The organism is Streptomyces sp. NPDC047108, assembly GCF_040643575.1.
Lineage (GTDB): Bacteria > Actinomycetota > Actinomycetes > Streptomycetales > Streptomycetaceae > Streptomyces.
In genome coordinates, this window is the sequence record NZ_JBEYUP010000018.1 from 1 (window position 1) to 57,671 (window position 57,671).

42 protein-coding genes and 3 pseudogenes (1 of these 45 running past the window's edge) are annotated in these 57,671 nt (G+C 69.0%); 28 read left to right on the plus strand and 17 right to left on the minus strand.

The window, feature by feature from the left end; translation table 11 throughout:
- Window positions 1-938: 938 nt before the first annotated feature.
- Window positions 939-1,325 (minus strand): BphX family protein, encoded by a 387-nt coding sequence (locus ABZ822_RS26230; RefSeq protein ID WP_360859427.1) that lies wholly within the window; start codon window positions 1,323-1,325, stop codon window positions 939-941.
- 723 nt (window positions 1,326-2,048) lie between these two features.
- On the opposite strand from ABZ822_RS26230, the gene ABZ822_RS26235 reads away from it, so the two are divergent.
- Window positions 2,049-2,444: an aminotransferase class IV gene (locus ABZ822_RS26235; protein ID WP_360859126.1), complete on the plus strand. Its 396-nt coding sequence runs from the start codon at window positions 2,049-2,051 to the stop codon at window positions 2,442-2,444.
- Window positions 2,445-2,888: 444 nt separating this feature from the next.
- Here the strand turns inward: ABZ822_RS26235 and ABZ822_RS26240 are convergent, their stop codons facing one another.
- Both ABZ822_RS26240 and ABZ822_RS26245 read right to left on the minus strand, forming a co-directional pair.
- On the minus strand, window positions 2,889-5,204 hold the full coding sequence (locus ABZ822_RS26240) for a LuxR C-terminal-related transcriptional regulator (protein WP_360859129.1): 2,316 nt from the start codon (window positions 5,202-5,204) through the stop codon (window positions 2,889-2,891).
- Between the two features lie 416 nt (window positions 5,205-5,620).
- The gene (locus ABZ822_RS26245) at window positions 5,621-8,455 is read right to left on the minus strand and encodes a SpoIIE family protein phosphatase (protein WP_360859131.1); all 2,835 of its coding nucleotides are present in this window, start codon (window positions 8,453-8,455) and stop codon (window positions 5,621-5,623) included.
- 906 nt (window positions 8,456-9,361) lie between these two features.
- Between ABZ822_RS26245 and ABZ822_RS26250 the strand changes: the two genes are divergently transcribed.
- Together ABZ822_RS26250 and ABZ822_RS26255 are read left to right on the plus strand one after the other, a co-directional pair.
- Window positions 9,362-9,844, plus strand: a complete 483-nt coding sequence (locus ABZ822_RS26250; protein ID WP_360859134.1) for a GNAT family N-acetyltransferase — start codon at window positions 9,362-9,364, stop codon at window positions 9,842-9,844.
- A gap of 410 nt (window positions 9,845-10,254) precedes the next feature.
- A pseudogene (locus tag ABZ822_RS26255) lies at window positions 10,255-10,476 on the plus strand (DUF2267 domain-containing protein); the annotation flags it as partial.
- 46 nt (window positions 10,477-10,522) lie between these two features.
- Here the strand turns inward: ABZ822_RS26255 and ABZ822_RS26260 are convergent.
- Together ABZ822_RS26260 and ABZ822_RS26265 are read right to left on the minus strand one after the other, a co-directional pair.
- Window positions 10,523-10,733, minus strand: a pseudogene (locus ABZ822_RS26260) (DUF664 domain-containing protein); the annotation flags it as partial.
- 70 nt (window positions 10,734-10,803) lie between these two features.
- Complete coding sequence (locus ABZ822_RS26265) at window positions 10,804-12,126, minus strand: PP2C family protein-serine/threonine phosphatase (RefSeq protein WP_360859137.1); 1,323 nt, start codon at window positions 12,124-12,126, stop codon at window positions 10,804-10,806.
- Between the two features lie 763 nt (window positions 12,127-12,889).
- Here ABZ822_RS26265 and ABZ822_RS26270 point away from each other — a divergent pair.
- Genes ABZ822_RS26270 through ABZ822_RS26280 form a run of 3 tightly spaced genes read left to right on the plus strand, consistent with a single transcriptional unit; the run spans window position 12,890 to window position 16,499 of the window.
- Entirely contained in the window at window positions 12,890-13,405 is a 516-nt protein-coding gene (locus tag ABZ822_RS26270) for a 2Fe-2S iron-sulfur cluster-binding protein (RefSeq protein WP_360859140.1), read from the plus strand.
- Complete coding sequence (locus tag ABZ822_RS26275; RefSeq protein WP_360859143.1) at window positions 13,402-14,394, plus strand: xanthine dehydrogenase family protein subunit M; 993 nt, start codon at window positions 13,402-13,404, stop codon at window positions 14,392-14,394. The genes ABZ822_RS26270 and ABZ822_RS26275 overlap by 4 nt, the downstream gene beginning before the upstream one ends.
- Window positions 14,391-16,499: a xanthine dehydrogenase family protein molybdopterin-binding subunit gene (locus ABZ822_RS26280; RefSeq protein ID WP_360859146.1), complete on the plus strand. Its 2,109-nt coding sequence runs from the start codon at window positions 14,391-14,393 to the stop codon at window positions 16,497-16,499. The genes ABZ822_RS26275 and ABZ822_RS26280 overlap by 4 nt, the downstream gene beginning before the upstream one ends.
- Before the next feature lie 107 nt (window positions 16,500-16,606).
- On the opposite strand, the gene ABZ822_RS26285 is transcribed toward ABZ822_RS26280, so the two are convergent.
- Together ABZ822_RS26285 and ABZ822_RS26290 are read right to left on the minus strand one after the other, a co-directional pair.
- On the minus strand, window positions 16,607-18,019 hold the full coding sequence (locus ABZ822_RS26285; protein ID WP_360859149.1) for an MFS transporter: 1,413 nt from the start codon (window positions 18,017-18,019) through the stop codon (window positions 16,607-16,609).
- A gap of 183 nt (window positions 18,020-18,202) precedes the next feature.
- A complete protein-coding gene (locus ABZ822_RS26290; RefSeq protein ID WP_360859152.1) occupies window positions 18,203-19,165 on the minus strand; it encodes a cupin-like domain-containing protein in 963 nt (320 codons plus the stop codon).
- A gap of 106 nt (window positions 19,166-19,271) precedes the next feature.
- On the opposite strand from ABZ822_RS26290, the gene ABZ822_RS26295 reads away from it, so the two are divergent.
- Both ABZ822_RS26295 and ABZ822_RS26300 read left to right on the plus strand, forming a co-directional pair.
- Window positions 19,272-19,673 carry a GAF domain-containing protein gene (locus ABZ822_RS26295; RefSeq protein WP_360859155.1) on the plus strand — a complete coding sequence of 134 codons (402 nt, stop codon included), beginning with the start codon at window positions 19,272-19,274 and terminating at the stop codon, window positions 19,671-19,673.
- A gap of 172 nt (window positions 19,674-19,845) precedes the next feature.
- On the plus strand, window positions 19,846-20,322 hold the full coding sequence (locus ABZ822_RS26300; RefSeq protein ID WP_360859158.1) for a hypothetical protein: 477 nt from the start codon (window positions 19,846-19,848) through the stop codon (window positions 20,320-20,322).
- 32 nt (window positions 20,323-20,354) lie between these two features.
- Here the strand turns inward: ABZ822_RS26300 and ABZ822_RS26305 are convergent, their stop codons facing one another.
- Window positions 20,355-21,317, minus strand: a complete 963-nt coding sequence (locus ABZ822_RS26305) for a hypothetical protein (RefSeq protein WP_360859161.1) — start codon at window positions 21,315-21,317, stop codon at window positions 20,355-20,357.
- A 530-nt stretch (window positions 21,318-21,847) separates the two neighbouring features.
- Between ABZ822_RS26305 and ABZ822_RS26310 the strand changes: the two genes are divergently transcribed.
- The 7 genes from ABZ822_RS26310 to ABZ822_RS26340 all read left to right on the plus strand — a co-directional run bounded on the left by ABZ822_RS26310 (window position 21,848) and on the right by ABZ822_RS26340 (window position 31,789).
- Entirely contained in the window at window positions 21,848-23,401 is a 1,554-nt protein-coding gene (locus ABZ822_RS26310) for an MFS transporter (RefSeq protein WP_360859164.1), read from the plus strand.
- Between the two features lie 249 nt (window positions 23,402-23,650).
- Entirely contained in the window at window positions 23,651-25,030 is a 1,380-nt protein-coding gene (locus ABZ822_RS26315) for an MFS transporter (RefSeq protein ID WP_360859167.1), read from the plus strand.
- Between the two features lie 211 nt (window positions 25,031-25,241).
- Window positions 25,242-26,084, plus strand: a complete 843-nt coding sequence (larE, locus tag ABZ822_RS26320; protein ID WP_360859170.1) for an ATP-dependent sacrificial sulfur transferase LarE — start codon at window positions 25,242-25,244, stop codon at window positions 26,082-26,084.
- 61 nt (window positions 26,085-26,145) lie between these two features.
- Complete coding sequence (gene larB, locus ABZ822_RS26325; protein WP_360859173.1) at window positions 26,146-26,886, plus strand: nickel pincer cofactor biosynthesis protein LarB; 741 nt, start codon at window positions 26,146-26,148, stop codon at window positions 26,884-26,886.
- Window positions 26,883-28,019, plus strand: a complete 1,137-nt coding sequence (locus ABZ822_RS26330; RefSeq protein ID WP_360859175.1) for a LarC family nickel insertion protein — start codon at window positions 26,883-26,885, stop codon at window positions 28,017-28,019. Before larB ends, ABZ822_RS26330 begins: the two co-directional genes overlap by 4 nt.
- Before the next feature lie 285 nt (window positions 28,020-28,304).
- Window positions 28,305-30,248, plus strand: coding sequence for an MDR family MFS transporter (locus ABZ822_RS26335; protein ID WP_360859178.1), 1,944 nt, complete (start codon window positions 28,305-28,307; stop codon window positions 30,246-30,248).
- 491 nt (window positions 30,249-30,739) lie between these two features.
- The gene (locus ABZ822_RS26340; protein ID WP_360859181.1) at window positions 30,740-31,789 is read left to right on the plus strand and encodes a hypothetical protein; all 1,050 of its coding nucleotides are present in this window, start codon (window positions 30,740-30,742) and stop codon (window positions 31,787-31,789) included.
- A gap of 97 nt (window positions 31,790-31,886) precedes the next feature.
- Here ABZ822_RS26340 and ABZ822_RS26345 read toward each other — a convergent pair whose 3' ends face one another.
- Window positions 31,887-32,852 (minus strand): hypothetical protein, encoded by a 966-nt coding sequence (locus tag ABZ822_RS26345; RefSeq protein WP_360859184.1) that lies wholly within the window; start codon window positions 32,850-32,852, stop codon window positions 31,887-31,889.
- Between the two features lie 549 nt (window positions 32,853-33,401).
- Between ABZ822_RS26345 and ABZ822_RS26350 the strand changes: the two genes are divergently transcribed.
- From ABZ822_RS26350 to ABZ822_RS26380, 7 genes are all read left to right on the plus strand, one after another.
- On the plus strand, window positions 33,402-34,535 hold the full coding sequence (locus ABZ822_RS26350; protein ID WP_360859187.1) for an inositol-3-phosphate synthase: 1,134 nt from the start codon (window positions 33,402-33,404) through the stop codon (window positions 34,533-34,535).
- Window positions 34,536-34,828: 293 nt separating this feature from the next.
- Complete coding sequence (locus ABZ822_RS26355; RefSeq protein WP_360859190.1) at window positions 34,829-35,821, plus strand: SCO3242 family prenyltransferase; 993 nt, start codon at window positions 34,829-34,831, stop codon at window positions 35,819-35,821.
- On the plus strand, window positions 35,818-36,702 hold the full coding sequence (locus ABZ822_RS26360; RefSeq protein ID WP_360859193.1) for a sugar phosphate isomerase/epimerase family protein: 885 nt from the start codon (window positions 35,818-35,820) through the stop codon (window positions 36,700-36,702). The genes ABZ822_RS26355 and ABZ822_RS26360 overlap by 4 nt, the downstream gene beginning before the upstream one ends.
- Before the next feature lie 178 nt (window positions 36,703-36,880).
- On the plus strand, window positions 36,881-37,600 hold the full coding sequence (locus ABZ822_RS26365; protein ID WP_360859196.1) for an EboA domain-containing protein: 720 nt from the start codon (window positions 36,881-36,883) through the stop codon (window positions 37,598-37,600).
- On the plus strand, window positions 37,600-38,448 hold the full coding sequence (locus ABZ822_RS26370) for a TatD family hydrolase (RefSeq protein WP_360859199.1): 849 nt from the start codon (window positions 37,600-37,602) through the stop codon (window positions 38,446-38,448). Before ABZ822_RS26365 ends, ABZ822_RS26370 begins: the two co-directional genes overlap by 1 nt.
- A gap of 2 nt (window positions 38,449-38,450) precedes the next feature.
- Entirely contained in the window at window positions 38,451-39,635 is a 1,185-nt protein-coding gene (eboE, locus tag ABZ822_RS26375; protein ID WP_360859201.1) for a metabolite traffic protein EboE, read from the plus strand.
- On the plus strand, window positions 39,632-41,104 hold the full coding sequence (locus ABZ822_RS26380) for a nucleotide pyrophosphatase/phosphodiesterase family protein (RefSeq protein ID WP_360859204.1): 1,473 nt from the start codon (window positions 39,632-39,634) through the stop codon (window positions 41,102-41,104). Before eboE ends, ABZ822_RS26380 begins: the two co-directional genes overlap by 4 nt.
- 236 nt (window positions 41,105-41,340) lie before the next feature.
- Here the strand turns inward: ABZ822_RS26380 and ABZ822_RS26385 are convergent, their stop codons facing one another.
- Complete coding sequence (locus tag ABZ822_RS26385; RefSeq protein ID WP_360859207.1) at window positions 41,341-41,898, minus strand: XRE family transcriptional regulator; 558 nt, start codon at window positions 41,896-41,898, stop codon at window positions 41,341-41,343.
- Between the two features lie 76 nt (window positions 41,899-41,974).
- Here ABZ822_RS26385 and ABZ822_RS26390 point away from each other — a divergent pair, with 76 nt between their 5' ends.
- The gene (locus ABZ822_RS26390; protein WP_360859210.1) at window positions 41,975-43,624 is read left to right on the plus strand and encodes a bifunctional NAD(P)/FAD-dependent oxidoreductase/class I SAM-dependent methyltransferase; all 1,650 of its coding nucleotides are present in this window, start codon (window positions 41,975-41,977) and stop codon (window positions 43,622-43,624) included.
- 259 nt (window positions 43,625-43,883) lie between these two features.
- On the plus strand, window positions 43,884-45,419 hold the full coding sequence (locus ABZ822_RS26395) for an MFS transporter (protein ID WP_360859213.1): 1,536 nt from the start codon (window positions 43,884-43,886) through the stop codon (window positions 45,417-45,419).
- A 349-nt stretch (window positions 45,420-45,768) separates the two neighbouring features.
- On the opposite strand, the gene ABZ822_RS26400 is transcribed toward ABZ822_RS26395, so the two are convergent.
- Window positions 45,769-46,227, minus strand: a complete 459-nt coding sequence (locus tag ABZ822_RS26400; RefSeq protein WP_360859217.1) for a GNAT family N-acetyltransferase — start codon at window positions 46,225-46,227, stop codon at window positions 45,769-45,771.
- Window positions 46,224-46,571 carry a hypothetical protein gene (locus ABZ822_RS26405; protein WP_360859433.1) on the minus strand — a complete coding sequence of 116 codons (348 nt, stop codon included), beginning with the start codon at window positions 46,569-46,571 and terminating at the stop codon, window positions 46,224-46,226. The genes ABZ822_RS26400 and ABZ822_RS26405 overlap by 4 nt, the downstream gene beginning before the upstream one ends.
- Window positions 46,572-46,648: 77 nt before the next feature.
- On the opposite strand from ABZ822_RS26405, the pseudogene ABZ822_RS26410 reads away from it, so the two are divergent.
- Window positions 46,649-46,815: pseudogene (locus ABZ822_RS26410) on the plus strand (transposase); the annotation flags it as partial.
- Window positions 46,816-46,977: 162 nt separating this feature from the next.
- On the plus strand, window positions 46,978-47,778 hold the full coding sequence (locus ABZ822_RS26415) for an FkbM family methyltransferase (RefSeq protein ID WP_360859219.1): 801 nt from the start codon (window positions 46,978-46,980) through the stop codon (window positions 47,776-47,778).
- Between the two features lie 228 nt (window positions 47,779-48,006).
- On the opposite strand, the gene ABZ822_RS26420 is transcribed toward ABZ822_RS26415, so the two are convergent.
- From ABZ822_RS26420 to ABZ822_RS26440, 5 genes are all read right to left on the minus strand, one after another.
- Window positions 48,007-49,209, minus strand: coding sequence for an acyltransferase (locus ABZ822_RS26420; protein WP_360859222.1), 1,203 nt, complete (start codon window positions 49,207-49,209; stop codon window positions 48,007-48,009).
- A complete protein-coding gene (locus ABZ822_RS26425; protein WP_360859225.1) occupies window positions 49,206-50,201 on the minus strand; it encodes an alpha/beta hydrolase in 996 nt (331 codons plus the stop codon). Before ABZ822_RS26425 ends, ABZ822_RS26420 begins: the two co-directional genes overlap by 4 nt.
- A 104-nt stretch (window positions 50,202-50,305) precedes the next feature.
- The gene (locus ABZ822_RS26430) at window positions 50,306-50,986 is read right to left on the minus strand and encodes a response regulator transcription factor (protein WP_360859228.1); all 681 of its coding nucleotides are present in this window, start codon (window positions 50,984-50,986) and stop codon (window positions 50,306-50,308) included.
- Window positions 50,983-52,266 carry a sensor histidine kinase gene (locus ABZ822_RS26435; protein WP_360859231.1) on the minus strand — a complete coding sequence of 428 codons (1,284 nt, stop codon included), beginning with the start codon at window positions 52,264-52,266 and terminating at the stop codon, window positions 50,983-50,985. The genes ABZ822_RS26430 and ABZ822_RS26435 overlap by 4 nt, the downstream gene beginning before the upstream one ends.
- 377 nt (window positions 52,267-52,643) lie before the next feature.
- The gene (locus tag ABZ822_RS26440) at window positions 52,644-54,200 is read right to left on the minus strand and encodes an alpha/beta hydrolase (RefSeq protein WP_360859234.1); all 1,557 of its coding nucleotides are present in this window, start codon (window positions 54,198-54,200) and stop codon (window positions 52,644-52,646) included.
- A gap of 1,196 nt (window positions 54,201-55,396) precedes the next feature.
- Here ABZ822_RS26440 and ABZ822_RS26445 point away from each other — a divergent pair.
- Complete coding sequence (locus ABZ822_RS26445) at window positions 55,397-57,631, plus strand: CDP-glycerol glycerophosphotransferase family protein (RefSeq protein WP_360859237.1); 2,235 nt, start codon at window positions 55,397-55,399, stop codon at window positions 57,629-57,631.
- Between the two features lie 21 nt (window positions 57,632-57,652).
- On the plus strand, window positions 57,653-57,671 hold the start of the coding sequence (locus ABZ822_RS26450; RefSeq protein WP_360859240.1) for a CDP-glycerol glycerophosphotransferase family protein. The gene runs 3,539 nt beyond the window's last position; only the first 19 of its 3,558 coding nucleotides appear in the window; its start codon is at window positions 57,653-57,655; the stop codon falls past the right edge of the window.

The window sequence follows — 57,671 nt, forward strand, 5'->3', positions numbered from 1 at the left end:
GCCGCTCGGCGCCCCCGCGTGAGGTCACCATGAGCACTGGCCTGGCGACCGTCCAGACCGGCGGACATCGCGGAGCAAGACCCGATCGCAGCTCGCAACATGACGCGGATGCCGGTCCACCGCCGAGCCCCACCAGGCCCTACGATCTGCGCCGCACCCTGAGAGTGCCGCAACACGGCCGCCGCGACCCCGCCTTCCCCCGGGACCGCGGCACGCTCCGGCGCGCTACCCGAACCCCGCAAGGGGCCGGTCACCCTACGGGCCGGACCAGATGCCGACGCGCTGAAAGGTGAAGCCCGGGGGCCGGGAACCAAAAGGCCCTGGAAACGTCGCCCACGCTGCTCGACACCGACGATGACCCAACCGCGCCCCGGCCACAACACCAGATCGTCACACACACGTCGCACCACCACCCTGGGCTGCTCCCGCCACGCCTCCGTCCGCTCCCTGGAACGGTACGCACGGCCGGGCGTGGACGCCGTCGCCCGGCAAGTCGCCAGCCAGGACCCCGCTGCGCGGCACCGAAACTGACGCTTGTCGTGCAGAAGCCCATCTCGGATCAGACGGGTCGTCAAAAGACTTGACAGCAAAACCCCGCTTTTCGTTCCGTTCCTACCGGGACCCCAATGCCTCCCCTACGGCACCCAGGTCGCCCGTCGACCCCAGGGCCGGGCCAGGTGTTCCAAGAGCCGGTCCATCGCTGCATGCACCGGTATCCGCCCGGCACTGGCGGGATCCACCGCAGGAGTACGAGAAAGACGACTCTGCAAGCTTATGCGCACGCGCAACGATCAGCGTCCCGCCGAGCACCACGAGTGCTAAGCCACCCGCAGCGCGTCTCAGCCGACGAGTGGCCCCCTGGGGAGGCGTTCGGCACACCAACTACTCATCGCGCGTTCCTTTCCAAGGCCGTCGAATATGACGGCATGATCCAACGCTCACTGTGTGTCACTGCTGCGCCGATGGCGGAGCTGAGCGATTCCGAATGCTGGATGTCCGGCGAGCAGGATGAGTGGGGCGGCATAGGTGCCGACGACATCCCCTGTGACGCCGAGATGCTCGTGTTCCCGGTGATCAGTTACAGCGAAGTAGAGCATGGCAGTTGCATGGAGAAGATTCGAAACGATGGTGTAGTCGATCAGTGGCCGGTATCGAATGGGGTTTCGCGCACCCCAGATAAGAAAGACACCCAACGTTCCGTATATTGCGTACAGCATGTACTCGAACGAGGTCAGACGGTGAGGCTCTCCCCACACCCAACCGCCGGCCCCCAAAAGCACCAAGGCCGGGTAGACAACGCAGTAGCCAGCTCCCACGACGGCCATAGCCACGGACGATCCCGTTGTCCTGCCGCCTGCCGGCGCAGCCTCCTTACCCACTCGCACTCCCCCTCAACTCCCGATGCCGACTACGCGGCCGCCGCGCCTGTCGCCCGACTTCCCTGCGGACCGCTCATGGTCACGAATCGGGTCGGAACGCGCAGGCCCGGCCGCTGTGAGGGCTCCATGGACGATTCCGTAGCTTACCCAGGCTGGGAATCGAGGTAGCTCTCCAACGGCAGTCTTGAGTAGCTCAGCTCGTTGGCAGCGCCCGTAAAGGCGATGGCGGTGTCGCGGCGATCGACGCGATCTGTGGCGCGCTTCTGGAAGAGAGGAGCCTGGGAACGTGCCCCGTCACGGCGAGCGTCAACTCCTGATCCACCGGCGTCGTGACCACCCGCGCGTTGCTCTCTGGAAGGCCACATCGAGCGTCGGCGACGGAGGAGATGACCGCCCGTCAGACGTCAAGGGTGCACCTGGTCGGTGAAGGTGGGGGCACGTAGCCGGCGTGTCGCTCTCCGCCGAGGTCTGCGCCCGCATCAGGCCCCGCGCCCTGCCTTTCGAACCAGCGCGCACCTCCTTCGTCATTCCTTCGGGTGGGATCCGACGGCTGTCGCAGTCGATGTTCGGCAGGATGCCCTGTGGGATGCCCCGGGGCAGGAGCCCTTGTGGCAGGCGAGGGATCAGCCTGCTTCGGAGACCGGGCCGGGCTCTGCCGCGCGCAGGTAGGTGCTTCTGTGTTCTGCACGTGCTGCTTCGAGGAGTTGCCGAGCAGGCGGGATACGACGACGCACTGCTCCTGGACTTCCGCGGCCGGCTCGCAGAGCCACCGGAGCCAACCTCTTCCTGCTGATCGACGACGAACTCCATACCCCGGTCCCCGACTGCTTCCTGAACGGCATCACCCGGCAGACAGTGATCGGCCTCGCCCGCGATCTCGGCATCACCGTGCGAGAACGCCACCTGGAACCCACCGAACTCGACAGCGCCCAGGAAGTGTTCCTCACCGGGACCGCCTATGAAGTCCAGCCCGTCCGCGCAATCGACGACCGAACCTACCCCGTGGGAAAGGTCACCCGCTCACTCGCCGAGGCCTACACACATCTCGTCCGCGCCCCCAAGTGACAAACCCACCCGGGTGTCGCCCGCGCTGCTCGGCGCCGAGGACGAGCCAGGCACCTCCCGGCCGCGGCACCGGATCCTCGCGCAGGCAGTGCCCCGACGCCGGTGCGACCCCGGGGGGAGAGAGAACGCCCCAGACGTCACGGGACCAGACCGGCCAGGAACCGGCCCATCCCGACTGCTGCAGCCCCGAGGACTTCCTCCAGCAGACGGCCGAAATCGCTCTGCCCCATCCCCGTTGTCCTCCCAGCCCGATCGCGCCCGGGAGTACGGACGACACTTCCCCGGTGAACAGAGGCGAAGAGAACCCACGGCAGAGGACCCACCTGTCTCATGCGGTGATCGCGGACTGGGGCTGCGGGAGTGACACCTGAGGGCCGTACAACCCCGCGGCCGACCGCCGGGAGTTCACGGCGCCCGCCGTGTCCCTCACAGCGCGGTCCCGGGTCAGGCGGGTTCGCGCCGGGTGTACCAGGAGGCGATCTGGGCGCGTGAAGTGAAGCCCAGCTTGATCAGGATGTGTTCGACGTGCGCCTCCGCGGTGCGCTGGGACACGACCAGATGGTGGGCGATCTGTTTGTTCGACATACCCTGAGCCACCAGTTCAGCGACCTGTTCCTCGCGCCTGGTCAGTGGACTCGGCACTGCTCCGCCCTTGGCAGTGACCGGCCCCTCGCCAAGACCGAGCGCATACCCGACGGTCTGCTCGAGGTCGAACTCCAGACCACGGGCAATAGCCCGCTGGAAAGCATCCTCGCCCAGACCCTGCTGCGCCCGGACGGCGAGTTGATCGGTTTGCGCATCCCAAGGCAGGAAGCCTCCGGAGAGATCGTAGGACTTACGCAGGCGGGTGTGTGCTCCCAGGAGCACACACCCGCGCTCGAGATCTCCGGAGCCAAGCGCGGTCCAGGCCAGCACCATGACGGCCTGGCCTATCCCCACGGTGTCACCGAACTGCCTCTTGATCTCCATGGCTTCGCGTGCATGCGCGGCAGCGGTAGCCTGGTCGCCTTTGCCGAAGTCCGCCACCGCACGCGCCACCAGAGCCCACGAGCGGTAGGAGATCTCCCCGCATGCGGCGCTGCGGCGGAGTATCGCCTCGCTGGCCGCTATCGCCCCCTCGTACTCCCCGCGCATCGACCGGACCATGACCAGCGCAAGCCATGCATCGCACGCCTGGGGGTCCTGAGCGTACTCCGGGTACGTCAGTGCCTCCTCGGCGAGCGCACCCGCCTCCTCGGGGTCTTCCCGCGTGGCGGCCAGGGCGAGGTTGCCGCGAGCGAAGCCCTCCAAGAAGGGGTCACCGACCTGCCGGGCCAGGTCCCGGCACTCTTCGAGAGCCGCGTGACCGGTAGCCGTGTCTCCCTGGATGGCACAGATGATCCCGTGGGCCCGCAACGCGCGGGCCCGGGCGGGTGTGGGGCGGGAATCCAGCGCCAAAGCCCGGTCCAGCCACAGCCGAGCCTCGGTGAAAATCCCGGACATGTTCCAGGGGACCATGGCCGCGGTCATGCGCAACGCGGCCTGACCTTCTGTCGGGGCGGTCAGGCAATTCGCGAGGGCCACCTGCAGGTTGGCGTGATCGCGATGCATACGCCGCGACCAGTCGAGCTGCTTCGGGCCGTACCACTCGCCCTCCATCCGCTCGACCAACTCCAGATACCAGTCCCGGTGCCGGCGGGTCATCTCCCCCTCCTCACCGGCTTCGTGCAGCCGCTGCCGACCGTACTGCGCCAACGAGTCGGGCAACCGGAACCGGACACTCCCCGCCAACTCCTCCCGCGTCAGGACCGACTTGTCCACCAACCCCGCCACCGCATCAAGGACCTTCCCGGTCGGCAAACGGCCGTCGGAACAGATACCTTCGGCCGCCTCGAGTTCGAAAGGGCCGGCGAAGATCGTCGCGCGGGCCCACAGCAGCCGTTCCTCCGGCGAGCACAACTCGTAGCTGTCGGAGACGGTGGCCAGAAGCGTGCGATGACGCGAAGGGGTGGCCTGGTCGATCGACTCCAGGAGCCCGAACTGGTCATCGAGCCGCCGCAGGATCTCGGCGGCCGACATCGTCCGGGTGCGGACTGCCGCCAGCTCGATCGCCAGCGGCAGTCCTTCCAGCCGGCGGCACAGACGTACCACGGTCGGCCAGTTCTCCTCGGTGAGGGAGAAATCGGTGACTGCTGCCGCCCGCTCGGCGAACAACGCAACGGCGGAAAACTCCGCCAGGGCGGTGGGCGCAAAGCGACTGGGGCCCTCATCGTTCACTGCGGGGACGGGCAGCGTAGAGACCGGCTGCACATGCTCACCCGTGACACCGAGACGTTGCCGACTCGTCGCCAGGACCCGCACGCCCGGATCGGCTCGCAGCACACTGTTGACCAACTGCGCACAGGCGTCCACGACGTGCTCGCAATTGTCCAGGATCAAAAGCAACTGCCGGCCACGCAGAGAGCGGCAGAGGGCCTTCGTCACGTCCCCACCGGACTGCTCCTGGACCTCCAGCGCCTCACCCACCAGAAAGGGAAGCAGGTCGCCCTCGCGGAGCTGGGCAAGATCCACGAAACGGACCCCGTCCGGGAACGCTCTACGCATCTCGGCAGCCATCCGCAGAGCCAAGCGCGTCTTCCCGACACCACCAGGCCCGACAAGCGTCACCGCCCGGGCCCGCGACAGGAGAGCCTTTCCCTCGGCCACCTCGCGCTTCCGCCCCACGAAGCTCGTCAGCTCGAGCGGCAGATCACCAGGGCACTCCTGCTTCGCAGCACCCACATATTCACGCTACGCACCTTTTGAGCACTACGCCAACGCGGAGCACACGGCCTGACAACGACCTCGCGCAGCCCGGGCCGGCACGCCAAACGCCCCGAGGAATGACGATCGGCCACCACGCAGGAGCGAAGTCACCAACGTAACGACGGACATCCACGGACCGCCCATCAGCGGCCCCCCAACCCACACACCGCACAAGACCGCCAGGCCGGGCCGGTGACAGTCCGACTCGGCCATGTACCTCCCGAACACCAGAAGCCAAGCGCGACGAACCCCCGAGAAGCAGCCGCACACGCCAAGGAACACGGCACGGAATACCCACCAGGCCGCACGGACCCGGACCCGCCGGCAACTCGCCATGGAGGGCGTGGTCTTCCGTACTGTTTCATTGGGACTTGGCAGGTCCGCCGCCTCGCTCAGATCGCTTCTATCGGCAAGGCGGCGTCGAAAGCGACAGGGCGATTGCGCAGCGGTTTCAGGGGCTGCTCAGTCCAGATGATCTTGCCGTGGGCGCCGTAGCGGGTGCCCCAGCGCTGCACGAGCTGAGCGACCAGGTAGAGGCCGCGACCGCCCTCGTCAGTGGTGTGGGCACGGCGCAGATGGGGGGAGGTACTGCTGCCGTCGGAGACCTCGCAGATCAGTGTGCGGTCGCGCACGAGACGCAGTGTGATGGGCTCTCCGCCGTAGCGGATGGCGTTGGTGACCAGCTCGCTGGTTGTGAGCGCGGTGGTGTACGCCAGCTCTTCCAGGCCCCACCGGGTCAGTTGTGAGATCACCTCGCTGCGGATCCGGGAGACTACGGCGGGCTCGGCGGGCACGTCCCAGGTGGCGACGTGATCGGCGTCCAGGGCCCTGGTGCGGGCCACGAGAACGGCGACGTCGTCGTCGGGGTGCGTGGTCATCAGTGCGTCCAGTGCCAGGCAGGTCTGCTCCGGAGTCCGGGCCGGGTGGGCGAGCAGCCTGCGCAGCTGATCGAGCCCCAGCGCGACGTCCCGATCGCCGATGTGCTCGAGCAGCCCGTCCGTGTAGAGGACCAGCAGGCTGCCTTCGGGCACATCGACCTCAGCGGTCTCGAAGGGGTGGCCGCCCAGGCCGAGAGGGGGTCCCGCGGGCAACTCCAGGTACTCCACGGTGCCGTCGGGCAGGACCAGGGCCGGCGGCGGGTGGCCGGCGCGGGCCAACGTGCAGCGCCGCGTGGTCGGGTCGTAGACGGCGTACAGGCAGCTCCCGCCGATGATCTCTTGGCCTGCGGTTTCCCCCTGGCTGCCCTTTTCCGCCTCCTGCTGGTCGAGCTGGAGCCGCGCGACCAGGTCGTCGAGGTGGGCAAGGACCTCGTCGACGGCGAGATCGAGAGAGGAGAAGTTGTGGACCGCGGTGCGCAGCCGGCCCATGGTGGCGGCGGCATGCAGGCCGTGACCGACGACGTCGCCGACGACCAGCGCGACCCGCGCGCCGGACAGCGGGATGACGTCGAACCAGTCGCCACCGACCCCGGACCGGGCAGGTAGGTAGCGGTGGGCTGCCTCCACAGCGCGTTGTGCGGGTAGCCCACGCGGCAGCAGGCTGCGCTGCAGGGCCAGGGCCACGGCGTGCTCGCGGGTGAAGCGGCGGGCATTGTCGATGCACAGCGCTGCCCGGCCGACGAATTCCTCGGCCAGTGAGAGGTCGTCGTCATCGAAGGGCTCCTGGAGGCGGGAGCGGTAGAAGCTGACCACGCCGAGGACCGTTCCGCGGGCCCGCATGGGCACGGTGATGAGTGAGTGGACTCCGGCGTCCAGGACCTTCTCGCCGCCGCTTCGGTCGTGAGCGAGCCACCCCGCGGCCTTGACCAGCTCCGGCTCCAGGACGGGATCCTCGCTCGTGAGGGACCTGGCCTGCGGTGTGGACGCGGCGAAGGTGACCAGGTCGCCCGCGGCGTAGAGCGGGGAATCCTCATGGATGCCGGTGATCGCTGCCCGGCGCAGCGGGCCGTCCACGCGGATCGGCTCCTCGCCGAGCAGGACCGCCGGCGGCAGGTCGACGGCGGCGAAGTCGGCGAACCGGGGGGCGACCAGTTCGGTCAGCTCCTCGGCGGTCCGGGTCACGTCCAGTGTGGTGCCGACACAGGCACTGGCGTCGTAGAGGAGTCCCAGACGCTCGCGGGCCCGTGCGGCGAGCCGCACGATGCCGGGCTCGCCCACCGCGAGCAGCCACGGATCGGTGCGAGTGGACGGCTCGGCAGGTGGGCCGGTCGCGGGGAAGGCCGCCATCTCAGGTGATTCCACGACAACGGGCCTGCCGCGGGGCGAGGGGAACCGCGGGGTGGTGTCTGGTGGTGCGGCCTCGTGCTCCGTCGGGGTGAGGCGATGCATGACACCGGGAGGGATGACGGCCTCGACGGCGAAGCCCGTGACGCCGGAGGGGCTGGTGACCGGTCGGCAGTGGAGGACAGCGGTACGCCCGCGCGGGAGCTGCACTTCGGCGAGACCGGCCCGCCCCAAAGAGATCAGCCCATCCGCGCTTTCCTCCAGAATCCGCTGGTCGTGGCTGTCGAGCATGTCGGCCGCCGGAGTCCCTGGCCTGACCGGTCCGCCGGTCGTCGTCCGGCGGCGGGCGGCGTGTACCGCCTGGAGCAGGGCGCGTTCGCGGGACGTGGCGCGTCGCAGCAGCTGCGTTTCGATGTCGTGGGCTGCATCCAGGGCCATGGCCAGCATGGAGGACTGGGAGTGAACGCGCAGACACGTCAGGTCGAGCACCCCGATGACATGTCCGCTCAAGGGGTCGCGCACGGGCGCGCCCGCACAGGCGATGTCTCGCCAGTGGTCCGAGTAGTGCTCTCGACCGCATACGAAGGCCGGCCGCCGCGTTGCCAGGGCTGTGCCGATCCCGTTGGTACCGATGACCTCCTCGGGGATGGCGAATCCCGGTGCGAGCTGAATGGAGTCGAGATACCGATTGAGCGGTGGCTCGCCTACCCGGCGCTGGAGCACCCGGGCGTGTTCGTCGCTGAGGAGGACGGTCATCCGGATGCCCGAAAGGCGGGACTCCAGGTCTTCGAGCACGGGGCGGGCGGCGTCGGCGAGAGTGAAGACGTCGTCCGGATCCTGCTGGTAGGGGAGGTTGCCGCGGTGGTCCGGCTCGAGGCCCAGGGACCGGCACCGCCGCCAGGAGGCCTGGATGGGGTCGCGCACCACCGACCCGACCGGCATACCGGCTAGGAGCCGCTCGTGGGCTTCGGAGAGGGCGGTGACGTCGTGCCAACTGACGGTCACTTGGTCCACTCCTTCCTTTCACGTACCAGAGACCGGGCCGGTTGCGTCTCTCGAGACGCCTTGACCAGTCAGTACTGAACGGCATCCTGGGACCGCCTCGGCACGTACCCGCGAGCGGGCGACCGCGTGCGGCCGACGGAGCTGCCCCGTCCCAGGTCACGGCCTCACGGATCGGCGCCATGCGGCGGGGTCACCGTCGCCTGGCCTACGGGGACGGCATTCTCAAGAAGTGCACATCGCAGGCCGGTCATGCGCCGCCAAGAGAGAGCCACGGCACGTCTTCCCGGAAGCGGTGCGCGCTCCCTGCTTATTGGACTGCGCATATCTCCGTGCTTCTTGAGACTGCGCATATCTCCGTTCAGACTATATCCGCCATATGGCCGTATTTGCCCGCCGTCCCACCGCTTTGCCTCCGGAGCTGCAGCGCCCTGTAGACGGCCATGGGCCAGCAGGTCACGGCCCGTCTCGCCCTCGCGGCAGGCGCCCGCCCCCCCGTCAAGCGCGGCGAGGGCCTGCGGGCAGCCCCCTGGCGTGATCGCATGCGCGCGGATATGGCGTACGCATCTCGGAAGAACCGCACTTACCTGCGCAAAGGCCTGCGATCGTCTGCGCCACGCGTCGAGTACGGCATCAACCGCTACAGAGGCACCGGGCCTGGCCACCAGATACGCGAACCCGCGGTCCGCTACGAGACGACGGTTCTCGTCGCGGCCATCGGCGGGTGGCTGTGACCGGCGATTCGCGAAACACCCTGGCTGCTATGGTTCGGGCCATGGAGTGCTTTGCCGCCTGGCGTACCCGTCACTGAGGGCCCTGCTCACCGCCGAATCCATCGGCCAGGAGCGGGCCGACCGATGCCCTTCTTCTCCCCGGGTATCAAGCCCTCAGCCCGAAAGGCGCACTTCCATGCTCATTCGCGCGTTCGTTCAGCACGACGTGGCTCCACTCACCGAACTGACCATCGAAACGTTCCGGCCGTTCTACGAGGACTCCTTCCGACCCTTGGTAGGCGAGGTCGTCTTCACCAACCAGCACGGCAACTGGCGCGACGACTACCGCAAACAGGTCGCCGAGCTCCATGCACCCGAACAGCACGCGTACGTCGCGGTCGCCGAAGCCGAAGACGGCATCGCGGGCTACGTGGCGTGGAGCGTCGACCCCGCCCGCAGGAACGGCAGTGTCACGATCCTCGCTGTCTCGGCCAAGCACCGCCGACACCACGTGGGCACCGCCCTGTGCGAGCACGCCTTCGAACACATGCGAACCATCGGAGCCGAAGTAGTCGAGATCGGCACCGGAGGAGACCTCTTCCACGCACCCGCCAGGGCCCTGTACGAGAGGCTCGGGTGCACCCAGCTCCCGGTCGCTGTCTACTACCGGCAGCTCTGAGCCGACGCCGCTCCGGGACGGGTGCCCTCACGCGCCCGTCCCGGACTCGGCGAGTGCCATCCAGTTCCACTTCCGATACACGTCATGGTGCGGCTCGCAGCATGCCGGTCCGCCATGGGACGAGACGGGGGCAGGGCGGTAGAGGGTGACCGGGTAGGTGTCCCGCCGGGGTCTGGCCGACCGGAAGCCTCAATAGCTTAGCCGCTAAGTCACCTTGGTGGGCGAGCCCGCACAGCGGAGGCGGGGCCAGGAGGACGCTGCGCACCGGCCCGCCTGCCGGCCGTCGTGCATCCCTGTCCAGCCTGAGCAGTGAATTTTCATGATCAGTGCCGAGTTCGGCCCGCGAGAGGCCGGTGCCGACCGCCGTCGTCGAGCGCCTCACCCTTGCCGCGGCTGGTACGCCGCACGCCGCACACGTCCCGGCCACCGAACACCTCACTGGCTGGGGCTATGTGAAGGACCTCGCCGACCGCACCGGCGGCACCCCCGCGACCACCCGCTGGGACGTCGGCGCCGTCCTCACCATCGTCGCCGAACTCGCCGGACACGCAGCCCTCACCCGCATCCTCACCCAACTCCCCAGCGGCTACGCCCTGCTCCTCGGCCGAGCCCAACTGATCCAGGCCGCCTGACACACACGGAACAGGGGCGGGCCCCGCCGCGCGGGAGCGGCGGCCGGAACAACACCGCCAGCCAGGTGTGCTCGGTCCATCGCATATGGCTGATGAGCCCGGCCATCGTCATCGACGGTGAGGTCGGGTTGACGGAGAGGTGCGCGTCCACCTCGCTCGGGCGGTCACACTTCCACCTCAGGATCTGCCGGTGCAGATCCGACCCAGCGGATGAGCGCGGTGCGCTCAGCGGCCTGCAGGGGAAATGCTCGTGCCACCCCGGTACGTTCGTGGCAGGAGCATGACTGCGAGGTGTTCACCCGAGGAGTCACTGGGGCCAGTGGTCGGTCAGCTCTCTTCCTGATCGTCTCGAGCGCCCCACGCGGGGGTGAGGGCATCGGCGGGTGCGCTGCCCGGCGGCAGCCCGGCCAGCGCTTCGACGTCCGCCACTGGGTAGGGGGTCGGTCCGTTCCACTCCACCAGCAAGACCGTGGCGTCGTCGTCCAGCTGACCGTGGTGGTAGTCGAGGTGGCTCCGGATCAGTCGTCGCAGGGTCTCCGGGACCGGCAAGCCGTCGTGGTGGTGGCGGATGAGGAAGTCGGTGAATCGAGTCAGGCCGAACTCCTCTCCCCCGGGGCTGCGGGCCTCGGTGATTCCGTCGGTGTAGAGGACCAGACGGTCGCCCGGTTCGAGCTGGTCGTGGCAGAGCGTTGCTCCGGCATCGATTCCTGTGCCCATCGGAGGTGCGGGCGGGCAGGCCAGGGTGACAACAGTGCGGCCGCCACGGATCACGACCGGCGGGTGGTGTCCGCGGTTGACCCAGGACAGGGAACCGGTCGCGAGATCCAGGGTCGCGATGATGCCGGTGGCGTATCGGCTGCCGTGGAACTCCGCGGTGAGGACCTGGTCGACGGCTTCGGCAGTCTCCAGAAGCCCACCGTTCTGTCGCCGGTGATTGCGGCAGGCGGCCACGGCGAGGTTCGCGGTGAGACCGGCCGCGATGTCGTGGCCCATGGCGTCGAAGACGCAAAGGTTGACCTTTTCCCCGGCAATGCCGTAGTCGAAAACGTCTCCGCTCACCTCGTAGGCGGGCTCCATCACGGCGCTGATGAGCGCGCGGTCGGTGGCAAACGTGCGCGGGGGCGTCAGCCGCCACTCCATCTCAGCAGCCACACCCATGCGCCGGCGGCGCACCAGGGTGGCGTACGAGTCGCTGGTGCCACGTTTGCTGACCATCAACAGGGCGATCAGCCCGGCGAGTTTGCGCAGGTCCTGCGCGTCCTCCGGGTGGGCATCGGTGCCTGCACGGACCCGGAGGACGCCCAGGCGTTCCGTGCCGTCGAGGAGCGGGACCCACCACTGCCCAGATGAGGCGGGTGTGGCCGCGAGGACGTGGCCCGTCTGGAAGGCGCGGCCTGCGAGCGTGCCTTCCACGCGGAGTGCGGCCGGCCTGTCGTCGGAGCCGCCAGCCCGTCCCTTTGCGTCGGTTTCCTGTCCGCTCAGCAGGTACAGCGATTCCTGCTGCAGATCCGCCAGATAGATGAGCACCTCTGGCCATCCCGCCCGTGCCGCGTGCTCGGTGACCAGGTCCGGGATCTGCTCCAGCGTGGTGAGGTGCGCGGCGGACACGATGTCGCCCACCATGCGCCCATGGGCCTCCAGCCTGCTCATACGGGGCACCTTCCTCGGAACAGCGCGTCACCCGCCGGTGAGTACCAGGCCGGCGGCTCGTTCGGTGTGTTCCCCGCGGGGCGCCCCGAACCGGACCCGTTGTCCGCCGTCCAGGGGAGGGCAGGGGCCACTCTGCCCACGGGGGCGGGTCGCGGACGGCATGGCGTTGGGGCCATGATCTGCCCACCGAGTTGGCGCAGGGTTCTACCGTCTGACATCAGAGTCTGACGACGATCTGGCGAAGGTCCTCGACGGTGCCCCTTGGGCGCAGGGAGCACGAAATCTTCGGATGACGTGTGGCGGGTGGTGGTGAGGCGCACTGTTCGACGCCAAGGACGAGCCGGCCGTGTTCCGGCCGCAGCACCGGATCGTCGCCCAGGCCGTGCGCCGGCGTGCAGGGCTGCGGCTGGCCACCGGGGCCGTGATGGAGTCGCCCATCGCGGGTGAGGCCACCGCCGTAGGCGATGCCAACTCACCGCCACCCGCAACAAGCTAGACCTCAGACAAAACAGAGACTCCATCACCTGAGTAATGCGCATGACCCCGACACGCACCTGAGCCGCGATTCACCTCGATGTGAAGACACCGTGGGGAAGGGCGTGGTGCCGCCGGTCCTCCCCCCGTGTGAAACCCGTGCGCGCCATGTCGGAGGGGACCCGGACACCTGCGGGATCCGGAGGACACTGTGTCCTTCGGCTCCCGCGAAGCGGTGCATCTCGAGCGGTGAAGCGGCGAAGCGGTGAAGCGGTGAAAGGAGGCCGTCATGGACTCGGAGATCGTCCTCCATGTGGACGGACGACGGCTGTCGGTGAACGTCGACACCCGCACCACATTGCTCGACGCCCTGCGCGAGAGGCTCGGCATCACATCGGTCAAGAAGGGCTGCGATCACGGGCAGTGTGGAGCGTGCACGGTCCTGCTCGACGGGCGCCGTGTCGTGCCCTGCCTGGCACTCGCCGTCGCCCATGACGGCAGTTCCGTCACCACCTCCGCAGGGCTTGCGCAGGACGGCTCGCCCCATCCGCTCCACGCCGCGTTCGTGAAACAGGATGCATTGCAGTGCGGCTACTGCACGCCCGGACAGGTCTGCTCGGCCGCCGGGATGCTCGAGGAACATCGGGCCGGGTGGCCCAGCGCCGTCAGCGAGAACCTCCTCGGCTGCCCGGAGCTGACGCTGCAGGAGATCCGCGAGCGCATGAGCGGGAACCTCTGCCGTTGCGGGTCGTACGGGAACATCGTCGCGGCGATCGCATCGGCCGCCGAGGTGACCGCGGAGTGACATACCCGGAGTACCGCGTCGTCCGCAGTGCGCACGAGGCCGTCACCGCCGCGGTGGAGAGCCCGACGGCGGTCTTCATGAGCGGCGGCACGCATCTGGTCGACCACATGAAACTGGGCATCGAACGCCCGGGACTGATCGTCGACATCTCGCGTCTGCCCTACGACACGGTGGAGGATCTGCCGGCCGGTGGCCTGAGGATCGGTGCGATGATCCGCTCTGCCGATCTCGCGGCCCACCGGCTCGTCAGGCAACGCTTCCCGATGGTGGCCCAGGCCCTCCTGGCGGGCGCTTCGGGACAGGTGCGGAACATGGCGAGCGTCGGCGGTAACCTCCTGCAGCGCACGCGGTGCGTGTACTTCCGCGACGTCAGCACCCCGTGCAACAAGCGGAAGCCAGGCTCCGGATGCCCTGCCGCCGAGGGGTACGACCGCCACAACGCCGTCCTCGGTACGGAATCCGCGTGCCTGGCCGTCTGCCCATCCGATTTGGCGGTCGCCTTGTGCGCACTGGACGCGACCCTTCGCATCCACGGACCGGACGGCGTACGGACGATCCCGGTCACACGCTTGCACCGCCTTCCCGGCGAAAACCCTGGCAGGGACACCGTCTTGGAGCACGGGGAGCTGATCACCGCCATCGATCTGCCACCGCCCCCCGACGGCTCTCGGTCCCTCTTCCACAAGGTGCGCGAGCGCGCCTCCTTCGCCTTCGCCCTCGTGTCCGTCGCCGCGGTGCTCGGGACCCGGGACGGCCGCGTCGCCGACGTGCGCATCGCCCTCGGCGGGCTCGCCCACAAGCCCTGGCGTGCAACGCGGGCCGAGAACCTGCTGCAGGACCGCCCCGCAACGGACGACCGGTTCCGCGCCGCCGCCGACGCCGAGCTGGCCGATGCGCGCACCGGAACCGGAAACGCCTACAAGGTGCCCATGGCCCGTAACACCCTGGTGTCCACCCTGAGGACGCTGGCCCGAGGTCAGACCGTATGACGCACAAGGACCACCAGGGCAGCGTGGGAAGGCCGGTGCCTCGCATCGACGGCTGGGCGAAGGCCCTCGGGAACGCCCCGTACGCCTTCGAGTCCGGCCCGGAAGCGGCCCTTCACCTCCACCCGGTCGCCGCGTCCGTGCCACGGGGCCGGGTCACGCGGTTCGATTCACAGCGCGCGGAGGGCGTGGAGGGGGTGCGCCTGGTCCTCTCCCATCACAACGCACCCCGGCTGTTCTTCCACGGCAACCACGAGCTGTTCGTGCTGCAGTCTGCGTCCGTCCACTTCCGCAATCAGTACGTCGGCGCTGTGGTGGCCGAGACCTCCGAGGCAGCGCGGGAAGCGGCCGCCCTCGTAGAAGTGGACATCGAGCCACTGCCGCATGACGTCCTGCTGGAGGAGAAGTACCCGGGATCCACAGCGGATCCGGCCCCCGGCACGGACGTACGGACGACCACGGAGTTCTCCGCCGGAGATGTCGAGGCGGCCCTGGAAGACGCTGCTGTCACGGTCGACCGGACGTACCGGACCCCCATGGTGCACAACCACCCCCTGGAACCCCACACCACGGTGGCGCTCTGGCGGGGCGCCACGCAAACCCCCGTTCTGACCCTCTACGACTCCAGCCAGGGCCCCTTCCCCATCCGGGACATGCTGGCGCCGGTCCTGGGCCTCGATCCGGAGCAGGTTCGTGTGGTGTGCCCGTACGTGGGGGGCGGATTCGGCTCCAAGTACGCGCCCCATGCGCATCACGTCCTCATTGCGATGGCCGCGAGGGTGATGGAGGGACGCCCGGTCAAGGTGGCCCTGACGCGTCAGCAGATGTTCACCCAGGTCGGATATCGAAGCCCGACGATCCAGCGGCTCCGTCTCGGAGCGGACCGCGACGGACGACTCCTGGCGATCTCCCACGAGGCGACCGAACAGACCGCGAGATACACCCCGTACGCGGTGCGAACGGCCATCGGCACCCGCACGATGTACCAGGCCGAGCACCGGCGTGTGACGCACCGTCTGGTCCCCGTCGACCTCTCCCTGCCCACCACGATGCGCGCACCCAGCGAAGCGCCGTGGATGTTCGCCCTCGAGAGCGCCATGGACGAACTGGCCTGTGCCCTGGGCCAGGATCCCGTCGAGCTGCGCGTCCTCAACGAGCCCCACCGCGACCCCGAGAGCGGCCTTCCCTACTCCAGCAGAAACCAGGTGCGCTGCCTGCGCGAGGGCGCGCGCCGCTTCGGCTGGGAGCGCCGACCGCCGGGCACGGGCGGCAAGCGGGAGGGGGACTGGCTCATCGGTCAGGGGGTGGCGGCCGCGACCTACCCTGCGTACCCCGTTCCCCCCGGAAGCTCGACGGCCGTGGTCCGGGCCCAGGCCGCCGGGCGCTATCTGGTCCTGATCGGAGCCTGCGACATCGGCACCGGTTCTCGAACCGCCCTGACCCAGATCGCTGCCGATGCTCTGGAGGTCGCCTTCGACTGCGTCGATGTGGTCATCGGTGACAGCTCGCTGCCGCGCGCCGTGTCCGCTCGGGCCTCGATGGGGTTGTCCGCGTGGGGTTCGACGATCGTGGCGGCGGCCCGCGCCTTTCGCGACCGTCACGGCCCGGCGCCCCGAGAAGGCGCCGAAGCTAGCGCCGGTACGCCGGAGAACATGTCGGTGGGCCGCTACGCGATGCACGCGTTCGGGGCGCAGTTCGCCGAGACGCGCGTCCACATCGAGACCGGGGAGGTCCGCGTGCCGCGGCTCCTCGGAGTCTTCGCCGTCGGACGGGTCGTCAATCCGGCAACCGCCCGCTCCCAGTTGGTCGGCGGTATGACGATGGGCCTCTCGCTCGCCCTGTGTGAGGAGAGCGTGGTCGACCCTCGGTACGGCCATGTGGTGAACAACGACTTCACGGCCTACCCGATCGCCACACACGCCGACGCCCCGCGCGTCGAGGCGTACTGGATCGACGAGGACGATCCCCACTTCAACCCCATGGGAGCGAAGGGGATCGGGGAGATCGGCATCGTCGGCATCACGCCGGTGATCGCCAACGCCGTCTTCGACGCCACGGGGGTTCGGGTACGCGAAGTGCCCGTGACACCGGACAAGATGGTGCGCTGAGCGCGCCGGCGGCACCCTGGCGTGGCGCGTCGGCTGTCGCCGCTCCGACCTCACCGCCCCGCTGAATTCCCCACGGCCGAAACTTCCGGGCCAGCACGCCAAGAAGATCAATCCCGTGGCGCTCCGTCATGACTGACGGAGACCCGGACGGCTCTGGTGGCTCGCGGCACGAGGAGCAGGAAACCCAGACCCATCATGAGAGCGGTGGCCCTGAGGATGGCCTCGAGGGCCCCGGTGTTGCTGACGGCTCCCGGGACTCCCCCATTGAGAGTTTCCAGCCCGGTGGCTGCCAGTGCCAGAGCGATGGCCGAGGCGAGCATTTTGGCGGCGAGGCTGAGACTGACCGCCGCCCCGGCTTTTTCAGGCGATACCCGATGCTGCGTCAGCACGTTGGTCAATCCACCCGTCAACCCGATGCCCAACCCGCACAACATGAATGCCACCACATAGAGGCCGAGGGACTCCGCCCATGTGACGAGCAGGATACCGAACGCCGCCAATCCCATCGCCGCGCAAAGGTAGACGTACCTGTAGGCGCTTGCGGCCACCTTCCCCGCCACGTAGCTGGAGGCGGCGTCAGGGATGGATAGTGCCAGGAAGATGCATCCGGCCGTCAACGGCAGCAGTCCTTGGTCTTCTTGCAGATAGATGACTGAGAACGTGGACAGAATGGCGTAGCCGATGACCGAGAGTGCCCCCGTCGCGGTCAGCAATTGGACCACCCGGTCCGCGTAGAAGGAGCGGTCGTGCAGGGGGTGGCTGCCCTTGCTCTCATTCAGTGCGAAGACGACCAGGAGGAGGGCCCCGCCTCCCGCGCACAACAGGGTCAGCGAGGACGCCCAACCCCACGTGGATCCGCGGTCCACAGCGAGTGTGATCCCGACAAATCCAAGAACCACGGCGCCTGCGCTGAGCCACGGTGATTTCAGGGCCGCTGCCACAGGGTCGTAGGACGGCCTGACGCACCAGTAGATCAGGGGGATGGCGATAAGACCGATCGGCAAATTGATGAGGAACACGTAACGCCAGTCGAATTCCGCGAGGAGGCCGCCGATGAACGGACCGAGGGCTGCGCCGGCCCCGGACGCTCCCATGACGAAACCCATTCCGATATTCTTCCGGCGTCCTTCGAACACCCCGGCAATCATGGCGACCGAGCCCGGGACGACGAAGGCGCCTCCTGCCCCCTGCAAAGCGCGCCCGATCACGAGCCAGGCAACGTTCGGCGCAGCGGCGCAGATTCCCGAGCTCACCATGAAGACGCCCATTCCGTAGATGGTCATGCGCCGACGGCCGTAGGCGTCGGTGAAACGTCCGGCGATGGGAAGCAGGCCGCCGAACGCAAGCATGAATGCGGTCAGCACCCACTGCAGGTTGGTCGCCGACTGCGAGAAGTCATGAGCGATCTGAGGGAGGGCAAGGTTGACCGCGAGCCAGTCCAGTTGGACGACCAGTGTCGAGAGCGCTGCAGCGCACAGACCAAGTCTTTCTCTCCACGAGAATGCGTACGAGGCGGCCATCTCGGTCTTCCTGCTTGCAGGTGGGTGCTCCCGCGGCACCAGAGTGCCTCAGCCTCAGGGTCGTCGCGCTGTGCGACACACGTCCTGGGCTGGGGGGCGCTGCGGCTCGCGCGATTTCCCCGCGCATTGCCGAACAGATCGCCTGGCCCGCGTCGGGCACATGCGCCGATCACGCGGCAGGCTTCACGAGTCGATGCAGGCTCTGGCGTCGATGCGGCGCAGGATGTCCTTCGCTTCCGCTGGCAGTTCGTCAAACCCCCCGGTGGAACCGTCTGAGCCGGCGAGGTCTCCGAGGGTACGGTTGAGCAGTTCCAGCCAGGCCCAGCGGCGGGACACCGGATTGAGGCGCAGAGTCTCGGGGCGCCACCAAAATGTAATGTTCGCGTTAAATTCCCCGAGGTGGTGAAAGCTGTGAAACCAGAAGGCCGGAAGGAATAGCATGTCCCCCTCGCGCATCTCTCCTTCCTGGCATTCCATTTCACTGAAAAGCGGGAAACGTGCACAATCGGGGCTTTCGATGTTGACCTGACTGACATTGGGCAGAGGGATTCCTGAATCAAATCCGAAGGGGTAAAGCCCTTCAAGGCTGACGGGCGGGAAGAGCCAAAAACGCTTGGACCCGCAGACCTGCGCATTGAGATTATGGCAGCCGTTGTTGTCGAAATGAAGCCAGGTGCGAGGCCCCGCCGAACCGAACCATGACCATACCGTGTTGATGCGGTCTTCGCTGAAATACGGAGGAATCTCGAAGTCTTCCATCAGCGGTTTGAAACTCGAGCTGATCTCACGTGGTTCACCGGGCGTCACTCGCATCAGCTGCGCATCTTCGCCCATCAACAAGCACTTGGCCGCATCGGGCCCCCGTAGCTTATCCAGGAACTCCGCGAATGTGCTCTCCTCCGAGGCCAACAGAGGTGCTCCCGCTTCCGCCTCGAAGTCGGGATGCAGATGGCTGCTCGAAATCTTGTAGCGGACGGGTACGGAACCGATCCGCTCCCTCAGCTCCTCGGGTGACCATGTCTTGCGCGCGGCCCAATGTTCGATCGATCCAGAAATGATGACAGGGCGATCAGCCTGAACAAAATCTCTTTCGAACTCCTCCCTCGACAGCGCCCCCACTCGCTCAACGGAGCCCACCACTCGCATACGACACACCTCCAGACGTGCACACTAACAACGGACGTCGTGGGCGCGTATAGCCCGAACGTATGATCACGCCGACGGAGAGTGCAACGCTGGGTAGTCACGCAGCATGGATACCTACAAACCGTGGCTTACGAATTTCCTCGTCTCACAGGGCGGAGTGGCCGGTACCGTGCACCTGGTGCGTGGCGATCTCCTGGAAATGGCCGCTGCTGTCAACATTCCTGAGAGTGTCCAAACAGCCACTCGAGTCATTGAGATGGGCAAGGGTATGGCAGGACTCGCCTGGAGCCGCCAGCGCCCGGTCCAGACCTGCAACCTTCGTGAGGACACAACGGGGGACGTACGTCCAGGCGCTTGCGCTGTCGCCGCCCAAGCTGCGGTTGCGCTTCCCGTCCCCGGGGATACGGGTGATGTCCGCGGGGTCGTGGGAATCGCGTTCACCGGCGAACGCGAGATCGAGATGTGGGAACTTGACCTTCTCAGCGAGGCCGCGGCCTCGCTGCCGTGACATCGACTGCATGACTCGAGTCGAACAGATCAGGACGAGGCCACGGGATGGAAGGCCAGCCCGCCGTGAACGATGACGGCGGCCCTGTTACTTCCGAGGGCTGGAACGCACCTGGACAGCTCGGTGCGCCCATCTGGTGTCCCTAACTACCGGCAGAAAGGGGGCGGTTGGCTTGACCAACTATCTTGACCTGCCGCCGATCGCACGGATGCCGGTCGATGTCCTGGTCGGCGACTGGTACGTGGCGCTGACATCCGAATGGTCCCAGCAGGGCAGCAGAATCGGTGTCGTGCCTCGGCAAGACGACCTCAGGGCCTTCGATGTCGTTCAGACCTACCTCGCACCACCCTCAACAGCCCCACCACCGCAGGCCATCACGTATTCACTTCTCCTGCGGTCCCCCAACCGTTACGGCTACACCTCATCCGGGTTCTCAGGCGAGCTTCTCGTACTCAGTGGCCATCGCGGTAGCCACCTCCTCGTTGGATCGCGCTCCGCGAAACACTCCCAGTTGAGCGTCATCAGCCGCTCACCCCGGCTCACTTCCACCGTCTGCGATGCTGTAAAAGATGACTGCCTGCACCTCGGCATCGACTATGTGAAGTGCCTCGAACGCGTCGAACAGCCGCGTGACCCGGGAATCAGCTGACGTACTCGAACATTTCCTGAGCGCCTGTCAGCTCAAGAGCGTTGCATTCTCCGTTCGTAGACCTCCTGGAGAGCGGCCTGGGAGGAGGTCAGCAAGGCTGATTCCCTGCCGTCCAAAGGCAACGCGAGGCACTGTTCGGTTCCGGCCGCCCCCACCACGCAGGGCAGGGACATCACCGTGCCTGGCGGAAGGCCATACTCCGGCGCAGCCGAGCACGATACGGGCAGGACGCGCCTCTCGTCCCGTACGACCGACTGCACGACCGAGGTGACCGCCGTGGCTGTCCCGAAGTTCGTGTAGCCCTTTCTCCGATGGATCTCCGCTCCTCGGGAATGCGTGAACGCTTCCAACTCCCGTTTGAGGTCGTCCCAACCGCCGACGCCCGGGTCCGCCGGGAAGTCCTCGATCCGGATGCCGCCGGCCAGCGCCGAGGACCAGACCACGAAGGCGCTCTGCCCGTGTTCACCGATGATGTAGGCGTGCACGTTCGCGTGGTCCACGCCGATGCGGCGTGCCAGCGCGTACCGCAAGCGAGCTGTGTCGTTCACCGTTCCACTACCGAGAACCAGCCTCGGTGGACGACGAGTGTGCTCCAAGGCGACACGGGTCAGCAGATCGACGGGGTTGCTGACGATGAGGACGACGGCGTCGGGAACCACAGCGTCCAGGGCCGCCATGGTGTCCGCGATGAGGGAAGCGTTCACGTCGAAGAGTTCGAGTCTGTTCTGGCTAGTCGCAACCGTCGGCCCCACCGCCACCACCACGACGCTCACTCCGGACAGGTCGCTCAGATCGTCTGTCTCCTCGATCACCTGCTCCCGGAGATGCGGCACCGCGTCCCCTATGTCCCAGGCCTCCCCCTCTGCACGAGCCAGTCGGCGATCGTAGAGAACGACGCGTCGGGCCACCTCCCGCAGGACCAGCGCATTGGCGATCGCCGAGCCAAGATGCCCGGCGCCCAGCACGGCCACCCCGGGACTCAGCGCAGCACTCATTGCCCCCGCCCTCCCTGGAGCAAACTCTGCAAACCATTTCGAATGCCCACTTTACGACCATCCGATCCACCACGCTTCGCGGGCATCTCGCGGCCCGCAGGAAGGGCCCGCCCGCCGCGGACAGCCTCCCCGTGCGGGGTCCCGTCCAAGGCCGGGACCGGGCTCTGACCGCCGGCCCCGCCTCAGGTTGCCCGCGCGCTCCGGTCACATACGGGGAGCCCGTCGTGTCCGGCCGCTGACGCAAGCCCACCGGCCCGTGCCGATTCGCAGTCCGCCGGCCGCCCTCTTCCCGCACTCGCTGGTTCGGCGCCGCTCAGGGGGCCGTTGGCCTGATAAGCAACGTGTCGGGCCTCCGAGTGGGCCCTCGACGTCTCCACTGGTTCTACGGTCCGATCGCGGAGCGCCGACCCCCTCAAAGCGGGCGGCCGTGCCTGGCAGGTCGCTCGTTACGTCGTCGTGCTCCGCTGGGCACTCACCGGTTCCCGGGCAGGTCGTTCGGGTCGAAGGAAGGGGCCGGGGAAGGGAGGCGCATGGATCGGCCGCATTCGCAGAGGCGGCGTCAGTGGGCGGTTCTGACCGTGATGACCGGGGCCTCGTCGATGATCGCCATCGACGCGCTGGTGGTTCTGGTCGCCCTGCCCAGCATCCAGCGCGGTCTGGACAGTTCGGCGACCGGCGTCCAGTGGATCGTCACCGCGTACCTTCTGGGCTTCGCCGGAGCCGGTGCGATCGGCGGGCGGGCGGGGGATGTCTTCGGGCATACGCGCGCGTTCCACTTCGGCACGATTCTGTTCGTCGTCGCCTCGGTCGCGGCCGGACTGGCGCAGTCGGAGCCGTGGCTGATCATCGCCCGTACGGTGCAGGGCATGGGCGGCGCGATCCTGCGCCCGGCGTGCTACGCGATCATGGTGGAGGAGTTCGGGCAGAAGCAACGCGGGCGCGCACTGGGGTTCTCGGCGAGTGCGTCCACGGCGTTCTACAGCCTGGCACCGCTCATCGGCGGGGTGCTCACCACGGCGTTCTCCTGGCGCGCGATCTTCTTCATCAACCCGCCCCTGGGCATTGCCGCCGTGATCCTGACACGCCGCTTGGTCACCTCGGCGCCACGGCGTTCGGAACGGGTGGACTGGGTGAGTGCGCCCCTGCTGTTCGCGGGGCTGGTGTGCGTGGTCCTGGCTCTCATGCAGGCTCGGTTCTGGGGCTGGTTCTCCCCGGCCGTCCTGTCACTGCTGCCTGCCGGCGCGGCCCTGCTGGTCCTTCTCTTCGTACGTGAGCGCCGACGGCAGGACCCGGTGCTCCGTTTCGAACTGTTCCGGCTCAGAGAATTCTCCGTGGGGACGGGTGTCGTGTCCGCCGCACGCTTCGCATTCATCGGGTTCTCGGTGTTCGGCGTGATCTGGCTGCAGGACGTCCTCGGCATGACCGCCTTGGAGGCCAGCCTCTGGATCCTTCCTCTCACGCTGCCCACGGTCCTGTGCGCACCCCTGGGGGGCTGGCTCTACGACCGCGTGGGACCGCGGGTCCCCCTGGGCATCGGAATGGCGCTGTGCACCACAGCTCTGCTGTGGGCGGCCTCGGTGCTCCACGAGCAGAACATGGCCTGGCTGGTGCCGTCCTACTGCGCCCTCGGCACCGGCATCGCACTGGCCGTGGCGCCGGCCTGGACCACGGGCCTGAACGGCGTACCGAACGAGGTCCGCGCCGCGTCGGCGGGGGTCATCCAGACGTGCAGGGAGGTGAGCGCCGCGCTGGGGGTCACGGTTCTGGGCACTGTCGTGGCGCAGCAGCAGAGCGCGAGGCTCCGGCAGGCGCTGGACGGTTACGCGCGCATTCCCGCGTCCCAGTACGACCGGGTGGAACGGTCGATCGGCAAGGCGGTTGCCGCCTCCGAGCAGGGAACGGCGGCGCCGGCAGGGATCCCGACGGAGCTGCTGCCCGCTCTCAAACACGCAACGACGGCTGCCGTCTCGGCCGCCTACTACGTGGCGGCCGGGGTGCTGTTCCTGGCGGCCGCGGCCGTACCGCTTCTTCCGAGGAGAGCGAAGTCCGAAGGGAAGGAGAGCGGTCGGAACACCTCTGATTGACTTCCCCGGCGGGGCGTGCCGCTCGTTCCCCTCAACGGCTCATCGGAGTCAATGGCTTGACGGGTGCTCGGGTGTGACGGCCTTAGGGTGGCCTCACGCCGAGGCCCGACCCGTCGGTTGTCGGCGGCGAGTCAGCCATGGGTGACGGCCGCCGGGATCGCAAGGGGCTCCACATTGGTTTCACCGGGTACTGACAGCTCTCCACTCCGCAAGCGCTTCGTTCTCGTCGCCATGGGGTGTGCCGGGGGCATGGTTCTGCTCGACGAGACGGTCGTCGCGGTGGCGCTCGATCCGATGGCGCGGGACCTGGATTTGAACACTGCCGCCATGAACCGAGTGGTTCTGGTCTACGTCCTGGCGTTGTCGTCATGTGTGGCTGTGGGCGGAATGGCTGCCCGACGGTACGGTCTTCTTCCCGTCTTCCGGGCCGGCGCCGTCATCTTCGCCCTCGCGTCCGGGTGTTGTGGGCTGACGCCGCCGGGCCCGGCCGCAGAGCCGTGTCTGCTGGCCGCGAGAGCATTTCAGGGGGCGGGTGCGGCTCTGATGCTTCCCGTGGCCACGACGGCGATCACCCATGCGTACGTTGCCGACGAGCGGGGAAAGGCGTTGACGGCCTACGCCGGTGTGGCCCAGATCTTCTTCGTGCTCGGGCCGTTGTCCGGGGCTCTGCTCACGCAGCTCTTCAGCTGGCGTGCCGTCTTCCTGATCAATATCCCGACGGTGGGGGTGGTTCTGTGGGCGCTGGCCAAGTCGCGGTTCCGCAATCACGCCCCCGGGGAACCGTTCCAGGTGTTCCAGCCGGCTTTCATGGTGCTGGCTCTGGCGGCGCTCCTGCTTTCGCTGTACCAGATCGGATCCTGGGGTCTCGAAGATGCGAGGACCGTTCCTGTGCTGTCCTCGAGCCTCGTGTTGGTGGCTGTTTCCGTGTGGGTGATGATCAGAGCCGCTCGTCCTCTGCTCCACCTGCGCATCCTCAAGAACCGGACTTTCGCGGTCTCGGTCGCGGTGACCTTTCTGGTGCAGGCGGCCCAGTTCCCCGTCCTCGTGCACGGAGCTGTCTTTCTACGGCAGAGCCTGCATCTGACACCACTCGGCTCGGGCGTCTCGCTCCTTCCTTTCGTGAGTGCTCTGGCCGCCGGGACCTTCGCGTCCGGGTATCTCCTCGAATCCTTCCGCTCGATCCGGATGACCGTCCTGTGCGGCCTGGTGACGGCCACCCTGGGAACGGCAGCATGGTCAGCCGCTCTTTCCCGCGCCGATTACCAGTGGCAGATTCCCTGGATGGTCCTCGCCGGCTTCGGGATGGGGATGCCCATTCCAGCGTTGAGCGCGACCATGATGGGTTCCGTCTCGGTCGACGACCGAGCGGACGCCTCCGTCCTCCGGCAAACCCTGCGGCAATTGGGCGGCGCCTTCGGAATTGCCATGGCCGGCGCACTGGTCCTGGCTGCCAATGGCCAGAGGTCCAACGCCGCGGGGATCATCAAGGCCGAGGCGAGTGTCCGCGCTTTCGTCTTCGCGGGCGTGGTTCTCGGCGCCGCATGTGCTCTGGCCGCCATCAGGCTGCCACGGGAGAGCGGCCGTGCCCGAAAGAGCCGGAGCGCACCAGCGGGCAACCACCGACGCTGAGTCCGGCGAAGCGGCCACAAACAGGTCGGCCCGCCGTTGTTCTGGAGTGTCCGGGCTCCGAGACGGTGGCCGGTTTCGCCTTTTCGGGTGGACGGGCGAAAGCGCACGGCTGAGTCGCGTCTCCTTTCGCGTGTCCCCCACCCTCGCTCATTTCCGCGCCCTATCGTGAGGCCACTTCAGATACTGAACATGACCCGATGAGGCGGATATTGTGGGCACGGACGCGTCGGCCGACGACACGCTCGAGCGGCTGAGACGGCGGCTGGCGGAAGAGGAACGCCTGATCGTCGCTTTCTCGGGCGGCGTCGACTCCTGCCTCCTGGCCGCCGTCGCCGGCGACGTCCTCGGTGACCGGGCCATCGCGGTGACCGCGGTGTCCGCCAGCCTTCCCGCCGCCGAGCGGGAGTTCGCACGCGCCTTCGCCCGCCGCCACGGGCTGCGCCATCTCGAACTCTGCACGGACGAGCAGGACCGCCCCGAGTACCGGGTCAACGGGGCGGACCGGTGCTACCACTGCAAGGACGCGCTCTTCCAGGCCTTCGCGCCGCTCGCGGATCTGCTCGGGGCATCCGTGGCCCTGGGAACCAACACCGACGACCTCGGCGACCATCGGCCGGGGCTGCGAGCCGCCAAGGACTGGGCCGCGATCGCCCCGCTCGTGGACGCCGGGCTCGACAAGGCCACGGTACGGCGGCTGGCGCGGACGCTCGGTCTGGAAGCCGCCGACAAGCCGGCGGCGGCCTGTCTCGCTTCTCGCGTGGCGTACGGAGACACGGTCACCGAGGAGGTGCTCGGCCGCATCGAGAAGGCCGAAGTCGCCCTGAAGGGCATGGGGTTCGCCGAATGCCGGGTGCGTTCCCACGCCCAGGGGACGGTGGCCCGGCTCGAAGTGCCGGTCCGCGACATCGAGCGGGCGGCGGCCCTGTGCGAGCGGATCGACTCCGCGGTCCGCGGGGCCGGCTTCGCCTTCTGCGCCCTCGACCTCGCCGGCTTCAGCAGCGGCCGTATGAATGTGCTGCTCGGTATGCCCGCATCGACCCCGGCTTCTGCCTGAAGCCCCGTCACACCACGGCTCGTTGACGGTCTTAACCGCCCACGCGTAGGAAGGTGCACTCGTGCCCGGCTCCACCTCCCAGGACATCTCCGCGGCTCGACCGCATACGACTGCGAACGCCGGCGTGTCGCCCGGCTACGCCGACCTCGGCTTCGCACGCGTCGACACCGACCGCGAGACGCGGCAAGGTCTGCCGGAGGTCGTCTACGGGCCGGGGAAGCGCATCGATGAGATCGCCGCGATCGTCGCCCGTCTGCTGGAGCGCAACACCGGCCCCGTCCTCGTGACCCGCGTCGATCCGCCCGTGGCCGACGCGGTCACGCAGCAGGTGCCGGGAGGACGTCATCACGCCGATGCCCGCCTCCTGGTGTGGCGTCCGGCACCGCGGACGACGTTCACCACCGCGGTGGTCACGGCGGGCACCGCGGACGGACCCGTCGCGGCCGAGGCAACCGAAGTGGCCCGAGCCATCGGGATGCGCGTCGTCACCCAGAGCGATGTCGGTGTCGCGGGCATCCACCGGCTGCTAGCCGTCGTTGAGGAGTTGCGGGCCGCGGACACCGTCATTGTCGTCGCCGGCATGGAGGGCGCTCTGGCGAGTGCCGTCGGCGGGCTCGTGGCGTGTCCCGTGATCGCAGTTCCGACCTCGACCGGCTACGGCGCCGCGCTCGACGGTGTCACGGCCCTGCTGGCCATGCTCACTTCATGCGCCGCCGGCCTGACCGTGGTGAACATCGACTCCGGCTTCTCAGCCGCCATGGCCGCCCACCGACTGGCCCACTCAGCAGGAGCACGGACATGATTCTCTGGCTCAATCCGACCACAGGGCTCTCCGGAGACATGCTGCTCGGTGCACTCCTCGACCTCGGGGCCCCGATCGATTCGGTCCGGGCCGCGATCTCCTCGACCGGACTCACCGGCTGGCACCTGGAGACCGAGCGCGTAGGGAGTGCCCTGCGCGCACTGGTGACCGTGGACGACCCCGGCGTGGACGCGCGCCGACCCGTCGACATCATGCGGCTGGTGGGCAACGTCTCTTCCGAACCGGTCGCCACGCTGGCGACGCGCACCCTCGAGGCGATCACCGAAGCCAAGGGCACCGTCGACAACCGGAGCCCGGAGGACGTCGAACTCTTCGAAATCGGCCGGATGGACACGGTGGTGGACATCGTGGGGACGGCCGCGGCACTCCACTCGCTCGGCATCACGCAGGTGCACAGCGGACCCGTGGGCGTGGGCTCCGGCCAGGTCGACACCCGCCAGGGCATCCTGTCCGTTCCGACCCCGATGACCCTCGCCCTGCTGGCGGGGGCCCACACACGCGGCATCGATGTCTCCGCCGAGACGGTGACTCCGACCGGAGCAGCGATGCTGGGCGCCATCGGAGTCCAGTACGGGCCGATGCCGTCGATGCGCATCGAGCGCACCGGTTACGGTGCGGGAGGCATGGCCTTCCCCGGGCGGGCGAACGTCCTTCAGGCCGTACTGGGGACCAACGGACACCCCGACGGCACACGAGAGTTGACCCTGATGGAGACCAACCTCGACGACGTCACCGGCGAGTTGCTGGGCCGGCTCACCTCGCAGCTCCTGGACGAGGGCGCCCTGGATGCCTGGACGTCGGTGGCAGTGATGAAGAAGGGCCGCCCCGCCCATGTCGTGCATGTGCTCTGCACTCCGGAGGACGCCCCTCGCCTCCAGGAGAGGCTCTTCGTGGAGAGCGGCACACTCGGGATCCGCACCAGTACGGTCACGCGCACGGCACTGCCTCGTACCACCGAGATCGTGGACATCGGCGGGTATCCGGTCCGCGTGAAGCGCGGGCCCTACGGCGCCAAGCCGGAACACGACGACGTCCTCTCTGCCGCCCTCGCTTCCGGGCTGCCCTCATGGGAGATCACGGCCAGAGTCCTGGAGGCCTGCCGCAAGGACTGACGAAGCCGACACGCTTCGCCTCCTGGCGCGTAAAGCCTGGGCAGCGGGCCCATGCCGTCCGCTGCCCAGGGGCACTGATCGCGGCAGCGGCTTCCTGGCGTTCGCTCGGTCCGGATCCGGAGCGCCCGTACGTACGGCGTCCGTAGACCTGGTGAGGCGACGGCGGCCGACCCAGCGAGAGAGACGGGCTGAGCACTGATGACCACGGTGTGGCGCCGGATCAGGGAACGGCGTCGGCGCTCGAAGCCGGCAGACACCTTGAACCTTCACTGGGTTCTTCCCGGCATGATGCTCGTGTCGTTCATGGGTGCCCTGGACACGACCATCCTGGCCACGGCACTCCCCACGATCGCCGGGGACCTGGGCGACCTCAAGCACTTGTCCTGGCCGGTGACCGCGTACCTTCTCGCGGTGATGGCCTCGGCGATGGTGTGGGGCAAACTGGGGGATCTCTACGGCCGCGCCAAGGTGCTCAGGGCGGCCATCGCCCTGTTCCTCCTGGGCTCTCTTCTGTGCGGCCAGTCGGAATCGATGGCGGAATTCGTCGTCTTCCGCGGCCTGCAGGGCCTGGGAGGCGGCGGCGTCATGGTCCTGCCCCAGGCGATTCTCGGCGACATCGTAGGTCCGCGAGACCGGGGGCGCTACCAGGTGTACTTCGCCGCCAGCATCGTTCTCGCGGGAATCATCGGGCCGCTGGCGGGAGGCTTGCTGGTCGACGGCGTCTCGTGGCGTTGGGCCTTCTACCTCAACCTTCCGATCGGGATCTTCGGCCTGCTCGCCGTACTCCTCGGACTCCGCATCGCGCCTGCCTCGCAGAAGCCGGTCATTGATTACCTGGGCATCTTCCTGGTCGCCACCTTCTCGGTAGCACTCGTACTGGTCCTCACCTGGGGCGGGGTGGTCTTCCCCTGGATCTCCGCGCCGGTGGTGGGACTCATCGCCCTGTGCCTGGTCCTGCTCCCGGTGATCTGGAGGCTGGAGAGCCGAACCACCAGTCCCGTGCTGCCGGTGCGGGTACTGTGCCGACGGGCCTTCATCGTCCCGGGAATGATCAGTTTCTTCTTCTTCTGGGCACAGGTCGGCCTGGTCAACTACATCCCGGTCTATTTCCAGCTGGTCAAGGGTACGTCGGCGACCGTGGCCGGCCTGCACATGCTGCCGGTGACGGCCGCCTCGCTCGTGTGCTACTCGCTGAGCGGGCGGGCGATCTCCCGCTGGGGCCGCTACAAGGTGTTCCCGGTCGTGGGTTCGGTGTTTCTCACCTGCGGCGTGACGTTGTGCTCCTTCTTGGGCACGCAGACCTCGTCTCTCACAGCGTGCCTCTATCTGGTGGTGCTCGGCATCGGTTTCGGCATGATCTCCCAAGTGGCCCTGGTGGTCGCTCAGAACGGGGCGCCTTACCGCGATCTGGGCGCCGTCACGTCGGGAATCGGCTACCTGCGGAATGTCGGCGCGGCTTGCGGGCTGGCCTTGTTCGGGTCGCTTCTCAACCGGGTTCTGACCTCGCGGCTCTCCGGCGCTGCTGCCCGCGGGGAATTCCCCTCGACCAACGGGAAACGGTGGGCAGAGGGAAATCCCAGCGTGCTCCACGAATTGACCGGGCGGGCGAGGTCCGTCTACGTCGACGCGTACGTGTCCGTCATCGAGGCGATCTTCCTCTCCGCGATCCCCGTGGCTGTGTGCGTGCTCGTCCTCTCCGTGCTCATCCGGGAGACACCACTGCGGCGCACAGCGGGCGCCATCCGGACACGCGACGGCTCGGTCGTTCTGCCGACGGCGCGCGATTCACGGGAGGCGATGCAGCGGCTCCTGGAGGTCATTGCCGGCTGGGAGACGGGAAGTGAACTCCACCGGCGGCTCGTCGAGAAGATCGGCGGGGACATCTCCCCCATGCAGAGCTGGACGCTGTTCAGGCTCGTTCAGTACGGGCCGACTTCCGCGGAGGACCTGGCTCGTCGTACGCGGATGCCGGATTTCGACATGCGCGCCTGTGTCACGGCGTTGGAGGGGCGAGGTCTTGCCGAAGTGAATTCCGCGGGCCTGGTGACGCTCACTGCCGGGGGCGAGAGGTTCAGCCTGGACCTGATCAGGGCCCAGACCGATGAACTGGCCGAATTGGTCACCGACTGGAACCCTGACAGCAATCCGGAACTGGGAGACCTCCTGCGGCTCCATGCCCGGGAGCTCCTCATCGACGAACGGCTGCCCCCGGCGGTGAGCACCGCCTGAATGCTCCAGGCCCGGACGCCACCTCGGAAGCGGCGGGATGCGGTGGGCAGCGCCCCCGCCGTGGACGGTGGTGACGTCGCACCGGTGCAGGGAAACAACCGTGGTCCGGCGGCCGCTTCACACCTGTTGGCCTGAGAAAAGGGGCGTGTCGGACACGAGGTGACGGGGAGGGAATCGAGGCACCTCTACCGTGACGAACACCCTGCGGCTTCCGGTGCCTGACAGATGTGTGACGCCGCAACGGAATTGCGGATCGGAACCACAACCACGTGCGGGAAGCGATCGCAGGCACCTCGCCCGACGCGGCCCCGTCGTCGATGCAGAAGGAGTCCCGCGTGCGCGTCAATTGCCGTGTGGCCGCTCCATGGAGCCGACGGTTGTCGGTGACAGGCGTGGCCGTGCTCGTACTCCTGCTCACGGGAGCTTCGGAGCATCCCTCTGCCGACCATGCGCCGCGCGGCGGCCCGGAGAGTCCGGCACCCGTAGGAATCGTGAGTGCCATCCCTGTGGAACAAGCCGCCGTGCTCGCTCGCATGGACGTGGAGCGGCACGTCGACATCGATGGCTTCCGGTTCTACGTCGGGACCATGCGCGGCCGCCCGGTCGTCAGCGTGGCGAGCGGTTCGCTGGACTCGGGGGCGCAGCTGGCCACATGGATTCTCAACAAGACGTTCCGACCGCGGGCGACGCTCTTCTCCGGAACTGCGGGCTCGCAGAACGCCCGCATCGGCATCGGCGACGTCGTGCTCGGCGGCTATGTGGTCGACAAGGAGGCCATTCACTATCGGCGTGACAACCGCCAGGAGCCGTACCCCGCCATGGAGTTCCACGTCACCGAGGACACCGATCTCGAGGGCGCCGTCATCGACGGCTACGGCAAGAGGTATGCCACGCCCTCGGAAGCGGCGGACTTCGACGCGGAGGCGCAGCCCGTCGACAAGAACTGGGTGTACGTCGAGGCCCTTGCCGCCGGCAGGGACCTCGTCCGTGCCGCCGCCGACAGCCGTCCCGGGTCATCGGGCGGTGGCGACGCGAGCCACCGACGCCCTGCTCTGCCCGGGCCTCCGCGTGGCAGGGTCCTGGTCGGCACGGTCGGAGAAGGGCCGGTGTGGACGGAGAACCTCGACTGGATCGAGGCACAGAACATGCTGTACCAGAGCGACGCGGAGGAGAACGAGGGCGCTGGTTTCGCCTTCGCCAACGCCGCGGCTGGCGTGCCCTGGCTCGTCGTCCGCGGGATCTCCGACTCACCCTGGCATCCTGACGTCTACCGCGGCGGCCTCGCGTCCCGTAGGGCCGCCGATGTGTGCGCCGATGTGGTGGCCCGCCTCCCCGCTCGAGTGAGCCGGGCGGCTGTTCGTCCCAGCGACTTGGACCGGATGGCCAACGCCAGAAGGGCCGGCTACCTCATCGCCGATCAGGTCCGGTACGACGTGGGGCCGGTGACGGAGGTGGCATATCCGGGGCGGCACGGACGGGTCCGGCTGAGTGAGCGGAGACTGCAGGAGCTGAGGCGGCAGTACGAACGCTCCCCCCATTGAACGGCCGGCCGCCATTCGGGGGCGTCGAGCGGGGCCGTGCCGGTGATGCGCGGGTGCCGCGGCGGCTCGACGCTGCCGCGGCACCCGTCGGGGCGGGTCAGCGCAGGGTGACGATGCGCCAGGCCCCGAGCTGGGTCTGGGCGACACCGGCGTCGATGTCCGGCGCGGAGGACATCAGGACGTACCGAGCCGGCCGCGGAGCCGGAGGGCGGGGAGCCGGCGGAGCGGGGACGGGGTCGCCCCCAGGGCCGAAGAGAGTCGCTTCGTTCTCCGCGGACATGCCGTTGAGTCCGAACGCGGGGCCGTCGAAGGGGCATCGGGGCTGGGTGCATCCCTGTTCCAGTGCCGTGCGCACCTGGGCAGGCGTGGCACCGGGCCGGAGGCGCTGGAGCAGCATCTCACCGCCCTGGTCGGTGGCGTTGACGAACCGGATGGCGCCCCGGGCGGGCAGCGAGTCCGGGGACCGGAAGCGGGGACCGTTCGCGGTCGGCACCAGGCTGACCGTGGCCTGCGGGCCCCGGTTCCGCACGGACGGGCCGTTGCACGCCGCGTGGTTGCCGGTGACGCGCAGCTTCTGTGTGCGCGCCGGGCCCTGAAGCACCTGAGTGAGGTCGACCAACCGGTACGTGCCGGGGCAGAGCGTGACGCTCATCCGCACCGGGCGGTCACGTTGCACCTGGGCGCCGCCGAAGAACTCCGCCTCCCGGTCGACGCGCCGGGCTGCCTCGGCCACCTGACGGGGCGGGTTGGCGAGTGAGGTGCCGCGCAGGTGCCTCATCACCTGCTCCACCGGTGTGCCGCGACGCGGCTGGAAGATCTCCAGGCCGTGCTCCTTGCCGTCGGCCGAGGAGACGTTGAGCTGGACCGGCCCGGCGGGAACCGCTGCCGGGGCGCGGAGCCCTTCGTCGCTCATCCGCACCTGGAAGACGTGGCGGCCCGGCGCCTCGCCGGCGGGACGCTCCGTCGCCTGGACTGCCGCGGACGTGGTGGCGAGCATGCTGCCGACCAGGCACGCCAGGACGGGCACCCTCCGCGCTCTGGCCCCTGCACTCAATGCGCTCACGTGTTGTTCCCTTCAGGAAGTGGGTCCGGATCTCCCCTGTCCGGCTCAAGTGGTCCTCTCCGCCATGGAGTCACACATCGAGGGCCTCAGCGACACAGCCGCCCGCCCGACCTGCGGCGCTGCGCAGGGCCGTGCATCGCGCCGATGCTCACGCGGACAAGCGGAAGGAGCTCGTGCGACCGGATCGGAGCCCTCCCGCCAAACGGACCAGAGGGAGTGCACTCGTCGGGGGGAGAACGCGGCAGGCCGCCGGGAGCGGACTGGGTGCGGCGCAGCAAGGGTCGTTCGTTCCGGCGTCTCCGCGTCGCACCGTCCGAGGGGAGGCGGCCGCGCGGGATGCACGGTCAACTGGGGTGGTCCGTGAATCCAGGACGCCGGCCGCGACTCACGAGCCGCGCGGGCACAGCGCGGTGCCGCCCCGTCCCGGATCCAGACCCGCCACCGAGGAAACGGGGAAGCTGCTGTGCGGAACACCTCTCGTCGTACGCGTCCAACACCTGAGCTCGGTGTCCTGTCACCCTCCTCGCGCCGATCCGCCGAGGCCCGGTCGTGAGCGGCCGGCGGCAGACGTCAGAGGATCCGACGGGTGTGTGGATCGTCGGCGCGCGGGGGTCCGTCGCCACCACCGTGGTGGCGGGCTGCGCGGCGCTCACCGCGGGGCTGCACGAGCCGACCGGCATGGTCACCGAGACGGCCGGGTTCGCCGGCTGCGCACTGCCGGCTCTCGAGTCCCTGGTCTTCGGCGGCCACGACACCGCCGTTTGCCCCCTCCCCAAACGGGCGGAGGAACTGGCCTTCGGCGGGGTGCTGCCGCATGGCATGCCTGCGGCCGTCTCCGGCGAGCTGCACGCTGCCGACTCCGCGATCCGTCCCGGTGGACCGCTGCGGGATGAACGGCGTGGCGACGAGGAGCTGATCGCCGCCTTCGCGAAGGACATGACCGACTTCCGGCGTGAGAAGAGCTTGGTGAGAGCGGTCGTGGTCAACCTCGCCTCGACCGAGCCCGCCGCGTCACCGGACAGCGAGCGGCTCCCCGCCAGCTCCCTCTACGCCGCCGCTGCCCTTCGCGCCGGCTGCGCGTACGTCAACTTCACTCCGTCCACCGGGCTGCACCATCCGGCGCTTCAGGACGCCGCCACCGCTTCGGGTCTTCCGTACGCGGGCCGGGACGGCAAGACGGGGCAGACGCTGCTGCGATCGGTGCTCGCTCCGATGTTCCACCAGCGGGCCCTGAGTGTCCGGGCCTGGTCGGGCACGAACCTTCTGGGCGGAGGCGACGGTGCGGCGCTCGCGGATCCGGCTGCGGCGGCCGCCAAGAACGCGGGCAAGACCCGGGTCCTCACCGACACCCTCGGGTGCCGGCCGGACGGAGAGCTGCACATCGACGACGTCCCGGCGCTGGGTGACTGGAAGACGGCCTGGGACCACGTCGCGTTCGACGGCTTCCTCGGCACCCGGATGGTGCTGCAGACGATCTGGCAGGGCTGTGACTCCGCGCTCGCCGCGCCCCTCGTCCTCGACCTCGTACGGCTCACTGCGGCAGCGCACGCGTCGGGTATCTCCGGCCCTCTCCCCGATCTCGGATTCTTCTTCAAGGACCCCGATCCCGGTGCTTCGGCCGCACTCTCCGACCAATGGGACGCGCTGCTCGCGTTCGCGAACCGCTTGAGGGGCCCGGTGTGATCCGGGGAGCCATGCCTGAGTCCGGTGCGAGGGACGGCGTCGGACCCACCGGGCAGAGGTTCTCGGACAGGCTCCGTGCCTTCCGCCGTACGCCCCGCTCGAAGGCTCGTGATGTCCCGCACCGCGGGGTACGGGACGGAGCGTCGCAACCGGCTCTCAGTGGGCCCCGGACGACGGGGAAGTGGGCGGACGGCGGCGGGGTCGAGGCGGACCAGGCGCCGCAGAGCCGCGGACTCCGCCGGAGACGGGCTGCCGCCTGGGCGGAACTGCTCCGGCTCCCGGCCTTGTTCTCCGTGCCAGGTGACGCTCTCTCGGGTGCGGCGGCCGCGGCGGCGCGGCCCAATCGCGGCACCGCGCTCGCCGCGTGCACCTCGCTCTGCCTCTATGCGGCCGGTATGGCTCTCAACGACTGGGCCGACCGCGACGTCGACGCTCTCGAGCGCCCTTCCCGCCCGGTGCCGTCCGGACGGATCCGCCCCGCGTCCGCCCTCGCGGCCGCAGGCGGTCTCACCGTCGCGGGCCTCGCCGCGGCCGCATCCGCGGGCCGGCCGGCCCTGGTCACGGCGCTGGCGCTGAGCGGTACCGTCTGGGCCTACGATCTGCGCCTCAAACAGACCGCCGCGGGTCCGGCGGCCATGGCCGCGGCGCGCTCGCTCGATCTGCTGCTCGGTGCTGTCGCTTCGGGCCACGCCGCGCGGGGGCGGGGGCCCCTCGAAGCGGGGTACGTGCGTCGGGCCACCGGCGCACCACCGCGGCACCCGACCTGGCGGTCGGCCGCGGCGTGGCGGTCGGCCGCGGCGTGGCGGTCGGCCGCGATTCTCGGTTCCCACACCCTCGCGACCACCGTCGTCTCGCGCCGCGAGGCGTTCGGCGGCTCAACCTCCGCGCCTTTGGCCGCAGTTGCCACAACCGCCACGATCTCGGCCGTCCTCGGCCGCGGGGGTGCCCCGGGGCGTTGCCGTGGCGGGACCATCCGGAGTGCGGTGCACCGGCCAGAACCTGCCGTTCCCCTCACCTGGTCCGCCGCCGTGTCTCACGCAGCGGCCCGGGCGCTCATGACGGGATCCGTACTCCTCTACGCGTCGACCGCGGGCCGGCCGGGCATCTGCGCCGCCCTGAATCCCTCCCCGCAGCTCACCCAGCAGGCCGTCGGCGGCGGCGTCCGCGCCATGATCCCTCTGCAGGCGGCCCTCGCCCTCCGCCACGGCGGAACGGGATCGGCGCTGTCCGTGCTCGGCCTGGCGCCCGTGGCACGGCGCCTGGCAAGGAGGTTCAGCGCGACGTGACAGGACTCCACGGCACAGGCCGGGAGCCGGATGGTCTGCGATTCGGCTACGGCACCAACGGCCTGACCGACCTCAGGCTCGACGACATCCTCGTCCTCCTCGCCGAACTCGGCTACGACGGTGTCGGGTTGACGTTGGACCACATGCATCTCGACCCCCTCGCCCCGCCCGGGGAGCTGGCGGCGCGCGTCCGGCACCTCGCCCGGCGGCTCGACCGACTCGGGCTGAGCGTCGTCGTCGAAACGGGTGCACGCTACGTCCTCGATCCACGGCGCAAGCACCGGCCTACCCTGCTGGATCCGGACCACGACGCGCGAGCGGCCCGGATCGGTCTGTTGCACACGGCGGTGCGCATCGCCGGCGACATCGGTGCGCGCGCCGTCCACTGCTTCAGCGGGCCCGCGCCGCGGGACACGTCCGAGGAAGCCGCATGGGAGCGGCTCGCCGAGGCGATCCGGCCCGTACTCGCCGGAGCCGAAGCGACGGGCGTGGCACTCGCCGTCGAACCCGAACCGGGGCACCTCCTCGCGGATCTGTCCGGCTTCCACCGCCTGCACAAGCTCCTGGGCGAACCCGAAAGCCTCGGACTGACCCTGGACATCGGCCACTGCCAGTGCCTGGAGCCCTCGCCTCCCGAGGACTGTGTGCGGCAGGCCGCCCCGTGGCTCCGCCATGTGCAGATCGAGGACATGCGACGCGGCGTGCACGAGCATCTCCCGTTCGGGGAGGGAGAGATCGACCTTCCGGCCGTGCTCGGGGCACTCCGCGAGATCGCCTACGGCGGACTGGTCAGCGTCGAGCTGCCCCGCCACTCCCACGCCGGCCCCGCGTACGCCGCATCGTCGCTGGACTGTCTCCGCGCGGCCCTCACCCCGCGGTGAACCGGTGCCGGTGAAGGGATGCGAGGGACGAGCGCTCCCCGCCGCGTACTGCCGCCCGAGGACTGCCCCGCCCACGGGGCGGATGACCGGACCGCGCGAACGCGCCCGAACCCGCACGAAGCCCGCTTCCCTCCGGGCCGCGGGCACGGGAACAGACACCGCCCAAGGAGGCATGCGCATGCCGCAGGCGCAACAGTGGACCACCGATCCCGGCCGTATCCGGGATGCCCTCACCCTCCGGCTCGCAGCCGACGCGCAGGCATGGCTGGACGAGGGACTCGCCTCCGCCGCAAGGGAATCCGACGTGCCGCGCCAGCACTCGGAGACGGACGCCCTGCCGACGTGGGAACGGCACTTCGCAGAAGCCGGACGCCACTGCCGCGGCGCCTCCGGCCCGGACGGCCGCGCCCCCGCGCAGACAGGCGCCCCCGCGCAGCCGTCGGACGACCTCGTGGACGCAGCCCGGGTGCTGCTTCTGCACGCCGCACGAGCGGACCTCCGGACCGTGGAGCGGCTCTACCGGCAGGGCTCGCGCGCCGAACGACGAGCGGTGCTGTCCTCCCTGCCGTATCTGGGCCTGGGCGAGGGTGCGCTTCCCCTGGTCGAAGACGCACTGCGCTCGAACGACACGTCGCTGACGGCGGCGGCCCTGGGCCCGTACGCCGCCCGGTACCTGGACGCCCACTCCTGGCGGCAGGCCCTCCTCAAATGCCTGTTCACCGACGTTCCGGTCACGGCCGTTGCCGGACTGGAACACCGCGCGCGCGGCGATGGCGAGCTGGTGCGGATGCTGACCTCCTACGCCGACGAACGCAAGGCCGCGGGCCGCCCCGTCCCGTGCGATCTCCCTCGTGTCCTGGCACTGGCGACCTCCGCCCCTGACCTCCAGGAGTCCTGATGCGCATCTTCGACCCTCACATCCACATGAGTTCGCGGACGACCGACGACTACGCAGCCATGTTCGAAGCGGGAGTCCGGGCCGTCGTCGAGCCGTCCTTCTGGCTGGGTCAGCCCCGGACCTCGCCCGAGAGTTTCATCGACCACTTCGATGCCCTGCTCGGGTGGGAGCCGTTCCGCGCGGCCCAGTACGGAATCGCCCACCACTGCACCCTGGCGCTCAATCCGAAGGAGGCCAACGACCCACGATGCACGCCCGTACTGGACCTTCTGCCGCGCTATCTGCTCAAGGACGGCGTGGTCGCCGTAGGCGAGATCGGCTACGACACGATGACCCGCGCCGAGGATCACGCGCTGGCCGCCCAGCTGCACCTGGCGGCCGAGCACTGCCTGCCCGCCCTGGTCCACACCCCGCACCGGGACAAGGTCGCAGGGCTTCGCCGCACCCTGGCGGTCCTGCGGGAGTCAGCGCTGCCCGTCGAGCACGTCGTACTCGACCACCTCAACGAGACGACCGTCGGCGAAGCCGCCAACAGCGGCTGCTGGCTCGGCTTCTCGATCTACCCCGAGACGAAGATGGACGAGGACCGGATGATCGACATCCTGCGCCTCTACGGAACGGAACGGATCCTCGTGAACTCGGCCGCCGACTGGGGGCGCAGCGACCCGCTCAAGACCCGCAGGGTCGCCGAGGCCATGCTGGCGGCAGGATTCGGCGATGACGACGTCGACCAGGTCCTGTGGCGCAATCCGGTCGCCTTCTTCGGCATCAGCGGCCGAGTGGAGCTGTCCGTCGAGGAGACCGCTGCCACCCACCACGGCAACTCGATCCTCCGCGGAGGGGGTTGACCGTGCGATTCCGGCACCCCGACGGCTCCACAGTCCACCTCGCCTACTGCACCAATGTGCACCCCGCGGAGGACCTCGCCGGCGTACGGCGCATGCTGCACGACCATGCCGAACCCGTCCGCCGTCGCCTCGGGCGGAAGACCCTCGGTATCGGACTCTGGCTCTCGCACACCGTGGCGCGGACCCTCATGGAGGATTCCGCGGCGCTGCACGACCTGCGACGAGACCTGCACTGCCGCGGCCTGGAAGTGGTCACGCTCAACGGCTTCCCCTACAAGGGGTTCGGCGACCGAGCCGTCAAGTACCGCGTCTACCGGCCCGACTGGACCGAGAGCGAGCGCGGGAGGCACACCCTCGACCTGGCGCATCTGCTCACCGTGCTCCTGCCCGACGACGTCGACGAGGGGAGCATCTCGACGCTGCCACTGGCTTGGCGTGTCCCCTTCGGAGCGGACCGGGCCCGAGCCGCCCGCCGCGCCCTGACCGTCCTGTCCGAACAGCTCGACGCCATGCATCGGCGCAGCGGCCGCAGCATTCGCATGGGCCTGGAACCCGAACCCGGATGCGTCGTGGAGACCACGGCCCAGGCGGTGGACGCCCTGATCGCCCCCGGAGCACCGCCGCGCCACCGCATCGGGGTGTGCATCGACACCTGTCACCTCGCGACGCAGTTCGAGGACCCGGGAACCGCGGTCGGCGACTTGCTGGGAGCCGGCATTCCCATCGTCAAGGCACAGCTCTCGGCGGCGCTGCACGCCGACGATCCCCACCTGCCCGCGGTCACGCAAGCGTTGGCCGCCTACGCCGAACCCCGGTTCCTCCACCAGACCCGCGCGCTCACCGCCGATGGCACGGTCCACGGCACCGACGATCTCGAGCACGCCCTTGCCGAGGGCGGCCCCCTCCCCGTCTCCGGTCCGTGGAGGTGTCACTTCCACGTTCCGCTGCATGCCGCACCCGAGCCGCCTCTGACCTCGACGATGCCGGTGCTGCGCGACACTCTCGCGCGGCTTCTGGGCGGCCCGTCCCCCCTCACCCGGCACCTGGAGGTGGAGACGTACACCTGGCAAGCCCTACCCGTCTCACTGCGCCCCTCCGGTTCGGCACAACTCGCTGCCGGCATCGCAGCGGAGCTCGCGCTGGTACGCGACCACCTCGTCGATCTGGGCCTGAAGGAGATCGAATGAACGCGCCCCCTGCCCCGGCACCCCTGCTCGTCCTCGACGTGGTGGGTCTGACCCCCGCCCTCCTGCCCTCCATGCCGCGGCTGAGTGCTCTCGCCGAATCGGGCTCGTACGCGCCGCTGCAGACGGTGCTGCCCGCCGTGACCTGCACCGTCCAGTCGACGTTCCTCACGGGTGCCGACCCGAGCGAGCACGGAATCGTGGGCAACGGCTGGTACTTCCGCGCACTGGGCGAAGTGCTTCTGTGGCGCCAGCACAACCGGCTCGTCGGCGGGGAGAAGATCTGGGACGCTGCTCGCCGGGTTCATCCGGGCTACTCCGTTGCCAACATCTGCTGGTGGTACGCCATCGGTGCCGATACGGACCTCACCGTCACTCCCAAGCCCGTCTACTACGCCGACGGCCGCAAGGAAGCCGACTGCTACACCAAGCCGGCCTCACTACGCGACGAACTGACCCGGAAGCTGGGCGTCTTCCCGCTGTTCGACTTCTGGGGTCCCCGCGCGGGACTGGCGTCCTCGCAGTGGATCGTCGACGCCACCCGCCACGTCATCCGCACTCGCAACCCGGATCTGGCGCTCGCCTACATCCCCCATCTCGACTACGACCTGCAGCGTTTCGGGCCGGATGATCCGCGGGCCCACGCGGCCGCCGCCGCCCTGGACGCCGTGCTCGGCCCCCTGCTGGCCGATTCCCTGGCCGAGGGGCGGACCGTCGTCGTGCTCTCCGAGTACGGCATCACCCCGGTCTCCAGACCCGTGGACATCAACCGGGCCTTGCGGCGTGCGGGACTGCTGGAGGTCAGCACCCAGCACGGCATGGAGTACCTGGACACCGGTGCCTCGCGCGCCTTCGCCGTGGCCGATCACCAGATCGCACATGTCTACGTACGCCGACCGGAGAATCCGGCAGCCATCGCCGCGGCCCGCCGAGTCCTCGAAGAACTCCCAGGCGTCGACATCGTCCTCGACGCCGCGGGGAAGAGGGCCCATGGGCTCGACCATCCCCGCTCCGGGGACCTGGTCGCGATCGCCGAACCCGACGCCTGGTTCACGTACTACTACTGGCTCGACGACCGACGGGCCCCCGACTTCGCGCGCATGGTCGACATCCACCGCAAGCCCGGTTACGACCCCGCCGAACTGTTCCTGGACCCCCTCGACCCGTTCGTGCGCCTGCGTGCCGCAACCTCCCTGCTCCGCAAGAAGGCCGGGCTCCGCTACCGGATGGCCGTCGTTCCGCTGGATCCGTCCCCGGTGCGCGGCAGCCACGGACGCCCGCCCGCGAGTGTGGCCAAGGGCCCGGTCCTCATCTGTTCCCGCCCCGGCACCGTCCGCGCGCCGGCGAAAGCCACCGACGTCAAGGCCCTCCTCCTCGACCTCGCGGGCATCGACCTTTCCGGCACGGTCCCGGCGCACGCCTCTGCGGGGAACTCGGCCGTGTCCGCGACCGGTTGCCCGGGAGAGGCGTAGTGCCAAAGTCACAGGCCGCATCACGGGCGGGAGCCGGCGCGCGACGCAACACGGAAGGCCGGCCCCACGCTTCGTCCGAGACCTGATCGGCGTCCTGCCATCTGGTGAAACAGCACGTCAGCAAGACTGGCCAGCGGAATCGGAAGGAACCGAACCCAACCGCCCCTGCCCAGCGCGAGCATCCCGAAGCCCGCGCACACCAGAGCGGCAGCCCGCAACTTCATCCGGCACACCGCTCACTGATGTACGTGTGCGCGCTGTCCATCGCGGTCGAAGACCATGATCAACTCGGCTGGGCCGTCCAGCGCCGTGAACGCGTGCGGGATCATCGTCGCGAACTCCGCCGCCTCCCCCGCGTCGACGTCGATCTGCCGCTCGCCCAGCCACAGCCGCACGCGCCCTTCGAGCACGAGGAACCAGTCGTGGCCCGGGTGCACCCGTTGGCTGGGTGAGGTGTCGGAGGGCTCGAGGCGCATCTTCATCGCGACCGTGCGTCCGTCCGGACGGCTCAGCGGCCACGTCGTCCGCGTGCCGCTGCTGTGCGCGACCGGACGGATGACCACGTCGTCGTCGGTGGGCACCTCGAAGAGCACGTCGAGACTCACCTGGAGAGCGTTGGCCAGCGGCACGAGCACGTCAAGGCTGAGCGTGCGCTTGCCCGTCTCGACGCGGCTGATGGTCGACGGGCTGAGGTTGGTGCGCTCGGCCAGCTCGTCGAGGGAGTACCCCAGGGTGGTGCGCATGCTGCGCAGGCGCGACCGCGCCAGGGCCTCGATGTCGGCGACTCCGTTCATGCCTCCATCCTGGGCGCGCCTTGCAGATTGCGCAAGGCCTCTTGCGGATAGCGTCGGACGCCGTACCGTCGGAACCATGAGCGAACACTCCGCCCCGAGTCGGCACTCGGACCGTTCCGAGCCCAGCGAGCACGTCAACCATGCCCAGCACCCCACCCTGGAGCGTCACTGCGACGTCGCCGTGATCGGCGGCTCTGCCGCCGGTCTCGCGGCGGCCCTGCAGATCTCCCGCCAGCGGCGCAGTGTCGTCGTGGTCGACGACGGCACCCCGCGCAACGCCCCCGCCGCGCACATGCACGGCTACCTCGGGCACGAGGGGGTCGCGCCCGGCGAGCTGATGGAGGTCGGGCGCCAAGAGGTACGCACGTACGGTGGCGAGGTGCTCTCCGGCCGAGTCGTGGGAGTGCACCGTCGCGACGACGGCCGGTTCCGGCTCGACCTCACCGGTGGGCATGCACTGGTGGCCCGCCGTGTCCTCGCTGCGACCGGCCTGTCCGACGAGCTCCCCGCGATCGACGGCGTCGCCGAGGGGTGGGGGCGCGGCGTGATCCACTGCCCGTTCTGCCACGGCTTCGAGGTGCGCGACCAGCGCCTGGTGCAGATCGTCACGCACCCCCTGGGTCTTCACCCGACCCCGCTGTTCCGGCACCTGACCGACCGGCTGACCGTCGTGCTGCACGACCCGACCGGGCTCGACGAGGGCTTGGTCGAAGCCCTTGGAGCCTCCGGCGTGACCGTCGAGCGCAGCGAGGTCGGCCGGGTCCTCACCGGGCCGGACGGCGAGGCGTCCGGGGTCGAACTCGGTGACGGTCGCCTCCTCGAGGCCGATGCCGTCGTGGTCGGCCCGCGGTTCCGGGCACGCGCCGACGTGCTGGCCGGGGTCGGGCTCACCCCCACCCCGCATCCGACCGGCGCCGGCGACGTCCTCGCCGTCGACGCGCGCGGCGAGACGGCTGTACCGGGGATCTACGCGGCCGGCAACGTCACCGACCCGAGCCTGCAGGTGCTGCCGTCGGCCGCCCAGGGCAGCCAGGTCGGCGCCATGATCGCCTTCAGCCTCGCCGAGGAGGAACTGCGCGCTGCTGTCCGGCACTCGGGCGAGGAGGCCGACTGGGACCACCGCTACGGCGGCCCCGGCAGAGCGTGGAGCGGCAACCCCAACGGCACGCTCGTCCACGAGGTCACCGCCCTGCCCCCGGGCCGGGCGCTCGACGTCGGAACCGGCGAGGGCGCCGACGCCCTCTGGCTGGCCGAGCACGGCTGGAAGGTGACCGCCACCGACATCTCCGGCAACGCTCTCGCCCGGGTGCGCGCCGAGGCCGAACGCCGCGGGCTCGCCGTCAACCTCGTACGCAGCGACGCAGGCGATCCCGCGCCCTTCGGCACCGAGACCTTCGACCTGGTCTCGCTGCAGTACGGCTCGTTCAAGCGCACGCCCGACCAGCGCGGTGTGCGCAGCTTGCTCGCCGCTGTCGCCCCTGGCGGCACGTTCCTGGTCGTGCACCACGACCTCGCCCCCCTGCGCGACCCGGTGGACGTGGCGACCCAGACCCGGATGTACGACCCGGAGGCGTTCGTCGGGGTCGACGAATTCGCTACCGCGCTCGCGGCCGACCCTGGCACCTGGCACGTCGAGATCCACGAAACCCGGCCACGACCCGCCGGCGCGGCCAGCACCCACCACGTCAGCGACGTCGTACTGCGCGCAACTCGACGAACGGTCTGACCGCGCTGCCGGAGCTGTTGGCGCAGCAGCGCACCGAGAAGACGGCGACGCCCGAGTCCTCTGCACCCTGACGGCCTGTGGAGTCGCCGTCGTGGTGGGCCTCGAGTCCTGACGCCGCTCCCCCGGGCTCACGCCGTAGGGCTGCCGCAAAAGCGGCAGCTTGTGATCAGAGTCCCAGTTCGACGGGGAACTGGTTTACATGGCCATCTATTGCACAGACGTCTCCTCTGCAGCACATCCGTAGCGAGAGGAACCGCGCATGGCCGGCAGCGCCGAAGCCGAGACCGATCCGGCAGCCCGGAAGCGTCACCCCAACCTTTTCCGGGCGCTGAACCGTCGGCGCAACCCGCGGCTCCGCCGCAGCGACATCACGATCACCGACGAACCTGCCGTCAAACGCGCCGTCAAGGCCGCCTCGCTGGGCAACGCCATGGAGTGGTTCGACTTCGGGATCTACAGCTACCTCGCCGCCACCATCGGCAAGGTCTTCTTCCCCGGAGGCAGCGACACCACCCAACTCCTCTCCTCGTTCGCGACCTTCGCCGTCGCATTTCTCGTACGCCCCCTCGGCGGCGCCTTCTTCGGCCCGCTCGGCGACCGCATCGGCCGCAAGAAGGTCCTCGCCGCGACGATGATGCTGATGGCGGCCGGCACCTTCTTCATCGGCCTGATCCCGAGCTACGCGAGCATCGGCCTCTGGGCACCGGCGCTGCTCATCTTCTTCCGGCTGCTCCAGGGCTTCTCGACGGGCGGCGAATACGGCGGGGCGTCCACCTTCATTGCCGAGTACGCCCCCGACAAGAAGCGCGGCTATTTCGGGAGCTTCCTGGAGTTCGGCACGCTGGCCGGCTACGTGGGTGCGGCCGGACTCGTGGCGGTCCTCAACGCCTGGCTCGGTGACGCCACCATGCTGGACTGGGGCTGGCGTCTGCCCTTCCTGGTGGCCGGCCCGCTCGGCCTCGTCGGCCTCTATCTGCGGCTGAAGCTGGACGAGACCCCGGCATTCCAGAAGCTGGAGTCCAACAGGAGCCGCGGGACGACGGAACCCGGCGCCGAGAGCGGGAATGAGGAAAAGGCCTCGGAGTCCGCCCACCTGTCCGAGAACGCCCCGCAGAAGGCGCTCGGCCGGGTCTTCTCGGAACAGTGGCCGACACTGATCCTGTGCGTGGCGCTGGTCGGTGCCTACAACATCACCGACTACATGCTGCTGTCGTACATGCCCACTTACCTGACGGAGCAGCTGGACTACGACGACACCCACGGACTGCTCATCCTGCTGGGCACGATGGCCGTACTGATGCTGGTCATCACTCGGATCGGCCGGCTCAACGACCGTTTCGGCCGCAAGCCTCTCCTCATGGCGGGCATGCTCGGCTTCTTCGTGCTGTCCATCCCGTCCTTCCTGCTGGTCAAACAGGGCAGCCTGCCCGCGGTGATCGCCGGAATGGCCATGCTCGGCCTGTCCCTCGTCTGCCTGCTCGGGACGATGTCCGCGGCTCTCCCGGCGCTCTTCCCGACAGATGTCCGCTACGGGTCGCTGTCCATCGGTTACAACCTTTCCGCCTCCCTCTTCGGCGGCACGACCCCGCTCGTCATCACGGCCCTGATCGACACGACGGGCACGGACATGATGCCCGCGTACTACTCGATGGCTGCCGCCCTGATCGGGCTGATCGCCGTGGTCTGCATGAAGGAGACAGCGCAGCGTCCGCTGGAGGGATCACCGCCGGCGGTGGAGACATATCAGGAGGCCGTGGAACTGGTCACGGCCCGGACGCCGGAACCGAGGTTCTGAGGGGCCCGAACCTCCGACCTCCCTCGCCGTGGAGTTCAAGACCGCGAGAGGCGATCGAGAACTCCACGGCGGAGGGCAACTTGCCTGCCGGTCCAATGACCGGATTCGCCCGCCCGGGAAGCGGCTTCCTCACGACGCTGCAGGGGGCCTGCGCTTGCGGCATGGACGAGCGTGGGGCACCCGCTCCGCAGTCGTCGCCTCCCCCAGCCGCACCAGTAGTGGAGTGCGTCGCCGCGAACGTGGGGGACCTCGTCGACGGCCGCATTCACAGGCTGTTCATTCCGCGTGGTTCCGGTGTTCCGGGTCGAACAGCGAGCGGCTTCTCGTTGTCTTCCTGCGACAGCCGCGGTCAGGCGCCATCGACGAGGTCGCGTCCCATCCAGACCGAGTCCTCGACGCTGAAGCCATGGCGGGCGTAAAAGGCGCGTGCCTGGTCGTTGGGCGCCTCCGTTTCCATGAACATCGAGGCGCAGCCGGCCACCTGAGCCTCCGTCATGGCGTGGTGGAGAAGACGGCCGCCAATTCCCTCGCCGCGGAGGCGAACATAGATTTCATCGAGGAGACAGTCGCGGCCCCCGGACTCCAGCGACCAGCTCCACGTCACGACGGCGTAACCGACAAGAGACACCGCCCCCATGGTGTCCTGGGCGACCCAGACCTGACCCACGGCATCATCGGCCAGCAACGGTCTCAGACCCGCCTGCACACGGGACAGGTCGAAGGAGTGGGCGTCGGCCTCGTAGAACTCCGCGATCAGAGGGAGTACGTCATCGAGGTCGCTACTGACCGCTCTTCGGATCTCGATCACCCGAGCAGTCTCTCAAGAAGACGCCGTGAGTCCACGGTTCGTCGCGGCGATTCAGCGTCGGGCCCGAGCGCACGCCAGGGCGCGTTCGTCGAGTAGTCCCGCGAGGTGTGGGAGCCGTTCTCCTCGCCGCACGTCACCAAAGCCTCGACCCCGCTCAGATCCTCGGGCGCGGCCGACCCGCGGATCGCCTGCACCAATTTCGCCGAGCACGTCGAAACGCCCGGGCCACCAGTCACCCGCCCGTCTTCGACCGCGAACGGACGGCGCTCCAAGGTGCCGATCGGGAACACCGTGCCGTCGTGCCCGAGGATCAGTACGCGGGGTTCACGCCGCCCGACCTGCATGCGCGGACCGGCGGCGTGGTCTCCAGCACGCCGCCGATACCGAGAAAGAACGACGCACGTCGCGGGATCGGGTCGCAACCTCGCAGCGACTGGGCCGCCACCGCTGGACCATCGAGCGCACCATGGCGTGGCTCGCCGGCTGTTCGCCGCCTCCACCGACGCCACCAGCGAAAAGCCGAGCACTTCCTCGCCTTCACAAGCATCGCCCGCTCCCCTCATCTGCCACCGCGAACCGGCCGATTGAGAGGGCGTCTGAAGACTGTCCCCACAGGTCGGTGAAGCCGCTCACCTGGGATTCAGCCGTGGTTACGAGAATGGGCCGATGCCGGGCCGTGCCGATGGGGACACGACCGCGGTGAAGCATGCGGACTGGTTTGTCGGCTTCAACCCTGATAAATGACTTGTCATGACCATGAATTCGATGGAACTGCATGGCATCAATCGTTGGGAAGCGTCCTTCTTACGCGGGGAGGTGGGCGGCTACTTCACCCACGGCATCGAGTGCACGCCAGGCGCGACCGTACTCGACGTGGGCGCCAACATCGGTGTGTTCTCGGCGGCCGTCTACGAGCGGCTGGACGGGGACGTGCGGATCTATGCATTCGAGCCGGTGCCGCCACTGCACGCGACACTCGAACGCAATGCCCGCGAGTTCTTCAACGGACGCCTGACCGCGCTCCCTTACGGCCTGGCTTCCCGTGACGACAAGCTCGATTTCAGCTACGTTCCGGCCGCCACGATCTTCTCGTCGTCCTCCCGGGACCGGGGAAACATCGAGGCTGAGCAGCGCCGGGTCACCGCCAGCGTGGTCGCAATGATCCGCCAGGGCGGCCTGGGACCGGTCCTGCGCCGCGTACCCGCCTTCGTCCTCACCCTTCTCGTCCGCCACAAGCTGCGGGGAATGCGGCAGCTCGAGACGCACCAGGTGAAGGTCAGGCCCCTGTCATCGGTACTCGACGAGCAGGGCATCCAGCACATCGACCTGCTCAAGGTCGATGTGGAAGGCGCCGAAATCGATGTGCTCAGAGGCATCGGGGAACAGCATTGGCCACTGGTCCGCCAGGTCGTCGTCGAGGTGGAGCACTGGGAGCGGAACCGCGACACCGTCTGCGAAATCCTCCTCGCGCACGGATTCACGGTCCGCACCGAACAGAACCCGGTGCAGGAGGCCGGCGACATCGGCATGGTATTCGCGGTCAGGTCCTGACCGCGCGCAGCAACCGGCACTCGATGGTCGACGGACTTGCCGATCTCCCCGGCCGGGCGGGGACTGACGGAAGGATCCTCAGCGAGGCGGATTCCAGGGTTCGTTGCCCCGTGTGGTCCTGTTCATCGTGCCGTGAGCACTGGATGCAGGCGCTCGACCGGAGTTCACCGGTCGAGCGTTCTGCGTCACCCGAGCCATCGGGCACCGGGCCACCGGGCACCGTCCCCACTACGCCCACCCCAGAGCGAAGAGGGCGAATCCCGCCGCCAGAAGGCCTGCCAGCGCGCGGCGCGCCGTGGACACCTCACGCCAGGGCATCTCGAAGTGGCGGGCGTAGCGCCCTATCAGGACCAGCAGTGCCGCGAAGAGCGGCATCCAGGCCAGCCGCGCCAGGATCCAGCCCAGTGACTCCGGCGCCGTCGTCAGGCCCCGGATCGCGCCCATGTACGACGCGGGGATCGCCGCTGCGAGCATCGCGGTCTGATGCCAGCACAGGATCGTCATCGCGGAGAGGTTGACCACCACGACCGGCGCCCACACGGCGGGACGCTTCAGCAGCCGCGCCAGCCGGTCGCGTACCAGCATCGCGGCGCCGCTCTGCGCCGCGGCGAGGGCGAGGACGAGCAGCGACGGGGGGTGGGAGTTCGTGCGGGCTTCACCGGGCACGCCGACCATCGACGCGGGGTAGTCGAAGACGCCGAGGAGGACCGCGAACAGCATCGATCCGCCTGCCAGCAGCAGCACCGCAGTCCGTTTCCCGATGCGCTTCTCGCCCCAGGAGACGCCGAGTTGGTACGCGAAGAGCCAGCCGGGAAGGATGTTGAGCGCGCTCAGCCAGGACGGCACCGCCTCGGCGTACGGCCCGTACCGCAGGAAGTCCACCACGGCGACGGACAGCAGCAGCGGCACCGCCGACCAGCCGCCCAGACGCCGTGCGGCGCGTACACACAGGGGTGTGAGGGCGGTGACCACGACGTACACGCCCACGAACCACAGTGGTTGGACGACCAGTGTCGCTCCGGTCCTCAGGGTGGCCTCCGGCACCCCGGTCGCCGACAGGACGGCGACCAGCGCCGCCCACACCGCCGTGACGCCGAGCACCGGCCGGCCCAGCCGGGCGACGCGGCCGCCCAGCCATCGGGCGGTCGTACCGGGGCGGCGGTGATACGAGAGCGCCGATGCGTAGCCACCCACCAGGAAGAAGATCCCGAGCATCTGCAGCCCCCAGCTGACGGGCGCGAAGAAGCCGAAGGTCGACAGCGGGCTGGCGTTGTGGATCGCACCGTCCGCGTCGAGCGTGAAGCCACCGAGCAGCCAGTGCCCGGTCGGCACGGCGAGCAGCGCCAGGGCGCGCAGTCCGTCGATCGCGCGGTCGCGGTGGGCGGGCGTCGACGCCTCGATCCTCTCGACGAGCCGGGCCGGGGTCCTCATCGGACCTCTCCTCGTGCGATCGCGGCGAAGGCGTGCAGGGACGACGTCCCGGGCTCGAAGTAGCCGGTGTGGTCCGTGACGTCGTCCGCGGGCACGTGACGGGCTCCGAACTCCGGTGCGGTGGGGTCGTTTCCGTGGCCGAGACCGGCGAACTCCACGTTCGGGACCTTGGAGATCCAGTCGGCCGGGGCCTTGGCGGCCCAGACTCGGGCGTCGGTGTCCAGGTCGGCGACGTCGTCGGCGCGCATCCCCGGCGAGCCGAAGGCGACGATGTCCGACGCGTCGGCCTCGTGCGCGGCGAGTCCGCACACGACGGAGCCGTAGCTGTGGCAGAACAGCGCGGGCTTCGCGGCGCCCGTCGCGGTGAGCCCCCTGGTGAACCGGACCAGCCGCTCGGCTCCGGCCTCCGCGAGGTCGCCGGTGGCGGCGTCCAGCCCGACACCGACGGGTGTGGTGTAGCCGGCCCACGCGACCACGGCGGTGGCGCCGGCCGTCTCCTCGTACAGGGACCGCGCCATCGCGCTCGTACGGTCGAAGGTGCGCGCGTCGGTGTCGGAGCCCGGCACGATCACGGCGACGTGCCGGGCGCGGTCGAGGTCTCCGAACACCTCGACGATCTCTCCGCGTCCGCGCGGGTCGTACGCGAGGATTTGCCGGTCGTCCGAACGGGTCGGCAGCGCACGGGCGTTGGCCTCGTACCGCAGGGCTGAGGGGGCGCCGTCCAGATTGCCGACGACGCGGGGATGGCGAGACGCCAGATCGTGTTCCTGGGAATCCGTCAGCGAGTCGAAGAACGCCGCGACCTCACCCGCGGATGCCCGCGCCGGGTCCGGCAGCTCCCGCCCGAGCGAGTGGTCCCCCCGCCATGCGGCTGTGCCCGGGGGAGGCCCGGTGATGGGCGTCTGGGCTGTCCCCGAGGCCGAGCCGACCGTGCCCGCGACCACCGTCGCCGCGAGCGCCGCGGCGCCCAGAGTCCTTCTGAACCGTCGCATGATCCCCACTTCCTCCTCCGGCTGCGTGGCGGAGTGGAAGGTAGGAAGAGGACGGCTGAGGAAGCGTCACACCGTGGAGCCAATGCTGCAGTGATACCGGGGTACTACTGGTCTCCCGGGCTCACCAGCCCTGACTCGTACGCGAAGATCACTGCCTGCGCGCGGTCGCGCAGGTCCAGTTTGACCAGGACGCGGCCGAAGTGTGTCTTGACCGTCTGCTCGGCCACCACGAGGTGATCGGCGATCTCCTGGTTGGACAGGCCACGGGCGATCAGCTCCAGGACCTCCGTCTCCCGCGGGGTGAGGCCCTTGAGCCGCAACGACGCGCGGTTCCCGCGCGAGACCGGGCGCTGCGCGGCGAAGTCGGCGATCAGCCGCCGCGTCACCGAAGGGGCCAGCAGCGCCTCGCCGGCCGCGACGACCCGGACCGCGGAGACGAGATCGGCGGGCGGTGCGTCCTTCAGGAGGAAGCCGGACGCGCCGGCGCGCAGCGCCTCGTACACGTAGTCGTCCACGTCGAAGGTGGTCAGCATCAGCACCTTCGGTACGTGGACGACGCCCGGCGGCGGCTTGAGGATCTCGCGGGCCGCGGCCAGGCCGTCCAGCTCCGGCATCCGCACGTCCATCAGAACGACGTCCGGGTGCGTGGAACGGGCCACGTCGATGCCCTGCCGGCCGTCCGGTGCCTCGCCGACGACGTCGATATCGGCCTGCGCGGACAGCAGTGCGGCGAAGCCCGCGCGCACCATGGCCTGGTCGTCGACGATGATCACGCGGATGGTCAAGTCGGGTCCTTCATGTTCGTCAGGGGCAGGTGCGCGGCGATACGGAAGCCGCCGTCTGGCAGCGGGCCCGCGTCCAGAGTGCCTCCGGTCAACCGTACGCGCTCGCGCATGCCGACCAGCCCGTGACCTGTACCGATCGTCTCCAGCGTCGACGCGGGCTCGGCCGAGGGGCCGTTGACGACCAGCACCGTCAGGAACTCCTCGTCGGCCGTCACCGACACCCGTGTCGCGGCGCCCGGCGCATGCCGCAACACGTTCGAGAGCGCCTCCTGCACGATGCGGTAGGCCGAGAGGTCCACGGTCTGTGGCACCTCGCCCAGCTCCGCGGGGAGCGACAGCTCTGCCGGCACCCCGGCCCGCACCGCTGCCTCGACCAGTTGCTGCGCCCGGTTGAGCCCAGGCTGCGGCGCCCGTTCCCCTTCGGAGCCGTCGCTGCGCAGCACCGCGAGAAGCCGCCGCATCTCCGCGAGGGACTCCCGCGCACTGGAGGCGATCGTCGCGAACTCGTCCTGAGCTGCGTCAGGCAGGCTCTCGATCCGGTACGGCGCCGAGTCCGCCTGCACGGTGATCACCGACATGTGGTGCGCCACGACATCGTGCAGCTCGCGCGCGATCCGCGCCCGCTCCTCCAGCATCGTGCGCTGCGCCCGCTCGGCCTCGCTGATCGTCTCCTGCTCGGCCAGCCGCTGCTGTACCTCGCCGCGCGACCGCACGGTATGGGCGATGATCAGCACGGCAGCACTGAGCACGAACAGCAGCACATCGATGCCGTCGCTGTACTCCGGCCGGACCAGCTCGAACAGGAACCCGGTCGCACCGGTCACCAGCCAGACGGCCACGAGCGTGCGGCGCGGCTCACGCAGTCCCAGGGCGAGCATCAGCCCCAAGTAGCCGACAACGATCATGGGCGTCCACGGCCAGCTTCTGCCCACGGTGCCGTCCGCCTCCATCAGGACGACCGCGCCGAGCACATCGGCGGCGAAAATGATCCACCAGGCCTGCAGGGGCCGGACCACGGCGAGCAGCAGCGGGGCGGTCTGCGCCGTGGCGAGGGCGCCCGCGAGGCCGCCGTTCACGCCGTAGTCCCGGATGAGGACGACGATCGTGACCGGCAGCAGCACGGCGACAAGCGTGAACGCGACCGCATACGGCATCCACCGCTGCCAGCGTGAGGGCGCCCGCGCGAGCAGCGGTGTCGACGGTGAGGTCGGTGTGGCGAGCGCGGTGCCGAGCGCATGCAGTGACTCACGCGCGGCGGACCGCGCCCGCTCCGAACGCACCGCGCGCCTCACCGCGCCCCGGACACGCTCCGCCCTCGCGGTCGTACGCTCCGGACGCGGTTCCTCGGCAGAGGGGGGTGGGGCACTCATAACCGCTTCAGCCTAGGCACTGACAGCGTGCGCGGCGTCATACCGGAGGCCGGGTCGGGCCGTCGTACCTGGGTATGACGGCGGGCGATGTGGTGAGGGCGCGGCTGCAGCCGGCGTGTGGGGCGTCGGGGCCCCTCCTGATACGACTCCCCGGGGCGGCATTGCGTCCGGAAGGTCCAGGGCCGCCCGATGCCGCCCCTGCGGTAGGACGGCCACCATCCGTCCGGCCTGGACACCACATCGCGGGCGTCTTCCTCCGGTCCGTTCAGTGATCCAGGCGACAGCCCCTACGGGCGGACCGCGGCGCCCTCGGTCGTGGCCCGGGACGGCGTGGTGAACGGCGGAAGGTCCTGAGCACATCTGGCCCCCACGGGGGGCAGAGCGCCGGCCAGGAAGTACCGCACCGCGTATGCGTTGACACAGCGACTGGGATTCGTCAGGGCTGTGTGGCCGTACCCGTCGAGGGTGAGGAGACGGGCGTCGTGCAGTTGCCGCACCATGGCTTGGGCGGACCAGTAGGGGGTCGCGGGGTCGTACGTGGGGTTCACGACGAGGACGGTTCGGGGAGTGGGGCGGTCCCACGGCCCGGTGTATGCGTTCGCCGCCTTGGCCGGCCAGGTGGCGCACGGCTCGTCGGCCCAGGCCCACCAGTGCCCCAGGTCTCCGGCGCGCCGTGCGCTCAACTCGTCGAGATGGACGTATCGGCGGGGGTCGCGCGGATTGGGGTTCTCCGAGCACGTCACGGCGTAGAACTGTTCGAAGCCGGGGTAGGGGGGGTCGGAAGGCGGGGTCGGCTCCTGCGGCGGGCGCCCCTCCCACAATGACTGGAGCTGTTCCGCCGCATCGGCCCAGGCGGGGTGGACGAGATTCAGCTCGGCCCGGACCGCGCTGACGGTCCGCGCGTATGTCCACTCCCCCACGGGCCGCCTCTTCAGACGCCGCATCAGCTCGTCGAACTTGGCGCGCGTCGCGCCGGGGCTTCCGGCGGAGAACGCACAGCCGCGGGTGGAGGCGCGGCCGCACAGGTCGAGGAACTGCCCGAGGGTGGCGGCCGAGCCCAGGTCCGATCCCATGCGCAGTGAGGTGCTCAGACGCGGCTCCCGCTTCCGGCCGCCGTTCACCCAGGCCTGCGGATCGATGTTGCCGTCCAGCAGCATCCGGTCGACGCGAGACGGGAACAGGTTCGCGTACGTCGCGCCGAGAAAGGTTCCGTACGAGATGCCCCAGTACCGCAGGCGCCGTTCACCGACCGCTGCCCGGAGTACGTCGAGGTCCCGTGCGGTATCGGCCGTCGAGATGTGACGCAGCAGTGCCGGGAAGCGTCGCTCGCAGCGCTGCCCGAGCTCCTCGTACGCCGCGACGAAGGTCCTGCGCTGCTTCTTCCCTACCGGGAAAGGGGGGACCCGTTCTTCGAACGCGATCGCCTCCTCAGCCGTGTCGAAGCAGCGCACGGCGGTGCTCTCCCCGACACCGCGAGGGTCCCAGCTCACGATGTCGAAGCGCTCTCGCACCTCCTCAGGAAACCTCTCGTACACCGCGGGCAGTCTTGTGCTGCCCGCGGCGCCGGGCCCCCCGGGGTTGAAGAACAGGGAGCCCACCCGCCGGCCGGGGTCGGTCGCCTTGGCCCTGATCACCGCCAGCTCGATCGACCGTCCCCGCGGATGCGCCCAGTCCAGCGGCACGTGCGCATCCGCGCACTCGAAACCGCGCTGCTCCTCACCCTGGCAAGGAAGCCACCGCAGTCCGATCCGCGCGTCGCCCACGGACGGTCCACCGCGTACGGGTGGCTCGGCAAGCGCCGAGGCACCCGTCGCCATGGAGGAGATGAGCAGCACTCCAGCCATGCACAGCACCCGGCCGCGCCGGCTCGTCATCTTTCCGGGCATCGGCCAAGCCTTTCTGACGTTCAACGAACTCCATGCTGTTGCTCGCTTCGCTGTGAACGTCGAGGCTCTCTGGCCGAGCCGGCGTCGTCCGAGACCAATGTCGCCACAGCCCTCCCTGACCTGGAGCACCGACGGGCCGCGGTGTCCACCGAATGGGGTCGGCGGAACGGCGGCGTGCCCGAGGGTGGGCGTTGCGTTCGCCTCGTGCGCATCAGACAGCAGTACGCCGGCGCTGTGTGAGCTGGTGACGAGCGAACCGCGCGAGGGGGCCCCGGACTGGTTCCGCAATCGCACCCGGCCAGCCGTTGGTCAGGACACGGGCGTCCTCGGCTGTCCGCCCTTCAGATCCGTCCGCTCCCGGCTGGTGAAGGTCGGGCTTGGCCTGGTGGCGCGAGTGCACGCCGACCATGACGAACCTCCTCCTCGCCGTCCGGGTGCCCAACGGCTGTCCTAACCCTTGGAACGAGGAGCACAGGCAGCTCCGCGACCACCAGGCAACTCGATCCGAACGTCGCGTTACTCATGACACATCATCAATATTCAGGATGATGACTGATAGAACGCACAAACCGCCCAAAGCATAGAAGAACGTGACCTTCGGCATTCGGCAAGAGGGCTGACGTGAGTCTTTGCTGCTCACGCTCACCGGGCCGACGGAAGAATGTAACTCCCTGGATCTATTGTCGGCTTGAGGCGGATAGGGAAACACGCCGCAGATGTGACCTGATCTCCCCACTTGAAGCGACCATGCCTCAGGGGCTGTGGCGAATGCGCCTTCTCAAAACGCCGACGCGAGGCTGACGCTCAGCAATCGAGCACGCCTGAAGGAACCTGAGCAACGGAACCATGAACCGAAAAGGGAGTCGCCTTCCCCAGAAGTCCGCCCCGTACGTCGCGAAGAGTCCCAGGCAGCCGGCAGCTCCCAAGGCGCGCAGGCAGCCGCCAGTTGGTCGTCGGGGATCTCCGTTCACCATCCACACTCGTCCGTTTCGCCTTTCCCCCACGAAGGTCGCACTCAATGAATTCCCGGATCGCGGTGAAGATCTCTTTCCGCATTCATCACGTGTACGGAGTCGGTGGCACTGTCCCCACGGTCGTCAATCTCGCCGGGGAGTTGGCCGAGCGGCATGCCGATTTCTGAACAGGTTGCAAGGATGCCCACTTTCACACTCGTCGTTCCTGCGTACGGGGTGCAGAGCTATGTGACCGAGTGCCTCGACTCCGTGCTGGGACAGGACTACACCGACTTCGAGGTCGTGGCGGTCGACGACTGCTCACCCGACGCGTCCGGAGCGATCCTCGACGAGTACGCCGCGCGGGACGCGCGGATCCGGGTCATCCACCTCACCGAGAACGTCGGCCTCGGACGTGCCCGCAATGCCGGCCTGGCCGGTGCACGCGGCGATTACATCCTGTTCCTGGACAGTGACGACACGCTCGTCCCCGGCGCGCTGAGCTCCCTCGCCCACCGGCTCGAGGCCACCGGCCACCCGGACGTCCTCATCTACGACTACGCCCGCACGTACTGGCACGGCGAGGTTCGCCCGAACGCCCTCGCCGAACTGCTGCGCAGCAAGGACGGCCCGGACGTCTTCTCGCTGTCCGACCGTCCCGAGCTGCTCGACCTGCTCCAGGTCGTCTGGAACAAGGCGTACCGCCGTGACTTCGTCACCCGCCTGGGTCTGACGTTCCCTGCCGGGTACTACGAGGACGCGCCGTGGACGTTCTGCTCGCTGATAGCCGCCGAGCGAGTATCCGTCCTCAACAGCGTGTGCGTGCACTACCGCCAGCGCCGTCAGGGCGGCAACATCCTCAAGACGGTCAGCCGCAAGCACTTCGATGTCTTCGAGCAGTACGACCGGGTGTTCTCCTTCATCGACGAGCACCCCGAACTCGACCACTGGCGCCCGCAGTTGTTCCGGAAGATGGTCGACCACTACCTCACCATCCTGAAGCAGCCCGACCGGCTGCCGAAGAACGCCCGTCAGGAATTCTTCCACCGCGCCGCGGCCGACTACGGCACCTATCTGCCGGAGGGCTTCCAGCGCCCGGCCGGCGGCCGTGGCTACAAGTACTCGCTGCTGGAGCGAAACGCCTACTCCACGATGGTCGGCGCGACCACTGTGGCAAAGGCCCGCCAGGCCCTCCTGCGGAGGCAGCGCTCGCTGATCAACCTGTCCAAGCGCGGCGCCATGGGAGCCCTGTACCACTCGAGCCTGCGGGTGCCGATCAACGAGAACCTCGCGCTGTTCTCGGCGTACTGGAGCCGCGGTGTCTCCTGCAACCCGGCGGCCATCGACGCCGCCCTGGCCGAACTCGCCCCGCACGTACGGCGCGTGTGGGCCGTACGGCCGGACAGCGTCGAGCGCGTGCCCAAGGGCGTCGAGGTGGTCCGGGTCGGCTCGCGCGCGTACTGGACCGCGCTCGCCCGGGCCAAGTACCTCGTGAACAACGTCAACTTCGGCGACACGGTGGTCAAGCGCGAGGGGCAGATCCACCTCCAGACGCACCACGGCACCCCGCTCAAGACCATGGGCCTGGACCAGCGGAAGTACCCCGCGTCCACCCACATGGACTTCGAGAAGCTGCTGGAGCGCTGCGACCGCTGGGACTACAGCCTGTCCTCGAACCGGTTCTCCACGGCCGCGTGGGAGCGGGTGTACCCGTGCCGTTACGTCTCGCTGGAGACCGGCTACCCGCGCAACGACGAGCTGGTGAACAGCACGTCCGAGGACGTGCGCGCCGCCCGCTGGGCGCTGGGCCTCGCGGACTCCACGACCGCCTTCCTCTACATGCCCACGCACCGCGAGTACGAGACCGAGTTCCGGCCGCGTCTGGACCTGGCGCGGGTCGCCGACGAACTCGGCCCGGACGTCACGCTGTTGGTGCGCGGCCACTACTTCTACGCGTCGTCGCCGCAGCTGACGGCGCTTCAGGCGAGCGGCCGGATCGTCGATGTCTCGGCCCACCCTCGGGTGGAGGAGCTGTACCTGGCCGCCGACGGGCTGATCACCGACTACTCGTCGGCGATGTTCGACTACGCGGTGCTCGACCGCCCCATCGTGATCTTCGCTGACGACTGGGAGACCTACTCGGCCGTCCGCGGAACCTACTTCGATCTTCTCCAGGAGCCGCCGGGCGCGGTGGCCACGAACGTGGACGACCTCATCGGTCTGCTGCGTTCCGGCGACTGGCGCGGCGTGTCGTCCGACCTGCTGCGTGCCGCGTTCCGCCGTCGGTTCTGCGAGTTCGACGACGGCCTCGCGGCCGAGCGCGTCGTCCGCCGGGTGTTCCTCGGCGAGAAGAACATGCTGCCCTTCGTGCCGTTCGACGCACGCCCGCACGCTCCGTCCCCCGCCCAGGTGCTCGAACTGGTCGAGCGGGTCTGACCCGAAAGGAAACCACGCCACATGGCCCCCCGGCTCAGTG

What these genes read in the sequence shown, in the direction of transcription:
- ABZ822_RS26230 (WP_360859427.1), bottom strand. Translation starts at nt 1,325, where the DNA reads ATGGCCGTCGTGGGAGCTGGCTACTGCGTTGTCTACCCGGCCTTGGTG.
- ABZ822_RS26250 (WP_360859134.1), top strand. Translation starts at nt 9,362, where the DNA reads ATGCTCATTCGCGCGTTCGTTCAGCACGACGTGGCTCCACTCACCGAA.
- ABZ822_RS26265 (WP_360859137.1), bottom strand. Translation starts at nt 12,126, where the DNA reads ATGAGCAGGCTGGAGGCCCATGGGCGCATGGTGGGCGACATCGTGTCC.
- ABZ822_RS26270 (WP_360859140.1), top strand. Translation starts at nt 12,890, where the DNA reads ATGGACTCGGAGATCGTCCTCCATGTGGACGGACGACGGCTGTCGGTG.
- ABZ822_RS26280 (WP_360859146.1), top strand. Translation starts at nt 14,391, where the DNA reads ATGACGCACAAGGACCACCAGGGCAGCGTGGGAAGGCCGGTGCCTCGC.
- ABZ822_RS26285 (WP_360859149.1), bottom strand. Translation starts at nt 18,019, where the DNA reads ATGGCCGCCTCGTACGCATTCTCGTGGAGAGAAAGACTTGGTCTGTGC.
- ABZ822_RS26290 (WP_360859152.1), bottom strand. Translation starts at nt 19,165, where the DNA reads ATGCGAGTGGTGGGCTCCGTTGAGCGAGTGGGGGCGCTGTCGAGGGAG.
- ABZ822_RS26295 (WP_360859155.1), top strand. Translation starts at nt 19,272, where the DNA reads ATGGATACCTACAAACCGTGGCTTACGAATTTCCTCGTCTCACAGGGC.
- ABZ822_RS26305 (WP_360859161.1), bottom strand. Translation starts at nt 21,317, where the DNA reads ATGAGTGCTGCGCTGAGTCCCGGGGTGGCCGTGCTGGGCGCCGGGCAT.
- ABZ822_RS26310 (WP_360859164.1), top strand. Translation starts at nt 21,848, where the DNA reads ATGGATCGGCCGCATTCGCAGAGGCGGCGTCAGTGGGCGGTTCTGACC.
- ABZ822_RS26315 (WP_360859167.1), top strand. Translation starts at nt 23,651, where the DNA reads ATGGTTCTGCTCGACGAGACGGTCGTCGCGGTGGCGCTCGATCCGATG.
- ABZ822_RS26330 (WP_360859175.1), top strand. Translation starts at nt 26,883, where the DNA reads ATGATTCTCTGGCTCAATCCGACCACAGGGCTCTCCGGAGACATGCTG.
- ABZ822_RS26335 (WP_360859178.1), top strand. Translation starts at nt 28,305, where the DNA reads ATGATGCTCGTGTCGTTCATGGGTGCCCTGGACACGACCATCCTGGCC.
- ABZ822_RS26365 (WP_360859196.1), top strand. Translation starts at nt 36,881, where the DNA reads ATGCCGCAGGCGCAACAGTGGACCACCGATCCCGGCCGTATCCGGGAT.
- ABZ822_RS26370 (WP_360859199.1), top strand. Translation starts at nt 37,600, where the DNA reads ATGCGCATCTTCGACCCTCACATCCACATGAGTTCGCGGACGACCGAC.
- ABZ822_RS26380 (WP_360859204.1), top strand. Translation starts at nt 39,632, where the DNA reads ATGAACGCGCCCCCTGCCCCGGCACCCCTGCTCGTCCTCGACGTGGTG.
- ABZ822_RS26385 (WP_360859207.1), bottom strand. Translation starts at nt 41,898, where the DNA reads ATGAACGGAGTCGCCGACATCGAGGCCCTGGCGCGGTCGCGCCTGCGC.
- ABZ822_RS26390 (WP_360859210.1), top strand. Translation starts at nt 41,975, where the DNA reads ATGAGCGAACACTCCGCCCCGAGTCGGCACTCGGACCGTTCCGAGCCC.
- ABZ822_RS26395 (WP_360859213.1), top strand. Translation starts at nt 43,884, where the DNA reads ATGGCCGGCAGCGCCGAAGCCGAGACCGATCCGGCAGCCCGGAAGCGT.
- ABZ822_RS26405 (WP_360859433.1), bottom strand. Translation starts at nt 46,571, where the DNA reads ATGCAGGTCGGGCGGCGTGAACCCCGCGTACTGATCCTCGGGCACGAC.
- ABZ822_RS26415 (WP_360859219.1), top strand. Translation starts at nt 46,978, where the DNA reads ATGACCATGAATTCGATGGAACTGCATGGCATCAATCGTTGGGAAGCG.
- ABZ822_RS26420 (WP_360859222.1), bottom strand. Translation starts at nt 49,209, where the DNA reads ATGAGGACCCCGGCCCGGCTCGTCGAGAGGATCGAGGCGTCGACGCCC.
- ABZ822_RS26425 (WP_360859225.1), bottom strand. Translation starts at nt 50,201, where the DNA reads ATGCGACGGTTCAGAAGGACTCTGGGCGCCGCGGCGCTCGCGGCGACG.
- ABZ822_RS26440 (WP_360859234.1), bottom strand. Translation starts at nt 54,200, where the DNA reads ATGGCTGGAGTGCTGCTCATCTCCTCCATGGCGACGGGTGCCTCGGCG.
- ABZ822_RS26445 (WP_360859237.1), top strand. Translation starts at nt 55,397, where the DNA reads ATGCCCACTTTCACACTCGTCGTTCCTGCGTACGGGGTGCAGAGCTAT.